51 protein-coding genes and 1 tRNA gene (1 of these 52 running past the window's edge) are annotated in these 57,671 nt (G+C 65.8%); 28 read left to right on the top strand and 24 right to left on the bottom strand.

The genetic code is table 11. From position 1 onward, the window contains the following. Positions 1-29, top strand: partial view of an SGNH/GDSL hydrolase family protein gene (locus VGN45_RS09270; protein WP_327461677.1) — the 3' portion only. The gene continues 1,804 nt to the left of window position 1, outside the view; the window shows 29 of its 1,833 coding nt (coding positions 1,805-1,833); its start codon lies beyond the left edge, outside the window; it ends in the stop codon at positions 27-29. Between the two features lie 200 nt (positions 30-229). After that, positions 230-844, top strand: a complete 615-nt coding sequence (locus VGN45_RS09265) for a M23 family metallopeptidase (RefSeq protein WP_327461675.1) — start codon at positions 230-232, stop codon at positions 842-844. Here VGN45_RS09265 and VGN45_RS09260 read toward each other — a convergent pair whose 3' ends face one another. Beyond that, positions 845-1,243 (bottom strand): hypothetical protein, encoded by a 399-nt coding sequence (locus tag VGN45_RS09260; protein ID WP_327461673.1) that lies wholly within the window; start codon positions 1,241-1,243, stop codon positions 845-847. It abuts the gene before it with no gap. Positions 1,244-1,401: 158 nt separating this feature from the next. Here VGN45_RS09260 and VGN45_RS09255 point away from each other — a divergent pair, with 158 nt between their 5' ends. From VGN45_RS09255 to VGN45_RS09235, 5 genes are all read left to right on the top strand, one after another. Continuing rightward, entirely contained in the window at positions 1,402-2,367 is a 966-nt protein-coding gene (locus VGN45_RS09255; protein ID WP_327461671.1) for an ABC transporter ATP-binding protein, read from the top strand. Further along, entirely contained in the window at positions 2,364-3,776 is a 1,413-nt protein-coding gene (locus VGN45_RS09250; protein ID WP_327461669.1) for an ABC transporter permease, read from the top strand. The genes VGN45_RS09255 and VGN45_RS09250 overlap by 4 nt, the downstream gene beginning before the upstream one ends. Positions 3,777-3,780: 4 nt before the next feature. Next, the gene (locus VGN45_RS09245) at positions 3,781-4,359 is read left to right on the top strand and encodes a DNA-3-methyladenine glycosylase I (protein WP_327461667.1); all 579 of its coding nucleotides are present in this window, start codon (positions 3,781-3,783) and stop codon (positions 4,357-4,359) included. A 100-nt stretch (positions 4,360-4,459) separates the two neighbouring features. Further along, a complete protein-coding gene (locus VGN45_RS09240) occupies positions 4,460-6,088 on the top strand; it encodes an FAD-dependent oxidoreductase (RefSeq protein ID WP_327461665.1) in 1,629 nt (542 codons plus the stop codon). Between the two features lie 31 nt (positions 6,089-6,119). Next, positions 6,120-6,755 (top strand): ribonuclease HII, encoded by a 636-nt coding sequence (locus VGN45_RS09235; RefSeq protein ID WP_327461663.1) that lies wholly within the window; start codon positions 6,120-6,122, stop codon positions 6,753-6,755. Here the strand turns inward: VGN45_RS09235 and VGN45_RS09230 are convergent. Genes VGN45_RS09230 through pyk form a run of 3 tightly spaced genes read right to left on the bottom strand, consistent with a single transcriptional unit; the run spans position 6,752 to position 9,532 of the window. After that, positions 6,752-7,006, bottom strand: a complete 255-nt coding sequence (locus VGN45_RS09230) for a hypothetical protein (protein WP_327461661.1) — start codon at positions 7,004-7,006, stop codon at positions 6,752-6,754. The two genes, VGN45_RS09235 and VGN45_RS09230, sit on opposite strands and share 4 nt — an antisense overlap. 41 nt (positions 7,007-7,047) lie before the next feature. Beyond that, the gene (locus VGN45_RS09225) at positions 7,048-8,076 is read right to left on the bottom strand and encodes a DNA adenine methylase (RefSeq protein WP_327461659.1); all 1,029 of its coding nucleotides are present in this window, start codon (positions 8,074-8,076) and stop codon (positions 7,048-7,050) included. Between the two features lie 22 nt (positions 8,077-8,098). Beyond that, a complete protein-coding gene (gene pyk, locus VGN45_RS09220; protein WP_327461656.1) occupies positions 8,099-9,532 on the bottom strand; it encodes a pyruvate kinase in 1,434 nt (477 codons plus the stop codon). 299 nt (positions 9,533-9,831) lie between these two features. Here pyk and VGN45_RS09215 point away from each other — a divergent pair, with 299 nt between their 5' ends. The 3 genes from VGN45_RS09215 (at position 9,832) to VGN45_RS09205 (ending at position 12,475) form a co-directional block, all read left to right on the top strand. Then, on the top strand, positions 9,832-10,488 hold the full coding sequence (locus VGN45_RS09215) for a hypothetical protein (protein WP_327461654.1): 657 nt from the start codon (positions 9,832-9,834) through the stop codon (positions 10,486-10,488). Further along, entirely contained in the window at positions 10,488-11,423 is a 936-nt protein-coding gene (locus VGN45_RS09210) for a DUF4189 domain-containing protein (RefSeq protein WP_327461652.1), read from the top strand. The genes VGN45_RS09215 and VGN45_RS09210 overlap by 1 nt, the downstream gene beginning before the upstream one ends. Before the next feature lie 260 nt (positions 11,424-11,683). Next, positions 11,684-12,475: a hypothetical protein gene (locus VGN45_RS09205; protein WP_327461650.1), complete on the top strand. Its 792-nt coding sequence runs from the start codon at positions 11,684-11,686 to the stop codon at positions 12,473-12,475. Position 12,476: 1 nt separating this feature from the next. Here the strand turns inward: VGN45_RS09205 and VGN45_RS09200 are convergent, their stop codons facing one another. From VGN45_RS09200 to VGN45_RS09190, 3 genes are all read right to left on the bottom strand, one after another. Continuing rightward, positions 12,477-15,872 carry a P-loop NTPase fold protein gene (locus VGN45_RS09200; RefSeq protein ID WP_327461648.1) on the bottom strand — a complete coding sequence of 1,132 codons (3,396 nt, stop codon included), beginning with the start codon at positions 15,870-15,872 and terminating at the stop codon, positions 12,477-12,479. Positions 15,873-15,964: 92 nt separating this feature from the next. Then, entirely contained in the window at positions 15,965-16,285 is a 321-nt protein-coding gene (locus tag VGN45_RS09195) for a hypothetical protein (protein ID WP_327461646.1), read from the bottom strand. Further along, complete coding sequence (locus VGN45_RS09190; protein WP_327461644.1) at positions 16,285-16,491, bottom strand: hypothetical protein; 207 nt, start codon at positions 16,489-16,491, stop codon at positions 16,285-16,287. The genes VGN45_RS09195 and VGN45_RS09190 overlap by 1 nt, the downstream gene beginning before the upstream one ends. Before the next feature lie 301 nt (positions 16,492-16,792). Here VGN45_RS09190 and VGN45_RS09185 point away from each other — a divergent pair, with 301 nt between their 5' ends. Next, positions 16,793-17,410, top strand: coding sequence for a hypothetical protein (locus VGN45_RS09185; protein ID WP_327461642.1), 618 nt, complete (start codon positions 16,793-16,795; stop codon positions 17,408-17,410). Positions 17,411-17,423: 13 nt separating this feature from the next. Next, positions 17,424-18,173, top strand: coding sequence for a class I SAM-dependent methyltransferase (locus VGN45_RS09180; protein ID WP_327461640.1), 750 nt, complete (start codon positions 17,424-17,426; stop codon positions 18,171-18,173). Here the strand turns inward: VGN45_RS09180 and VGN45_RS09175 are convergent. From VGN45_RS09175 to VGN45_RS09165, 3 genes are all read right to left on the bottom strand, one after another. Then, a complete protein-coding gene (locus VGN45_RS09175; protein ID WP_327461638.1) occupies positions 18,170-18,412 on the bottom strand; it encodes a hypothetical protein in 243 nt (80 codons plus the stop codon). The genes VGN45_RS09180 and VGN45_RS09175 overlap by 4 nt on opposite strands. Before the next feature lie 76 nt (positions 18,413-18,488). After that, a complete protein-coding gene (locus VGN45_RS09170; RefSeq protein WP_327461636.1) occupies positions 18,489-19,028 on the bottom strand; it encodes a hypothetical protein in 540 nt (179 codons plus the stop codon). A 113-nt stretch (positions 19,029-19,141) separates the two neighbouring features. Beyond that, positions 19,142-20,671: a MobA/MobL family protein gene (locus tag VGN45_RS09165; protein WP_327461634.1), complete on the bottom strand. Its 1,530-nt coding sequence runs from the start codon at positions 20,669-20,671 to the stop codon at positions 19,142-19,144. Between the two features lie 324 nt (positions 20,672-20,995). Between VGN45_RS09165 and VGN45_RS09160 the strand changes: the two genes are divergently transcribed. From VGN45_RS09160 to VGN45_RS09150, 3 genes are read left to right on the top strand one after another with little or no spacing between them, the layout of a single operon-like run. Further along, positions 20,996-21,322 (top strand): hypothetical protein, encoded by a 327-nt coding sequence (locus tag VGN45_RS09160; RefSeq protein ID WP_327461632.1) that lies wholly within the window; start codon positions 20,996-20,998, stop codon positions 21,320-21,322. Between the two features lie 21 nt (positions 21,323-21,343). Continuing rightward, a complete protein-coding gene (locus VGN45_RS09155; protein WP_327461630.1) occupies positions 21,344-22,042 on the top strand; it encodes a hypothetical protein in 699 nt (232 codons plus the stop codon). A 39-nt stretch (positions 22,043-22,081) separates the two neighbouring features. Then, positions 22,082-23,773 carry a type IV secretory system conjugative DNA transfer family protein gene (locus VGN45_RS09150; RefSeq protein ID WP_327461628.1) on the top strand — a complete coding sequence of 564 codons (1,692 nt, stop codon included), beginning with the start codon at positions 22,082-22,084 and terminating at the stop codon, positions 23,771-23,773. On the opposite strand, the gene VGN45_RS09145 is transcribed toward VGN45_RS09150, so the two are convergent. From VGN45_RS09145 to VGN45_RS09135, 3 genes are all read right to left on the bottom strand, one after another. Continuing rightward, positions 23,716-24,183 carry a hypothetical protein gene (locus tag VGN45_RS09145; RefSeq protein ID WP_327461626.1) on the bottom strand — a complete coding sequence of 156 codons (468 nt, stop codon included), beginning with the start codon at positions 24,181-24,183 and terminating at the stop codon, positions 23,716-23,718. The two genes, VGN45_RS09150 and VGN45_RS09145, sit on opposite strands and share 58 nt — an antisense overlap. 17 nt (positions 24,184-24,200) lie before the next feature. Beyond that, the gene (locus VGN45_RS09140) at positions 24,201-24,779 is read right to left on the bottom strand and encodes a hypothetical protein (protein WP_327461624.1); all 579 of its coding nucleotides are present in this window, start codon (positions 24,777-24,779) and stop codon (positions 24,201-24,203) included. A gap of 74 nt (positions 24,780-24,853) precedes the next feature. Then, positions 24,854-25,012, bottom strand: coding sequence for a hypothetical protein (locus VGN45_RS09135; RefSeq protein WP_327461622.1), 159 nt, complete (start codon positions 25,010-25,012; stop codon positions 24,854-24,856). A gap of 135 nt (positions 25,013-25,147) precedes the next feature. Here VGN45_RS09135 and VGN45_RS09130 point away from each other — a divergent pair, with 135 nt between their 5' ends. Beyond that, on the top strand, positions 25,148-25,390 hold the full coding sequence (locus VGN45_RS09130) for a helix-turn-helix transcriptional regulator (RefSeq protein WP_327461620.1): 243 nt from the start codon (positions 25,148-25,150) through the stop codon (positions 25,388-25,390). Between the two features lie 273 nt (positions 25,391-25,663). Further along, positions 25,664-27,652 (top strand): hypothetical protein, encoded by a 1,989-nt coding sequence (locus VGN45_RS09125; protein WP_327461618.1) that lies wholly within the window; start codon positions 25,664-25,666, stop codon positions 27,650-27,652. Position 27,653: 1 nt separating this feature from the next. Here VGN45_RS09125 and VGN45_RS09120 read toward each other — a convergent pair whose 3' ends face one another. The 3 genes from VGN45_RS09120 to VGN45_RS09110 all read right to left on the bottom strand — a co-directional run bounded on the left by VGN45_RS09120 (position 27,654) and on the right by VGN45_RS09110 (position 32,897). Then, positions 27,654-29,603 carry an ATP-dependent nuclease gene (locus tag VGN45_RS09120; protein WP_327461616.1) on the bottom strand — a complete coding sequence of 650 codons (1,950 nt, stop codon included), beginning with the start codon at positions 29,601-29,603 and terminating at the stop codon, positions 27,654-27,656. 381 nt (positions 29,604-29,984) lie between these two features. Beyond that, entirely contained in the window at positions 29,985-31,310 is a 1,326-nt protein-coding gene (locus VGN45_RS09115) for a site-specific integrase (RefSeq protein WP_327461614.1), read from the bottom strand. 168 nt (positions 31,311-31,478) lie between these two features. Further along, positions 31,479-32,897, bottom strand: coding sequence for a M20/M25/M40 family metallo-hydrolase (locus VGN45_RS09110; protein ID WP_327461612.1), 1,419 nt, complete (start codon positions 32,895-32,897; stop codon positions 31,479-31,481). A 106-nt stretch (positions 32,898-33,003) separates the two neighbouring features. Between VGN45_RS09110 and VGN45_RS09105 the strand changes: the two genes are divergently transcribed. After that, the gene (locus tag VGN45_RS09105) at positions 33,004-33,777 is read left to right on the top strand and encodes an META domain-containing protein (RefSeq protein WP_327461610.1); all 774 of its coding nucleotides are present in this window, start codon (positions 33,004-33,006) and stop codon (positions 33,775-33,777) included. Between the two features lie 4 nt (positions 33,778-33,781). Here the strand turns inward: VGN45_RS09105 and VGN45_RS09100 are convergent, their stop codons facing one another. From VGN45_RS09100 to VGN45_RS09080, 5 genes are read right to left on the bottom strand one after another with little or no spacing between them, the layout of a single operon-like run. Then, entirely contained in the window at positions 33,782-34,039 is a 258-nt protein-coding gene (locus tag VGN45_RS09100) for a DUF3297 family protein (RefSeq protein ID WP_327461608.1), read from the bottom strand. A 55-nt stretch (positions 34,040-34,094) separates the two neighbouring features. After that, the gene (locus VGN45_RS09095; RefSeq protein WP_327461606.1) at positions 34,095-35,006 is read right to left on the bottom strand and encodes a MotE family protein; all 912 of its coding nucleotides are present in this window, start codon (positions 35,004-35,006) and stop codon (positions 34,095-34,097) included. 17 nt (positions 35,007-35,023) lie between these two features. Beyond that, positions 35,024-35,638: a DUF6468 domain-containing protein gene (locus tag VGN45_RS09090; RefSeq protein WP_327461604.1), complete on the bottom strand. Its 615-nt coding sequence runs from the start codon at positions 35,636-35,638 to the stop codon at positions 35,024-35,026. Then, a complete protein-coding gene (fliM, locus tag VGN45_RS09085; RefSeq protein WP_414643423.1) occupies positions 35,635-36,702 on the bottom strand; it encodes a flagellar motor switch protein FliM in 1,068 nt (355 codons plus the stop codon). The genes VGN45_RS09090 and fliM overlap by 4 nt, the downstream gene beginning before the upstream one ends. Then, a complete protein-coding gene (locus tag VGN45_RS09080; RefSeq protein WP_327461602.1) occupies positions 36,699-37,343 on the bottom strand; it encodes a flagellar basal body-associated FliL family protein in 645 nt (214 codons plus the stop codon). The genes fliM and VGN45_RS09080 overlap by 4 nt, the downstream gene beginning before the upstream one ends. Positions 37,344-37,517: 174 nt before the next feature. Between VGN45_RS09080 and flgF the strand changes: the two genes are divergently transcribed. The 8 genes from flgF to VGN45_RS09040 all read left to right on the top strand — a co-directional run bounded on the left by flgF (position 37,518) and on the right by VGN45_RS09040 (position 44,003). Continuing rightward, positions 37,518-38,255 carry a flagellar basal-body rod protein FlgF gene (gene flgF / locus VGN45_RS09075; RefSeq protein ID WP_327461600.1) on the top strand — a complete coding sequence of 246 codons (738 nt, stop codon included), beginning with the start codon at positions 37,518-37,520 and terminating at the stop codon, positions 38,253-38,255. 15 nt (positions 38,256-38,270) lie between these two features. Beyond that, positions 38,271-39,059, top strand: coding sequence for a flagellar basal-body rod protein FlgG (gene flgG / locus VGN45_RS09070; RefSeq protein ID WP_327461598.1), 789 nt, complete (start codon positions 38,271-38,273; stop codon positions 39,057-39,059). Then, entirely contained in the window at positions 39,056-39,808 is a 753-nt protein-coding gene (gene flgA / locus VGN45_RS09065) for a flagellar basal body P-ring formation chaperone FlgA (RefSeq protein ID WP_414643422.1), read from the top strand. Before flgG ends, flgA begins: the two co-directional genes overlap by 4 nt. A gap of 14 nt (positions 39,809-39,822) precedes the next feature. After that, the gene (flgH, locus tag VGN45_RS09060) at positions 39,823-40,566 is read left to right on the top strand and encodes a flagellar basal body L-ring protein FlgH (protein WP_327461596.1); all 744 of its coding nucleotides are present in this window, start codon (positions 39,823-39,825) and stop codon (positions 40,564-40,566) included. 139 nt (positions 40,567-40,705) lie between these two features. Continuing rightward, positions 40,706-41,170, top strand: coding sequence for a hypothetical protein (locus VGN45_RS09055; RefSeq protein WP_327461594.1), 465 nt, complete (start codon positions 40,706-40,708; stop codon positions 41,168-41,170). Positions 41,171-41,208: 38 nt separating this feature from the next. Beyond that, positions 41,209-41,637, top strand: coding sequence for a hypothetical protein (locus tag VGN45_RS09050; RefSeq protein WP_327461592.1), 429 nt, complete (start codon positions 41,209-41,211; stop codon positions 41,635-41,637). 16 nt (positions 41,638-41,653) lie between these two features. Beyond that, complete coding sequence (locus VGN45_RS09045) at positions 41,654-42,157, top strand: hypothetical protein (RefSeq protein WP_327461590.1); 504 nt, start codon at positions 41,654-41,656, stop codon at positions 42,155-42,157. Between the two features lie 55 nt (positions 42,158-42,212). Next, a complete protein-coding gene (locus VGN45_RS09040) occupies positions 42,213-44,003 on the top strand; it encodes a DUF885 domain-containing protein (RefSeq protein WP_327461589.1) in 1,791 nt (596 codons plus the stop codon). On the opposite strand, the gene VGN45_RS09035 is transcribed toward VGN45_RS09040, so the two are convergent. Continuing rightward, positions 44,000-44,341, bottom strand: a complete 342-nt coding sequence (locus VGN45_RS09035) for an MmcQ/YjbR family DNA-binding protein (protein WP_327461828.1) — start codon at positions 44,339-44,341, stop codon at positions 44,000-44,002. The genes VGN45_RS09040 and VGN45_RS09035 overlap by 4 nt on opposite strands. Before the next feature lie 2 nt (positions 44,342-44,343). Further along, the gene (gene msrA, locus VGN45_RS09030; protein ID WP_327461826.1) at positions 44,344-44,991 is read right to left on the bottom strand and encodes a peptide-methionine (S)-S-oxide reductase MsrA; all 648 of its coding nucleotides are present in this window, start codon (positions 44,989-44,991) and stop codon (positions 44,344-44,346) included. Positions 44,992-45,117: 126 nt separating this feature from the next. On the opposite strand from msrA, the gene VGN45_RS09025 reads away from it, so the two are divergent. After that, positions 45,118-45,207, top strand: a tRNA-Ser gene (locus tag VGN45_RS09025). A 79-nt stretch (positions 45,208-45,286) separates the two neighbouring features. On the opposite strand, the gene VGN45_RS09020 is transcribed toward VGN45_RS09025, so the two are convergent. Continuing rightward, positions 45,287-46,573 carry a tetratricopeptide repeat protein gene (locus tag VGN45_RS09020; RefSeq protein ID WP_327461588.1) on the bottom strand — a complete coding sequence of 429 codons (1,287 nt, stop codon included), beginning with the start codon at positions 46,571-46,573 and terminating at the stop codon, positions 45,287-45,289. A gap of 103 nt (positions 46,574-46,676) precedes the next feature. Between VGN45_RS09020 and VGN45_RS09015 the strand changes: the two genes are divergently transcribed. After that, positions 46,677-57,671, top strand: a 10,995-nt coding sequence (locus VGN45_RS09015; RefSeq protein ID WP_327461586.1) for a hypothetical protein, incomplete at its 3' end; no start/stop codon positions are given.

Below are 57,671 nucleotides of genomic sequence, written 5' to 3'. Positions count from 1 at the left end.
GGATCCAGTTCACCATCCCCCTGCCCTAGGTTCCAAGCCACATCAGGCGACGAGGGCGCGGTCCGCACGGGCCGCGCCCTTTCGTTTGGTTCCCGGGGTGCGACCGTCCGTCGCGCCCGGCGCCTCATTGCCGTCTCACCGCGCCCTATAACGACGACCTCACCGCGCAGGGGAAACCGTCTCCCGCGCCCTACCCGTCGAACGAGACCGACAAGGAGACGCCGCACGCATGCGACGCCTTATGCCGACCGTCCGCCGCATTCTGACCCACACGGGTCAGGCCGCCGCTTTATCCGTCACCGCAATGCTGGCCATGGCCGCCGCCCCGAACGCCGATCCGGACCCCGTCGTGATCGACGCCGCCGCGGCCCCCGCCACTGCGCCCCTGGTCGCCGTGGCCGAGCCCGCCGGGCCGATCATGCGCGAGATCATGTTCCACGAGCCGGTGAAGGGTTTCGCCGTGAACTCGCGCTACGGCACGCGCCGTCTGCCGGGCGAAACCGCCCCGCGCGCCCACAAGGGCGTGGATTTCGCCGCCCCGACAGGCACCGGCGTCTTCGCCGCCGCCGAGGGCACGGTCCTGCGCACAGGCCATCAGCGCGACGGCTTCGGCAACTTCGTCGAGATCCGCCACCCCAACGGCATGACGACGCTTTACGCCCACCTCAGCCGCATCGACGTGCGGTCGGGTCAGGAGCTGTATTCCGGCGAGCGCGTGGGTCTGGTCGGATCGACCGGCTATTCCACCGGGCCGCATCTGCATTTCGAGGTGAGGCGCGACGGGGCCCACGTGAATCCGGACCGCGTCATGGGCCGCACCTTCGACGTCGTCGTCGAGGGCTGATCAGACCGTCTTGCGGCCCATGCGTCCGCTCAGCCAGCCGCCCGCGAGGATCGTCAGGATCGCCACGGCCGGGAACCAGATCGGATGGGGCAGGCTGTAGACGTTGGCGAACGTGCCGATCAGCAGCAGGCCCGTCGGAACCCAGGCATGCCATCCATGCCCGCGGGCGACCAGAGCGGCGATCCAGCCGCCCAGGAAGGCGCCGAGGCCATATCCGGGGATCACCGCGCCCAGCTTCCACGCCGGCAGGCCTTCCATATAGGCGCGCATGGCCGCCGGATCGCTCATCTTGAGGTCGGAAGGCGGAGGGTCGATCATGTGCGTGATCGTTTGCCAAACCATGACGACGACGACCGACACGACGACGCCGACGACCGCGCCGAGAATCTTCTGAAGCATCTGCTGCCCTCCCGTTCGATCCGTTGTCGTGCGGATGGTCGCGACCGTCAACGGTGGGTTGATGACGGGGAATTCATGAACTTCCACGCCCGGGCGGTTGTCAAACGTCCTTTACACCCCTAGCCTGAGCTGCAGTTAAGCCACGACGGGGAGACGGCATGTCCGCGGCATTGAAGCTGGACGGCATCGGCAAGCGCTACGGCGACTTCGAGGCGGTCCGCGACCTGAGCTTTTCGGTCGAGAAGGGCACCATCTGTGGCTTTCTGGGACCGAACGGCGCCGGCAAGACCTCGACCCTGCGGATGATCCTGGGTCTGCAGCCGCAGACCACCGGGCAGCTGGAAATCCTGGGCCAGCCCGACGGGCGGCGCGTGCGCGACCGCATCGGCTTCCTTCCGGAAGAGCGCGGTCTGTACAAGAAGATGACCCCGATCGACGCCATCGCCTTCTTCGGCGCCCTGAAGGGGCTGCCCATGGGCGAGGGCAAGCGGCGCGCGCGCACCCTGCTGAAGGAGCAGGGGCTGGAGCACGCCCAGACCAAGAAGATGAAGGAGCTGTCCAAGGGCATGGCCCAGAAGGTGCAGCTGATCGCCTCGGTCGTGCACCAGCCGGAGTTCGTGATCCTGGACGAGCCCTTTTCGGGTCTGGACCCGGTCAACCAGCAAGGGCTGGAAGCGATGATCCGGGGCCTGGCGGCGAACGGCGCGACCGTCCTGTTCTCGACCCACGTGATGCAGCACGCCGAGCGGCTGTGCGACAAGGTCGTGCTGCTGGCCCGCGGGCGGAAGGCCTTCGAAGGCACTGTGGACGAGGCCAAGGGCACGACCCGCCGCTTCCTGGAGCTGGAGGGCGAAATCGCCGAGGAGGCCGCGCGCGGCCTGCCGGGCGTGGTCGCCGTCGAGACCGTGCGCGCCGACGGCCCCGTGCGCGTGCTGAAGGCCGAACTGGCGCCCGGCGGGCGCGGACAGGAGGCGCTCAAGGCGGCCTTCCTGGGCGGGCTGGACGTGCGCCGTTTCGAGCTGCGCGAGCCGACCCTGCACGACGCCTTCATCGGCCTGACGGGCGACGACCCGAACCAGGACCAGACCGTCCGCCGCGACCAGGCTTCGGAGGCCGCCCGATGAACCGCACCCTTCTGATCGCCCGGCGCGAATACGCCGCCTATGCCAAGACCGTCGGCTTCTGGCTGTCGCTGCTGGCCTTCCCCCTGTTCGCCGTCCTGGGCGGGGCCATCCCCATTCTGATGCGGACGTCCGAGCCGGTTCGGTCGGTCGTCCTGATCGAAGAGGGCCCGGCGGCCCAAGGCCTTGCCGGATCGGTGCAGGATGCCCTGCGCCGCGACGCCGAACGCCGCGCCGAGCGGGCCGCCCAGGCCCAGGACGCCGCCGTCAAGGCGACCGGCATCCCCAAGGAGGCCGTCGAGCAGGCGCAGAAGAGCCAGGGCGCGGGGCTGCGCGAGTCCCTGAACCGCCAGCGGCTGCGCATCGTCGACGCGCCCGCCGCCGTCGCCTCGGCCGCGCCCGGTCAGGCGCAGGAGGCCGCGGTGCGCGAGCTTTTGACCGCCGACGTCGATCGCGACCAACGGATCGATTCCGTCGTCTTCCTGACCCGAGACGCCGAAGGTCGCCCCGCCGCCCGCGTCTGGACGCGCCGGGCCGCCGACGACACGGTGGAGGATTTCATCCGCGAGGCCCTGCAGGCCGCCAACCGCAGGCAGGTGTTCGAGGCCGCCGGCATCGACGGCGCCGTGGTGGCCGACACCGAGCGCTTCCGCCCAGACGTGCGGGCCTTCTCGCCCCAGTCGGCCAGCGGCGGCGAGGTGTCGTTCCGCGACCGCCTGCCGTCTGTGATCGGCCTGGCCTCGGCCTTCATCCTGTGGTCGCTGATCATCACCGGCGCCTCCATCCTGCTGAACAGCGTGATGGAGGAGAAGTCGAACAAGATCCTGGAGGTGCTGCTGTCCTCGGCCTCCGCAACGGAAATCCTGACCGGCAAGGTGCTGGGCGTGGCCCTGCTGACCCTGACCGTGCTGCTGGTCTGGGCCGGGATCGGCGCGGCGGGCCTGTTGGCCAGCTTCCCCGGCACGGCGCGCGACATCGGCGACATCGTGCTGCAGGGCGGGATGATCTGGTACTTCGTGGCTTACGCCGTCGGCGGTTATCTGATGTACGCGGTGCTGTTCGCGGCCATCGGCGCCTTCTGCGAGACGCCGCGCGACGCCCAGACGCTGATGGGGCCGATCATGATGATCCTCGTCATTCCCATCATCGTCGTGCAGATGGCCCTGCGCACGCCCGACGCGCCGCTGGTGAAGATCATGTCGTGGATCCCCTTCTTCACCCCCTTCCTGATGCCCGCCCGCGCGCCGGCGGAGCCGCCCGCCTATGAGGTGTTCGGCACCATGGCCGGCATGTTCGCCATGGCGCTGGTCATGGTCTGGATCGCGGGCCGCGCCTTCCGCGCCGGCGCCCTGTCGGACGTGAAGCTGAGCTGGAAGACCTTCGGCGGCGCCATCCGCTCGGGCGGCCGCTGACCCCATGACGGCGGGTCGGTGTTCCTGGTGCGGGACCGACCCGCTGTACGTCGCCTATCACGACGAGGAGTGGGGCGTGCCCGAGCGCGATCCCCGCGCCCTGTGGGAGAAGCTGGCGCTGGACGGCATGCAGGCGGGGCTGGCCTGGATCACCATCCTGAGAAAGCGTGAGACCCTCCGCGCCGCCTTCGACGGCTTCGATCCGGAAAAGGTCGCGCGCTATGACGACGCCGACCGCGCGCGCCTGCTGGCCGACCCCGGCATCATCCGTTCGCGCGCCAAGATCGACGCGACGATCCACGGCGCCCGCATCTGGCTTGAGATGCGCGACAAGGGCGAGGACTTCTCCGGTTGGCTGTGGTCCTTCGTCGGCGGCGCCCCGATCCAGCGCCCGCCCGGCGTGGACGGCTTCCTGGCCCAGACGCCGGAATCCGTCGCCATGGCCAAGGCGCTGAAGGCGCGCGGCTTCAAATTCTGCGGTCCGGTGATCGTCTACGCCTTCATGCAGGCCACCGGTATGGTCAACGACCACGTGGATGAGTGCTTCCGGCAGGAAGAGGTGCGGGGTTTGGGCGGCACCTGACGACATTGGCTTAAAGTGGTCGAACGGCCAGGGACAGCGCCGAACCAAACGTCACAAAAGTCGCGCTAAGCTCAGCCGAACAGTCGGAGCCTCAAACTGCATGGAATCCATCGCTTTCGACCTACGCCAGACCAAGCGCACTCCTCTGGCCGACGCGCATGTCGAGGCGATCCGGTCCGTGGGGCTGACGCGAACCTACGCGGCGGGCGCGTTCCTCGCGCGGCCCGGCGATCCGATGGACCACTTCGTCTGGGTCGAGACGGGCGAGGTCGAGGTGGTGGACCTGACGACCGGCGAGCGGCGCGTGCCCTCGACGCTCGGGCCCGGTCAGTTCATGGGCGAGATCAGCTTCCTCGCCGGCGGCCGCTGGACCTTGCCGATGCGGGCCGCTCAGGACACCACGACGACCGAGGTCGACCGCCCCACGATGCTCCGCCTGATGAGCGAAATTCCGGAGATGTCCGACATCATCATCGGCGTCTTCGCCGCGCGTCGGCGGCGCCAGCTGGAAGACGGCGACGGCGCCCTGCGTCTGATCGGCGAGGACGACAGCCCGGCCGTGCGCCGCGTCGCCTCGTTCGCGGGCCGCAACCGCATTCCCTACCTGAGCTATCCGCTCGACAGTGACGAGGCCCGCGCCTCCCTGCATCTGTGTGGCGTGACACAGCCGCAGCCCGCCGTGATCTTCGGGCACGACGAAATCATCGTGGACCCGACCCCGGCGCGGGTCGCGGCGCGCCTGGGCCTCGACATCGAACTGGACCCGGAAGATGCCTTCGAGGTGCTGATCGTCGGCGGCGGACCGGCGGGTGTGGCGGCGGGCGTCTACGCTGGGGCGGAGGGGCTGCGGGCGCTGGTCGGCGAGGACCTGGCCATCGGCGGACAGGCGGGGACCTCCAGCCGGATCGAGAACTACATGGGCTTTCCCACCGGCATCTCGGGCGCGGACCTGGTCTGGCGCGGCGAGGTGCAGGCGATGAAGTTCGGCACGCGGTTCGCCATTCCACTGCGCGCCACCGGCATCGAGAGACAGGACGACGGCGTCTTCTGCGTCCGCTTCGACGACGGTCAGTCGGTCTGCGCCAGGGCGGTGGTGGTGGCGACCGGGGTGGAGTACCGCCGCCTGCCCCTGCCCCGTCTGGAAGAGTTCGAGGGGAACGGCGTCTACTATGCCGCCACCGAGCTGGAGGCGCGCTGGTGCCGGGGCACGGAGGCGGTGATCGTCGGCGGCGGCAACAGCGCGGGCCAGGCGGCCATGTACCTGAGCCGAAACGCCGAGCACGTCCACGTCGTGGTGCGCGGGCCGAGCCTGGCGGCGTCGATGTCGCGCTACCTGACCCAGCGGCTGGAAGCCGACCCCCGGATCACCGTCCATTATCGCAGCGAGGTCGAGGATCTGCAGGGCTCCGACCGGCTGGAGCGGCTGACGATCGCCAACCGGGCCGACGGCGCGCGGCGAGAGATCGACAGCCGGGCCCTGTTCATCATGGTCGGGGCCGCGCCCAACACCGCCTGGCTGGACGGCATGGTCGACCTCGACGACAAGGGCTTCATTCGGACGGGCCAGGACTGCGGCCTGTCGGACTCGCCCTACGCCACCTCGGCGCCGGGCATCTTCGCGGTCGGCGATGTGCGGGCCGGGTCGGTCAAGCGGGTGGCGTCCGCCGTGGGCGAGGGTTCGGTGGTGATCAGCCACGTCTACCGCCACGTCCGGCCGGGAGAGGTTTGAGCCGCCGGCCGGTCCGTGGCATCTCGGGACCATGAAGGCCGCCCGCCCGAAGACGATTCCCACCCTGACGCTGGAGACCGCCCTGGCGCAGGCCGTCGGCGGGCCGGTGTGCGGGGTGGACGAGGCGGGCCGTGGGCCGTGGGCGGGGCCTGTGTCGGCGGCGGCGGTGATCCTGGATCCGACGAACGTTCCCGCCGGCATCGACGACTCCAAGGCCCTGACCGCCGCGCGGCGCGAGGCGCTGGAGGTCGAGATCAAAGCCCGCGCCGTCGCCTGGGGCGTCGGCTTCGCCTCGGTGGAGGAGATCGCCGAGCTGAACATCCTGCATGCGACCGGCCTGGCCATGTGCCGCGCGGTCGAGGCGCTGGCGGTGACGCCCGCGGCGGCGCTGGTGGACGGGAACTATCGCTTCAACCTGCCGTGCGAGGTGCGGACGGCCGTGGGCGGCGACGGCCTGTCGCTGTCGATCGCGGCGGCGTCGATCCTGGCCAAGACGGCGCGGGACCGGCTGATGGTCGCACTGGACGCGGAATATCCCGGCTACGGCTTCGCCAGCCACAAGGGCTACAATGCGCCGATCCATCAGGCGGCGCTGCGGGAGCTGGGCCCCTGCCCCGCCCACCGACGCGGCTGGTCCCCGATCCGGGCCTTGCTGGAACAGGCCTAGAGCCGGAAGGCCGCGCCCATCATCACGCCCAGCAGGGCCGAGAAGGCCCCGCCGCCGGCGATCACGACCCAGCGCGGCAGATCGCGCAATTCCTGCGCCAGCGACGGACCGGACGCGACGTCGTTGGCGGCGGTCGAGGCGGTGAATCGGCGCGCGTCGGGCGCCTTCCAGGCGGCGGCGTCGAAGGCGGCGCGGCCGTACGTCCGGGTGGCGTGCAGGCGGCGGTCGGGGGTCATCGTCAGCTCGTCCATGACGGCGGAAACGACAGCTTCCTACGTCCGGTTCCGAACGGTCAAGCCGCGTCGGCCAGATCGATGCGGCGGTCGGTGACGACGAACAGATGCTCCACGTTGCGCAGGCGGCCCACCGTGCCGACCTTCTTGCCCGACGGATCATGGATGCCGATCCGCGCCCCGACGTAGCGCGGGCGATCGATCTCCACGACCTGCACGTGGCCCTTCGCCGACAGCATCTCGGTCAGGTCGGCGCGGCTCAGATAGCCCTCGTCGTTGAAGCTGACGATCAGGTTCGGCGCCCGCAGCCGCTCGACCACCGTCGCCAGAGCGGGGCCGATGCCCGGACGGCTGTTGAAGGCGCTCTTGCGGGCCTTCACGTCGATCCTCTTGTTGGCGACGCCATAGACCTCCGGCTTGTCCCAGCGGACCAGGCTTTCCCAGCAGTGGTAGTTGGCCAGATAGCTGTGCTGGTTGTAGGGCGGGTCTAGGTAGACGAGGTCCGCCTCCACCTCCGCCGCCGCCTCGACCGCGTCCAGACAGGTCGCGCGGCCGGCGCCCGGCAGCAGGTCGGGCATTCGCAGCTCCAGCGGCTTCAGCGCGCGCGGCGCCCAGCGCTTCATGTAGGCCATGTGGACGCCGGCGGTGCTGTCCACCCGGTCGGCGGCCTCCATCAGCGAGACCAGGGCGACGGCCTCCAGCTCCGGCTCCAGCGCCATCTCCTCGATCCGCACGCGCATAGCGTCGACGCGGGCGCCGTTGTCCGGATGGAAGAAGCGGGCGTCCTCGCAGAAGGTGCGGGTGAACCAGCCGGGTTCGGGCTTCACCTCGGCCAGTTCGGCCAGCACCCGCCCAGCCGGGCCCAGCCACCGGTCGCGGTCGGCCTGGACGTAGGTCGTGGCCAGCACGTGGGCGTAGGCGTTGTGGTCGTTCGAATGCACCTCGAACCCCTCGCGCTTCAGCGCATGCCCCACCCGCGCCGAGCCGCTGAACAGATCGCAGATCCGACCACCTTCGGGCAGCCGGCCGCCCACCGCCTGAACGATGCGGTCCAGCAGCGCGCGCTTGGAGCCGAGATATTTGATCACGCCGAGCCCTCAGGGTCGGCGATCAGCGCCTGCCCTTCTTCGCCGGAGCATGGGCCAGGCGGAGCAGATTCGCAGCCCCCGGGGCGCCGAAGGGAGTGCCGGCCAGGATCAGGATGCGCTGTCCGGGCTGGGCCAGGCCGTAGTCCATGGCCGCGGCGACGGCGTCGTCGGTGACCTCCTCCAGCGAGGACGGCTCCCGTCCCAGACGAGACTCGAGCCCCCAGACCAGCGCCAGCCGCCGCGCGGTGGACGCGTTGGGCGTCAGGGCCAGCACCGGCTGCAAAGGCCGCTCGCGCGCCATGCGCCGCGCCGTGCCGCCCAGGGTGGTGAACACGACGACGCAGGCGGTCGATTGGGCCTCGCCGGCCTTGCGCGCGGCGGCGACCAGGGCGTCGGCGTCGATGTCGTCCATGCCGGCGTGCTCGGCGTCCATCAGGCTGGGCCACATGGGGTCCGCCTCGACCCGCTCGATGATGCGGCTCATGACGCCGACGGATTCCAGCGGATAGTCCCCCGACGCCGTCTCGGCGGACAGCATCAGGGCGTCGGCGCCCTCATAGGCGGCGTTGGCGACGTCGGAGGCTTCGGCGCGGGTGGGCGCGGGCGCGGCCGTCATCGATTCCAGCATCTGGGTGGCCACGATCACCGGCACGCCGCGCTGGCGGGCGGCGCGGATGATCTGTTTCTGGGCCACCGGCACCTCCTCCGGCTCCAGCTCCACGCCCAGGTCGCCGCGCGCGACCATGACCCCGTCGCAGTAGTCGAGGATCGACTCCAGCTGGGCCAGGGCCTGCGGCTTCTCGATCTTGGCCAGGCAGGCCGCCTTACCGCCGACCAGCCGCTTCAGCTCGGCCATGTCCTCGGCCTTCTGGACGAAGCTGAGCGCCACCCAGTCCACGCCGATGCGCAGGGCGAAGGCCAGATCCTCGCGGTCCTTGGGCGTCAGGGCCGAGACGGGGATGATCGCCTCGGGCACCGCCACGCCCTTGCGATCCGACAGTTTCGTCCCGCTCTCGACCGTGACGTCGGCCCAGTCGTCGGCCCGCTCGCCGACGCGCAGACGCACGCGGCCGTCGTCCAGCAGCAGCAGCATGCCGGTGCGCAGCGCCTTGAAGATTTCCGGGTGCGGCATCTGCACCCGTGTCGCGTCGCCGGGGGCGGAGTCGAGATCGAACCGCATCCGGTGGCCCGGCTTGATGGCGATTTCGCCGTCAGCAAACTTGCCGAGACGCAGCTTGGGTCCCTGCAGGTCGGCCAGCACGCCCAGCGGCCGCTTCAGCGCCATCTCGGCGCCGCGCACGGCCTTCAGCGCGGCGGCGTGATCCTCATGGCTGCCGTGGCTGAAGTTCAGGCGGAACACGTCCGCCCCGGCCTGGGCCAGCGCCTTGACCGTGCCGGGCGCCCGGCTGGCGGGCCCCAGAGTCGCGACGATGCGGGCGCGGCGGGCTCTGTTCATGCGGTCTTCCGGCGGCGAGAGGAGGCGTCCGCCCTTCATGCCACGAAACGCCCGCCGGATAAGACCGTCGCTTCAGGCGAAACAGGAAGTGAGAGTCGGGCAAAGATGTCGATTCTTGTAGCACTCATATGCATTTCTGCGCCGCTCACCCACGTTGTGCACCCGCTTGGGGCATGCGAAATTTCGGCTCTCGCGAGCACCGCCATCTTCAGAGCTCGCGTTGACCGCGCCGGAGTTCAATTCACAGGACCGCCCCGTTGAATACGACGCCCCTAAGGACAAGCGGAGCGGTTCTGCCCTTGGTGCTGGCGGCCACCCTCGCCACGGCGTGCGGAAGCCAAACCCGGGAAACCGCCGCCGACGCGAACCCCGCTCCGCCTCAAGTTCCCGACGCGGCGACCAAGGCGAACACGGCCGGCACGGACGGAGCTCAAGACCGCCCTCGGCGAACCCTCACCGAAAGCGACCGCCTTCGCCTGGAGATGGCTGAGGGGGCTTGCCGATCCAAGGACTTCGGGGGCTTCTTCCGGGCCTTCAGCGGCTCCTGGGCCGTTCGTGAACGATACACTGCGTCCGAAGTCGCCTTTGGCGAGGTCGGAAAAGCAAACAAGCTGACGCGTCGGCGATACCTCGACCGCAATCACTATCCGCTGGCCACGATCGACTACTTCTACGTCACGGCCGAAACGGCCATGCTGTTCGACGCCAACGGAGGCGACTCCGACGTCCTGCGTTACGTGATGATCGAGATCAATGAGGCGAGCGACGGTCGTGCTCGCGTCGATTGGTTGCCGGGCATCTTCGAGAAGGATCTGACGCCCCCTCCCACCGAGGTCGGCGACGGCCTTGGGGAGTTGGTCCAAGAGACCGGTTCAGGCGGCCACCTTCTGTTTCGTCCGACCACCGAGTGCTGGGAGCTGGTGGACGACATCGCCAATCCACCTCTGGAGATCTGATGATGTGGCAACGTCTCGCTGATCGCCTGCGCTCGCGTGCCTTTTTGGCGGCGCTGGGATTGATCGTCGGATCGCTGGGCTTCGCGGCTCCTGCCGCCGCGCAGTATCCCTGTCCGGCCCCCGGGCCCAATGATCGGGTGGTGGGCACGCACAGTCCGGGGCCCGGGCTGTTGCCTTATCCGATATGCGTTCCCGCGAACAACGGTCCGGCGCCTCCGCCTGCGCCGGCGCGCGCCGTCGACACCTATGCGTCGATCGCATGGCACCCGGACGTCGAGGACGTCTGGCTGGAGGGCAACTTCGACGGCCCGAACGGCGCAGTTCCCAAGGCTCTGGAAGCCTGTCGGCGCGCTATGGGCGACGGCTGCCAGTCGATCGGCGAGTGGAGCAATTCCTCCATGGCGATCGCACGCGACTGGAACGGCTATCTGCATCGAGGATGGGGCCAGGACGGCGGGATCGCGCGGGAGGCGGCCCTGGAGGCGTGCCGCAGGGATCAGCCGTTGCCGTGCGAAATCGTGGGCACATTCGGCTCAGGAAGGCAGCGGGCTCAACCCGACATGAGGCGTGACCGCAAGCTGTACGGCGCCGGGGCGTGGGTGGAAGGTCTCGACCGTGGGCAGCGGACCCAAGCATGGATCGCGACCGGGCTCCTGAACGAAAACGACGCCGCCAACGCCGCCATCGCGGCATGCCAGGAGGCCAACCCAGGGCTGACTTGCGTCTATTGGGCGATCTCCGGAAACGGTGTGGTGCAAACGTTCATGCGGGAGGACGGACCCAGCGCTCTTCCCGAACGCGACGAACGGCGGGCCCTGCGGGCGATGCGTGAGCACTGCGCGACACTGGGCGTCACGTGTCGCGCCCAGGCGGCCTACGACAGCCGGCGACGCGGGCTGTTCGTGCATGATTTCGGGACAGGACGCGCGCAGTGACCCGCGCCTGACTCGGACCCGTCGGCGGGTCGGCGACGCCCAAGCGGGTTCTCGATCGTCCGGTGGTGCGAGCGGCGGGGGTCGAACCCGCATGACCGAAGTCGAGCGATTTTAAGTGAAGTCAAGCGTGCTCCAAACCCGCAGAAAGTCTACGCTTTTTGGAGGTGTTCTAGAAAGTGCGCTGAAAAGTGCGCTAATTTCAGGCGGATATACGCGACCCGTCGTTGACGCACTGCGCGGCGAATGTTCCGATTATCGATATGGAGCCGACGACCGTTACGACCCTGATTATCGAAAAGCCGGAAACCTGGCCGGCCGAACTAATGCGGCCACTCAATGAGCATCGGGATGTCTTCATCGATTGGTCCCAAGGCCCATCGGAATTCAGCGGCCGAGATTACGATTTCGCCTTAGGCGAGGTGGCAAGCGAGCTACAAGGCTATTCGCTGACGGGATGGCACTGCACGCGCCTAACCGACGTTGAGATTGATCTGATCACCCGAGATGGCATGGAGCCTCTGAGCGGCGATATGCTTCGTCGTCGCGTCGATCGGTTGGCAGAGGTCGGGCATCTGACCTGGGATCAGGCCGACCGGCTCAAGAGTGCCCATCAGGCCAATGATCGCTCGCGGACCGGCATGTTGTGGTTCTGCTTTTTCCCACCTCATCGAGCGGGTCGAGGCATATTTGACCTGCTACGCTTCTGGGGCGGAGAGGCGCTCTATAACTCACATGACGATGACCCAGAGCTGGGACCATTGCTGCATCGCTTGGGCGTACCTGCTGTAGTCGAGGCGGACGTACCGATAGCCCTTTTGAAGGGGTCGTTCAGGCCTGCTTCCGCGCTCGTGGCGCATTACCTCAAAGCTCGGGGCCTCAAAGCTCGTGACGGCCTCGAATTCGAGGATCGGATCACGGAGCCGTTGCCAGCCCAGTGCATCAAGCGCGTCGTGCGGTTTCCCTCTCCGGCTTTCCTCGACTTGACCGGATCCGATGAATGGCAATCGGATTGGGCCGAGACCTGGGGCGAACGAGGCCGCGGAAGCTACTAGCTCACACCGCTTTCGGGTCGGCTAGCGACCAAGTCTTGGCCAGCACTTCCAATCGGGATTTATCCTCCTCGCCCAGCTCGGGCCAGCGTTCCTTCATGCGATCGGCAAGAACCTTGCGGCTGTCTTCGCTGCTAGCCGTCACCCAGGCGCTCAGAGTGTTCACGTTCTCGACCAACCATTGCAGGCCGGCTGAATCATTGAGCAACGACATGACGATGTGACGCACCGAGGCGTCTCCATCCGGAGCGAATTCTCCCGTTGTCAGGAAGTCTTCCCCGCCCAGGCGGAGGAGGCCAATAAGGTTCGGTATCGTGTTGCCGCTGTTGATCTGATCGCGCAGGTTTTTGAGAATGGTGCGCTTGCTTGGGACGTTCAGGAGGCTGGCCGCTTGGAACCAGCGGGTGCCAAACTCACGGGTCTCGGAAGATACGAGTTCCGGCGCCAGGCGGTGAAGGGCTTGATAGAGCGGGTCGCCCAACCCTAGTCCGCGCTTTCTAACCGCAGCGAAGGTCTTCGCGATATCGAGCGGTTCGCCGCCGTTTCGAACGACCCCTTCCCAGGTCTCGGTCTTGACCGCCAACAGACGGTCTTTGAGCGCCTCTTGCGCCTTCTGCCGGATGTCCTTGTCGGAGAAAACCGACTCGGTCGTGATGAGGGACTTGAGAGGGGTGATGACGCGATGATCGAAGCCCGCTTTACCAAGGGTGTCCCAGAACGTGTCGTAGTGTGAAAATTCGGCGATGAAGTCTGCCTGCTGAGACGGGCCGACCATCTCAAGATATGCATCGAGATCGTTGATCACGTTCTCGATGTAAAGCGGACCCATATCGCCTTCCTTGATGCGGATTTCAGCGATCGCTCGCATAAGCAGACGGACGTCTTCACCCTCCTGCTTCGCGCGCTCGACGAGGTGATGGAACGTGCCGCTCTCATCGAACAGTCGAAGGGCGGTGTCGACCATCTTGGGGAAGGTGGGATGGGTTTTGAGCGTGTCTGCCCATGACCTTCCGTTGGGAGCGCCCAAAGGATGTTTCGCGATCATTAGGAGCGCGGCGCAGCGCGCGGCGACGAGCGGCTTGTTCAAACCGAAAGCTTCATCCATGCGCGATTTGAGGACGCCATTTTCCGCCAGCTCTCGTATCTGCGTCTGCGCAACGGCTTCCTTCTTCCAGAATCGGCCAAGCGCATAAATCGCTGAGGCTGCACCCGCGAAGCTTGCACTTTGCGCCTGGAAAACCTCTCGTGCCTTGAGAATGAGGTTATCCCATTTGGCGTCCTTCACACCTCGGTTCAGAAGCGTCCGAATTCGCTCCTCAACACCTTCGGCTCCAGGCGCGGCGGCGATCTGTTCCGTGAGCGTGTCGATCAAATTCTGGTCGCTGAATTCGGTGATAAACGCGGCGAGCAGATCCTTCGAGGCTTTGGCCGCGACGATCACCGATAGATAATGGTGGGCATTGCCAGGCACTTCGATAGACGGAGTTGGCGTCTCATTGGCCTTCGCGGTCAGGACCAGCTCATTGGCGAGGGCGACGAAATTCGAAAGACTCACCGGCGTTGAGACAACGTCTTCCGCCGACCCGCTCAACCGATTGGCCGTTTGCGCAATGAGGTTTTTCGCGGCGGTCTTTGGACTCGTAGCTAGTAACGCCTTCAAAGCATCGACATCATATTTGGTCAGCGCCCCCCAAGGCTTCGCCTCGAGATAGAGCCGTCGCAGTGTCCGCCAAACTGATACGACCCAAGGCTCGTCGGGCGGTGCAAGCGCCGTCATCAGGATCGCTGCGTTGGCGACGAAGTTCGGTTCGACGGGCGCGAGCTTGTCGATGATGCGCTGCAGAATTCCGTCGAAGCCTTTGATGGTTGCCTGTTCTTTGAAGGCGACCGCATCTCGCTTCTCGATGGCGGTCCAAAGGCGCGGTTCGACCGTGATCTGGATCGCTTCGGCCGGCGGCGCGCCGAAATAAAGCGCAGCGACATTTTTCTGCCAGTCGGGATCGAGATCGGCGATAGCCGCAAGCGGGTTGTGGATCGCTCCAAAAATCTCTTTCCCGATCTTGTCGCGGAAGATGACGAAGTAGGCGATGGAGACAAACGACACGCCTTCGTCCCGCCACTGAATCCAAAGCGTGGCGATGGCATTGATCGTCACATTGATCGAGCGCGGTGTGATCTCGGATTTGTCGTGCGCCTTTTCGTAAAGGCGGCTGACCTGGAAGGCCCAATCATCTTTCAGCTCCGCGCCGAACACTTTGCGCAGCTGATCGGCGAGATAGTCGCTCCAATCTGAGAGGACGGGTTTGGTGACGTAGAACGTCAGGTCAAATGTCTTCTCCATGAACGACTGCGCCAAGGCGGGCGCGTCATCGCCGTAGTCGATCCTGTACATACGCTCGACCGCCTGCTGATCGATCGGCAGCAGCACGGTCGGGAGACGTAGCGCCTTGCCGTTCTCGGGCTTCATTTCCGCGCCCAGGAAGAAGCTGCGGATCGTGCCCCACATCGACACGGCTTCGGCCTCGTGAAGACGATCCAGATTGTCGATAACGAGGATGAGGCGAGCCTTTTTCGCCGACACCTCTTTGATGATGTCGCGGAAGATCTGCTGGAATTCGATGGTGGTCGGATCGGGCGTGCGGATCGTTCGATTGAGGTGCTTTTCGACCTGCTTGTTCACAAAGATCGACAGCAGAGACTCATCTTGATGAGGCGGTTTGTGCTTGCTCCAATTGTCCCATGACCAAAATTCGCGGGCGAACGGATTCCAACGCGGCCGCCACCAGAGATAGGTCAGAAGCGCCAACAAGGGCGGAACGACCAGCAGGGCGATGCCCAGCCAGAAGCCGTGTTTTGCGAAGCCGACCGACTCTGCTTTGAACGCGGCCTCAAACCAATCGTGACCGATGAACTGCATCCCAAAGGGGAGGCAAACGAGCGACAAAAGGAGAAGTCGTCCAGCGGCGGTCAGCGACGGTGTGGCCGTCGTGGTCGTGTCCTCGACCTGGCGGTTGAGAATGTCGAGCTGGGCTTGCCAGCGCTCTTGCGTTGTTAGTTTGTGATCAATCAGGAACTGGAGAAGCGTCTCTAGAAAGGCCCTGCGAGGCGGGTCGCTTTGATGCAACCAGGCGTCATAGCAAAAGACATGGGTTTCGAGCGTCTCGTCGGCTTTCAGCTCACGCTGAATGAGTCCTACGACGGTTGATTTGCCACTGCCCCAAGGACCGAGCAGGCCGATGACCTTAAGGTCATCATTCGTGGAAATGACCGACGCCACGGCCTTCGCAACGCGGTCATGCGATCCGACTCTGTCGGGCTTGCCGAAAAAATCCGCCTCGGCAGCGGAGTCGCGAATGAACTTTATCTGAGGCGCGCCTGCGCCTTCTCCATCGTCCGACATTGGCCCCTCCCGAAGTGAGCTTCTTATTGTTCTGCAACCAGATATAGCACGGAACAATGAGAGAACAACGGTCAGCCTACATCGTGCCCCGCCTAGAACAGCGACAGCTGACGACTGGCCTGCTCGTAGGCGATCCACTCGCGTGAGCGTGCCATGTGGTCGAGCCAGGCGGTCACATAAGCGACCGGCCCTCCGACTTCGGCCACGTCCTCCGCGCGGATGAAATGCGACCTGAAACCAGTCTCGGTGATCGGGAGCTTTGCACGTTCGGGCGATGTCGCCGTCACCGTCAGATGGGCCGTCGCATAGGCGCGCGAAGGTGCCATGCCGAGCCAGCTTTCCTCGAAGGTGATTTCGAGATCCACGCCCCGCCAATGCAGGGCGTGAACTTCGATGCTGCGTTCGGCCTCCATCACGCGGTCGCCGGTTTGTCGGTGATGGCGCGCATCACGATGCGACCCGACAGAGGCATGGCATCGCAGCTGAGGCTGAACCCTTGGCCGTCCTTGTTCGGCCAGGCTGCGCCGATCTCGGTCCAATTGGCCTTTTCGCCGTCGCCGACGACGCGGAAGAGACGGTGGGTGGGTTTGCGCCCGAGGGGCAGGGATTTGGTGGTCATGGCGGTCTCCTTCTGGATGCCGCGGACCATTCCGCGGCTTCATGGGGAGAGGCCGGCGCGGGCTGAAAGACCGCGATCAAACCCCGCGCAGCGCCCGCCAGGGAGCGGAGCTGCACGAAGCGCATCGCGCGAAGGAAGCGAGCTGGGTTGAACGCGGGCGGGCCAGTGCCAGACGTTCATTCCCCGAAGCCGTGAATGTCCTTCGGCAGCGATCTCGGAGATCGCACCACTCACGCAGTGGTGATTCCACAAATGCTAGAATAACCATGTTCCCTGTGCGGAAGCTTTGCTGGAAGCCGCCATGACGGGACAGACTCAAACGCCTGAGCCGAACCTGTTCGAACGTGTCGTCACGTTGGACATGGACAAGGTCATGAATCTGGAGACGCTGCTTCAAGCGCTCCTTGCCGCCGCAGTCGGCGCTCTCATCGTCGCAACGTTCAGAGGCACTATATTTCTATGGCGCCGGTTTTTCGGCCATGAGCGCATGCATGGTCGTTGGCACCATCACTTCATGAACATGTGCGACGGCAAGCCGGTTTTCCGGCACGAGAAGATCAAGATCCGCCCAGGGATCTGGCTCAAGAAGATGGTGTTCGTGACGGACTCGCCGGACCGCCCGAATGGGCACTACAGCGGCGAGGTCATTCGCGAGAAGGATTTCGTCCTGCTCTATTCGAAGGCGACGGACGATGACGAGCGCATCTTGCAGCGCTTCCTGATGCCCGCCGTCGGGGCCACGGAAATCTTCGTCGGTTTGTCGTGTCCGCAGGACTATGACGGCTATGCGTCTGTCCACGCCTGCATCCTGGCCAAGCACAAGCTGACCGAAGAAGAGTTCCTGCGGATTGCGAACGCCAGTATCCAAGTGAACGCCGAATACCGTATCATGACGGTGAAAGGCATCTATGGGGTCTGATCCGAACGAGTATATGCGCGAATGCTGGGATGCGGCGGGAGAACGATATCTCGCCGTCGCCGATGCTGAGTTCGGTTGGGCCAATCTGACGCGCCCTTTTATTGAGACGCAGCTGGCATTGTTTGAGGGTGCGCGCGTGCTTGATGTCGGCTGCGGCAATGGCCGCTTCTCCGACCTGATCATCAAGCGCGCAGCCTCTTATCTCGGCATCGACTGGTCGAGCGTCATCGTCGATGGGGCACGCCGACAAAGACCTAGTCTAGCCTTTCGTGTCGGCGATGCAGAGACGCTGGACGGCGTCGGGGACGGGACATTCGACGTCGCGGTAGCCCTCAACGTCCTGCAGAACCACGCGCATCCCGAACGCGCTTTGAAGCGCATTTCCTCAGCCCTCGGCGCTGGCGGGCATGTGCTCATCGTCATTGAGCATCCGATGCGTACATCGAAGGTGCGGCGCGCCGCACCGTTGGAACAAGTCGGGGCCTATGTGACGCTAGGACTCGATCACGCCTATGATCTCGCATTCACGTATCGCAGCGTGTTCCTGGGAGACGATACGCCGATCCTCGGTTGGCATCGCCCGCTGCGTAGCTATCTCGCCATGCTCGCGGATTCCGGTTTTGATCTCGTCTACTTCACCGAGCTGGCAATCCACCCCGGCGAGGATCAAGCCCTAATGCCCGAAGCCGTGAAGCGCGGGATGGTCGGCGAGCCGGTTTTTGCGGCGTTCCTCGGCAGAAAGTCGAGTTCAGCGCCCACTTAGGCGATTGTGACTTGGCCACTTACTGATCCCGTGATGCTGAGCGTCACCGACGGCATGTCCGGCGCGGGCAGCAAGAGCAGGATCGACGTCAAAAGCACGAGCACCAAAAAGCGATTTAGAGGCGGCCAACAGGCCGCTGCGGATCGCAACATCGCCTTTCGCAGCTTGGTTGGACAGAAGCTGACGATGCCGGCGATCAGGCCGACAATCTGAGACACTAAATCGAGGAACTCGAACACCACCGGCCTCCTCTTTTTGTATGAGGAGCAGGTCTACGGCGCCAAAGTTTACAAAACCTAAACTACGCGTAGCGGCTCACTTAGGTGCCCGACGCCGTGCGTTTGACTGCCGATATGTCCACAGTTCGGCCGCCAGCTTTTCCTCAGGCGTCCAGGCGGCCACGATCTCATCGACCTTGGTTTTGATCGATGGCGGCAGGATCGCTTCGGCGTCCAAATGTCTGCGATGGCAGAACATCTGCAGGCTCGGGATCAGCCGGTCTTCCCCAAGTCGAATAAGGTCTTCTCGGTGAAGAATGCCTTCGAAAGGACCCCAGACCCGCGCGAGAAACTCAACTGGCGTTTCGGCCTTGTTGGCGCGCTCGGCGTAGAGTTCAGGGGCTGTGTCCGGCAGCTCGACCGAAGGGATATTGGGTTCGCCGATAATGTCGTGGTGACGCAAGATGGCGGACATGACGTCTTGCTTCGTCAATCCCGCCTCAGCGGCCTCCGAAAACACTGTCGTCAAAAACGCACGCAACACCTCAAGCTTACTCACGAGGTGATTATGCATAATATCGAGCGCAGTTTCCGTAAGACCATATTCCTCTTCAGGAAGTTCGGTCTTCTCGGTCACTTTGGGCGGCTTTGACGCCGGACGGCTCATGGCACTCGCAAATGTGAGTCGCGCTCGAAGCGTTAACGCCATCGATTCGTAGCATAATTCGTGAGTCGGGCGAACGCCGGACCTCACCGCTCACGATCAAATGACGGCTTCTTCGGATCGCGCTTCGTCGCCTCACTCGACCGACCTTCCCGACGTTGCCGCGCCGTCTCGAAAGCACGCGCCACCGCTTCACGTTTCGGCCAGGTCGGCTCATCGGCTGCCCTCGCGATACTGCGTGGGTCCGACTGCTTCAGCTTCCGGATGACATCGGCCGTTCGTGTGCGATCCCGCTCGCGATGGGCTTCCCTGATCTGCCGCTTTCCCTCGGCCATCGCTTCAGCGCGACTGTGCATTTCGCGAAGGGCCGAGAGCGCGCCTTTGCGCTGAAGCAGAAGCTGTTCTTCCGCCGGCGCGTATCGCTGCCGCACGGCCTGCTTCAATGCGATCCAGGACGCGCGGGACACGCGCGCCAGCACGTCGCGTTCTTCCCTGTGCTCAGTCACGAGCGCGCGGCGCGTCGCCTGATGGCGCCTGCGCGTTCCTCCCGTGACGTCGACGGCGCGGCAGAGTTTCGACCAGAAGCTCGATTGATCGAGATGCAGGGCTATACGCTCGCGGCCTTGCCGCTGACGCATCTCGAGAACGCGGGGTGCTAGTGCCAGACGGTGCTCACCGACGCGCGCGAGGTAATCGGCGCGGCGTTCATCCGACAGAGAGCGCAGCTTTGTCCTGAAGCCCGCCATCAACGCGCGCTCTTCGCGCGTGCGACCACGTGCTTGGTCTGCGAGCTGGCTTTCCAGGCGACGATCAAGCTGGTTCTGCCCACGCTCGAACTGCGCCCAGACGCGCGTCTCAAGATCCGGCGAGCGGGCCTGCCGTTCGAGATTGAGGTCGATGATCTCGGCGTTGCGTTCACGGCGCGTGCGGCCCTGGTCGATGGTCGGATAGTCGATCTCGCGGCCTAACGGTGTCGTGCGCGTCTTCGATCTCGGGCGTTCGACGAAGCGGTCGATATGCTCAGCCCGCGGCCCGAGATGAATGGTCGGCTCGCGGTCGATGCCCTGGGCCGCGAGCGTGCGCCGATCTATGCGCACCTCATGGCCGGCCTTCTCAAGCGCGACGTTCGCGTGATGCTCCCAGCGTTCGCGTATCCATTCGACGGCTTTCGGCACGAGGCCCATTTTCTCGCGGTCGCGCGCCGAGTCCGAGAGATGCAGCACGCGTTTGCCGGTGACGAGGTCGCGATCCCGCAGCACGATATGGGCGTGCGGATTGTGCTCGTCTTCACCGTCCTGGTGGATGGCGAACATCCACGGCACGCGGTCGGTCGTGAGGTCGCGTACGAAGGCGCGGACGAGCTGCACGCGCTCGTCGCGTGTCAGCTCGCGCGGTATGGCGATGCGGACTTTGTCGATGAGACGCGCATTGGCGCGCGCGGCGGCTTCCTCGCGGTCCATCCAGACCTGAGCCGCGCCAGGCTCGAGAGGAACGCCATGCGCCTCGACAATCGGGTTCGCGCCCTCGCGCGCGATGTAGCGCAGATGGCAACCGGCGGTGCCGGCGGCATGGGTCGTCCGGCCGACGGACGACAGATTGCAGGAGTAGATCGCCATGACGGCCGATCTCCTTTCCGGAAACACACACACGAAGGTGGGTTGAGGGACGGCCCGTATGTCGGGCCGCTTCGCCCGCGCCATCGCCGTCAGGCGATGATCCGCGTGGGCATCGCCCTGATGGGCGATTGGGGCCGAAGGCCCGCTTCAGGCGCACGGGTTTGGTGACCAAACCCAAAAGTGCGCCCTACCGGAGGAATACTATCCTAGTCGCGCTCAGGTTGCAAGGAAATAGCGACGCTTGGGGCGTCACCATCCTCGACCTGGGCCTTCAACCGGCGCAGTCTGCGGCCGGTTTTCGCTGCGGATGTGGAGCACGCTAAGGTGAGTCTCGAAGATCGTCGAAACGCTGCGCGGAACGCGTTTGAGGCGGCTCGTGCGCGGCTTGCCGAGAAGCGGAACCTGGCTCAGCCGCTCGCCGACAAGGGCAAGACGATGGCCCCCGCCGAGCCGCCGAGGGGGCCGCCGCCGCCGGCCATGCATCTCCAGATGAAGTCCGTGCGTGGCGCGGTTCATGAGCAGGTTCGGCAAGACCAGGCTGCGCTCGCCAATCAGGAGCGCGCGGCCGCTATCAAGCGAAAGATCGAAGAGCGGCGGACCAGCTTCACGATGAAGGATCTGAACGCGGAAAAGGAGCGCGGCGGTCGATAGGGTTTGTGATACACTGTTGTAATGTATTCACTTTTTGACTGGACGAAACTCTACGAGACCACGCCTGAGACCCGTACCATCGTCTACGCCGATGCGGCTCACGAGGTCGAGCTGCCGACCAATATCTGGGCGTGGCTCGATCATTTCCGGCGGGAACAATCCGTCGAAGACTATCTAGGCGCATTGTTTCAGCGAACGCTCGCTGCCGGCGATCGTGGCAACCCTGCCGAAAACATCCTTCTCTGGGTCGTCAAAACCTTCCAGGTGAGATGGCAGACAGGCGAAGCTGGCTCGACCTTCGATCGCGCCAATGACGCCCATCTGAAGCAAGCGTCGCTCTATCTTCCGTCGATCATGCATAACGAGGTGGCGAGTGAGGATCCCGAGTTCTGGTGGGATTCCTTCACGATGCATTGCGTCGATGTCGCGGGCCGCGTTCTCGTCTTCGACGGCGAAACCAGAGAAGTGGTCCTTGAGGGCCATGAATGGTTCTGGATCGATCTCACCTTGGGTGATCGCTCTCCCAGCGAAGGGTATGCCCCCTACATCGCGCATGCCGATGAAGCGCCGGAGGCGGCGGCTCGCGCGCTGCGCGCGCTCGCCAGGGCCACTTTCGAGAAGGGCCGCAAGGCGGCCGAACCAGGCTCGATCTTCGACCCGCGCTTCACCGTCGAACTTGACGCCGCTGCAATCCTGCTTGGTATTGACGCGTCAGCTTAACCTTAAGCTGTCTCATCGATCTGTTGGGGGCGCTCGACGATGGGCACGGTCATCACCTTCTGGGTCATCGAGCTGATCGCGTTCGGCGCGATGCACGTCTATCTGAAGAAGCGCCATTTCTGGGACGTCGCCCTATGCGGGGCGATGACCGTCATCTTCGTCCTGATGGCTGTCGGCAACGCCCATAACTACGACCAGCCCAGCCTCTCATCGGTGAGCGCGATCAGCGCCGGCATCAACGCGCTCGCCTTCGCGATCCTCGCGCTCATCAAGATCGCGACCGGCTTCGGTGTGCCGGACATGACGTTCGGGTCCGCGAAATTCGCGACGCCCGATCATGCGCGCGAGAAGGGGTTGATCGGCGAGAGCGGCATCCGCCTCGGCCGCCTGCGTAACCCCGATCCGACCGAGCGCGAGAATGAGCGCCAGGCCGGTGTCGTCAACCCGCTGCACTATACGGGTCAGCGCCATCTTCTGACGGTCGCGCCGACGCGCGCCGGCAAGGGCGTGTCGATGATCGTCCCGAACCTACTGACGTATGAAGGCTCGGCCATCGTCATCGATCCGAAGGGTGAGAATGCGCGCATCACCTATGACCGCCGCGCGCAGTTCGGCCGCGCCATCGCGCTCGATCCCTGGGGCATTTCCGGCAAGCCTGGCGCGCGCTTCAACCCGCTCGATCTTCTCTCGGCCGACAGCCCGACGCTGATCGAGGACGCGCTGCTCATCGCCGACGCCGTGGTCGTTCACGACGGCCAGGGCGAAGCCTTCTGGAGCGATGAAGCGCGCGCCCTCATCATGGGTTTCGTGCTGCATCTCGCGACCGCGCCCCAGGAGAAGGGCCAGCGTCATCTCGGCAGGCTGCGCGACATTCTCTGTTCGACGCCGGAGGAATTGCTGGCCATCGGCGCGGCGATGGCGGAGTCCGATCATCCAGCCGTCGTGTCGGCCGCCGCGCGCCTCATCTCGAAGCATGAGAAGGAGCTGTCGGGCGTGTTGTCGACGGCGCAGCAGAACACGCATTTCCTCGACAGCCCTGCCCTGCGTACGCATCTCGAAGCGAGTGATTTTCGCTTCAGCGATCTGAAGGGACCGGCGCCGGTTTCAGTCTATCTCGTCCTGCCCGTCGAACGTCTGTCCACCTACAGCCGCTGGCTTCGCATGCTCATCAGCCTGGGCATCGCGGACATAGCGCGGACGCAAGCACAGACCGCGAAGCCGGTTCTCTTCATCCTCGACGAGTTCGCCCAGCTCGGCCGGCTCAAGATGGTCGAGGACGCTTATGGTCTGATGGCGGGGATGGGCCTGCAGCTGCACGCCGTCGTCCAAGACCTCTCCCAGCTCGAACGCCTCTACGACAAAGGTTGGCAAACCTTCATCGGAAATGCGGGCGTCATCCAGGTCTTCGGAACGCGCGACATTCACACCGCCGAGTACGTGTCCAAGATGGTCGGCGTCACGACGCGCACGGTCCGCTCGACCTCAACGAGCGATGGTCAAAGCGGCGGCAGCACATCGCGCAATTTCGCGCCGACGCAACGGCCGCTGCTTTTCCCCGATGAACTCATGCGCATGGATGCCGACGCGCAGATCCTCTTCGTCGAGAATGCCGACCCCATCGTCGCCGACAAGATCGTCTGGCACGAGGACGCCGCGCTCAAGGCCTTGGCCGGTCAGCCGGAGAGGCATTCGACCGCGCCGATAGCGCGCGACGAACCCGTGCCTGTGTAGGTCACGCTCCACCCGCTCGTGCGCAGACGAAGACGCGCAGCGGATCGAACGGCACGCAGTTGCGATGTCGTCAACGACGCGGACCAGCCTTCCGCGCCGTCCTGCCGCCAGCGCGTCAGCCTCACATTGGCGGTGACGCCACCACCCGCGTCGAGCGTTTGCAGCTCGGCCGACGTGAGGCCCACGACGCCGCGATCCGCGCGCGTGAAGTTCGAGCGCACGTCGCCGTCCTCCATCACGCCGAAGGTCGCGATGTATTCGCCCTCGTAGCAGCTTACATCGAGCGCGTAGGGCGAGCCTTGGGTCATGACGAAGGCATGGTCGCGCGTCGCGTTTACGCGCCAGCCTGGACCGCTTTGCGCGGCCGCCGGCGATGCGCTCGCCGCTGCCACTACGGCCGCGGCGAGCATCGGGACCAACCACATCCTCATGCGCAGGCCCTTCCGTCCATCGGGCGGATGCCGTCGAGCGCGCGAGACGATCCGTCACCGCGCCATTCGCGATGCTCGGCCCCCACGTCCCAGGAGATGTAGGAGGCGGCGCGCAGGGCGGCGACGTCGTCATCCGAGAGCGTCGCCCGAAACACCGTGCCGCCTGATACGCGGCGCTGGGTCAGCGTGATCGTCGCGAGCTTGCGATGGCGCGACGAGAAGACGTCTAAGACCACGCCGCCCGCATAGTCGAAGAGGAAGGCGGGGCCGTTCGGCGAGCGCGCTTCATAGCCTTCGGCGCTGTCGATGAAGCCGCCGCTCGTGAAGCCGCCATAACCCATGTGGTAGCGGCCGCCATTGCAGAAGACGTAGAGCGCGTGGGCTTCGGTGTTGTCGGGCGCGTAGGCGCGCGAGGCGTCGCCGAGCAGGCGCCAGACGGTCGATGTGCGGCGCGGCTGCGTCGCCTCGGCGTCGGGCCGCCCGACCTGGCCGCCGTTGAGATAGGGATTGAGGGTGCCGACCTGGGCTGCGGCCGAGCCGGCGAAGGCGGACACGGCAAGGGCCATCGCCGCCATGATGTGGCGTTTCATGCTTCTCTCCAAAAAGGACGAGCGGCTCAGCCCCAGGCCGCTCCAGTTAGCGGGCGGCCTTAGCCGCCCTGACGCTGCCGCTCTTCTTGCTGACGACGCGCTGCGGCGGCGGCCTCCTGCGCCTGCGTGTCGCTCATGCCCTGCCGCTTGAAATCGTCTTCGCGCAGCTGCGGGTTCTGCGAGCCGAGATTGCCCGCCCAATTGCTGTCGTGAGGCACTTTGATCGCTCCATTGGCAACGACCGATATTCAGTCGATCCGTAGAATGTGAATCACATCCCACACAGCGAAGCCAATGAAATTCTACTGATCGTGCGTTCAACCGATCCGTAGGAACAGCGCACGCTCCACGGCGTGAGCAAGGATGCCAACCTCAAAGTACTGGGCGCACGGATCAGGGAGCTGCGCCGCGAGCGTGGCCTGACCCAGGAGGAGCTTGCCGAACGCGCCGGACTGCATTCGCGCTACATCAGCCGCGTCGAACTCGGTGACGCGAATTTCGGTGTCAGCGTGCTGTTCGACTTAGCGAAGGGTTTGGGCATATCTGCTTCTGAGCTGGTGAACCTCGGGTCGAGAGGGGTTCGCAACGTCCGATAGTTCTGGCAACGTTCCAGCGTGACTATTGCATCGACCAACGCCTTGACCTCGTCCTATCCGCTTCACCTTCTGGGTTGGAAGGCGTTTCAAGACCTATGCGTCGCCGTCGCGGAGGAGTGCCTTAAGCGACCCGTCCAGAAGTTCCTGCCGACAAATGATGCTGGTCGAGATGGTGCCTTCCTGGGCACGTGGGATCAGCCCGATTCACACGCTGGACAGTCAACGATCCAATGTAAGTTCACGTCTAACCCATCGACAAACCTGACGCTGTCGATGCTCAGCGACGAACTGCCAAAGGCCGCAGCCCTCGCCTCCAAAGGTCTGGCAGACGACTACATTATCCTCACGAACCATGGCGTGACGGGTGCTAGCGATATCGCCATCAAGGCCGCATTCGAGAAGGCCGGCGTTAAGCGCTGTCGCGTTTTCGGTCTCGATTGGATCGACCAGCAGATACGTGGCTCAGCTCGCCTGAGAATGCTTGCACCCAGGCTCTACGGCCTAGCGGATTTGACCGGCCTGCTCGATGAGCGAGCATATCAGCAGGCCCAGCTAATCCTGTCGGCAATGGGTGACAGTCTTCAACGACTTGTCGTCACCGACGCCCATCGTAAAAGCGTCCGCGCGCTCAATGAGCATAGCTTCGTGCTTTTGCTGGGCGCGCCCGCTGCGGGAAAATCGACCATTGGGGCCAGCTTGGCACTAGGCGCTGCGGATCTCTGGGGAAGTTCGACGATCAAGGCCACGTCGCCTCAGGATATCCAGAAACATCTCGCCCCAGGCGAGAAGCAGTTTTTCTGGGTCGATGACGCGTGGGGCAGTACCCAGTACCAGCGCGAGACAAGCGAGGCTTGGAATCAGACGTTCCCTCTGATCCACGGCGCGATGAGAGAGGGAACGAAGTTTCTTTTCACTTCCCGCAGCTACATTTGGGTAGCGGCCAGGCGAGACTTGAAGCTCGCGTCACTCCCCGTCCTCGCCAAAAGTCACGTCGTCATCGACGTGCAGAAGCTCACGACGCCCGAGAAGGCCCAGATCCTCTACAACCACGTGAAGCTGGGTGATCAGCCCTCGAAATTCCGGTCGGCCCTTAAACCCCTTTTACCGGAGATCGCCAAGCGCGATGACTTTTTGCCGGAGGTCGCTCGGCGGCTTGGCAGTGCTTTTTTTGCCGGAAATCTTGTTCCTAGGATCGATACCGTCAGCGCGTTCTTCGAGCGCCCCGAAGCTTTCCTCGTAGAAACGATCGAAGCCCTAAGCCGCAGCTCTCAAGCCGCTATCGCCTTGGTGTTCTTGAATGGTGGGCGCACTCCATCGCCGGTGGAGGGACCTATGCTCGAAACCGCCGTTTCAGCTTTCGGCACTACGCCGGCGACGTGTAAGGCCGAGATGACCGCACTGGACGGCAGCCTGCTTCTCCTCGCTCAGGGCGAGGAGGGGCCGTACTGGACTTACAAGCATCCCACGGTCGGCGACGCCTTCGCGACCTTTGTCGCCAAAGACCCTGAACTCGTGCAGCTCTACCTCCAGGGTGCGAGGGCTGACACCATCTTGCGTGAAGTCGTCTGCGCGGGCGAGACGGTCTACGGCGCTCCGGTCGTGGTGCCCAATCAACTGCATGGCCTTTTGGCCGACCGGATCGGTGCCCTCTCAGCATCACAACTCATCAGCTTTCTGTCGTATCGCTCAAATGCCGCCTTCTCGGCGCTGATCCTCAGTCGGCGGCCTGACATTTTCGAGCGGCTGACATCCTTCTTCACACCCATAAAGGACGACATGGATGCTCAGCTGGTCGCCAAGCTGCACGCGCAGGGCTTGCTTCCGGAAGAGATCAGGTTGGGCTTTGTCGAACGGCTCAGTGACGCCGCGGCCGAAGAGGCAGATTCTAGCTTCCTTGAGGACGAGGACATCGGCGCCGTCTTAACCGACGGCGAGCGGGAAGCGCTTTTAGATCGGATCGACCACGAGGTTCTCCAGCATCTCGACAGTCACGTTGATCGGCTGCGTGACGGCTGGGATAGCGACTATCCGCCCGACGACTATTTCGACGACTTCAGACGGTCGATAGGAAAATTCGTAGAGGCGCGAAGCGACAAGGTGGATCCCGCTCCGATCCTGGCGCGGATGAGTTCCGAAGTGCGTTTTGCGGTTTCGTCGATGGAGGAGGACTATCAGCCTTCGTCGACAGCATCCGCCCCCACGCAGCAGTCCGCACCCAACACCGAGCCGCTGGTCGAGATGTTTCGGGACGTCGATGAATGATCTAGTTCGTTGCACAGAAAGTGAGAATTGCCTCGCAGAGCCGCTCAAGTGTCTGCGGAGGTTTTCCGGCTGCATGCGCCTCCTGCAAACGCGCCCCAATGTGGACGGTGTTTTTGTGCAGTCCGCCAGCTCCACCACATAGCTGGGAAGCGGTCGTGCCGAACTTCTCCCAATCGGCTTTCCCCACATCCTCTTTGAGAGATTTACCTAGGTCAAAGGGCCAAACCGCAAAGTTCGCCCCCCAAATAGATTGGTCAGGAAACGCCTCCATTTCCGTGCCAGTCAGCTGTTTGAGGAGCGCCTTGTTGTCTCCTTCGTGAGCGATGCGGCGACTATTCGCGACGATGGGATCGTCGTTATGCAGTTTGTCGCCATCCGCATCGAAAATCACGAAAGTGGGGATAGAGAGATTGGAAGCGACTATCAGGGGCTGGAGAATCTCACTCTTTCCGTTGACCGCAACGATGTGACAGCTCGAAGCTCTAAATCGGTCCCACCGACCAGAAATCACCATCCACGCATTGATATAGGCGAGGTCTTCGAGGCCTTCGACCAAAACTAGCCTCGACGTGAAGAACATCTCATTGAGGGACGGCTGTAAAACCTGGTGCAACTTCGCGAGAACGCCTTTAGGGGCGACTGCCTGCTTGCCGGTGACGGCAGCCGTCTGCGCCGAAATAGCCGCCAAAGAAACGCTGTGAACGGAGGAAGCTCCATCAACGGATGACTTTCTCACCAGACGCACATCCTCAAATGTCGTCCCATCGACGAACAGCGGGCTGTGCGTCGAAACAATCACCTGACTTGAACCAGCGCTTAGCTTCTGGAGAACCGCTGCAAGGTGCCGTGCCTGCGGCGGATGCTGATAGAGTTCAGGCTCTTCGCATCCGAGTACGAGTGTTGGGGCGCCTTCATCGTCTTCGAGCGTGGCGAGTCCTTGAAGCAGAGCGATGATGTACGAACGCTGCATACCGTGCCCGAAGCGGGAAATGCGCCCTTCAAACTCACCATCGCCGGTCAGTAGCTTCGCGAGCGGCTCCTCGACACGCACAGCATTCTTTGGATCTTGATGCCATTCCAGCTTAGCCGTCGCTTCGGGATGGGACCATTCGGCCAAGCGCGTTTGAAGTTCCGCAGAAATGTCATCCAGGACCGATTGCTCTGCGCCAATCAAATCGCGATATGCTGCTTCGGCATCTTCCCTGAGCTTTTTCAAACTTTCGGAGAAGTTCACTTTGGACCGGACTGTTCTCGCGAGAAGCCTGCCTAACGCAGAGTTCTTCACTTCGTCCTGTTCTCCAGACGCATCTTTGACGGCTGGAATGTAAACCCACTGAACATATTTTCTCATCCTGCCGGCGGCTTGGCTAACGCCGTAGAATTGATCCTCGCTTGGGATCAGAACACACTGTCCAGGTGCGGCTGTCTCGAACTCGCGTAATGCGGCGGCCATATCGGCCATGCTCGATGCGGCTTTCAAACCTGAGTGCTTTTCTCGAAGTCCGGCAAAAATCGCCTTGAGTTCAGGGGCTTTTGCGCCATTCGATTCACGTTCGAAGTAGAATCGAAATTCTTCCATTCCGAGGCGATTGCCATACTGTTTCACCACAGCATGACCGGCACCCTCATCGAAAATTGCGCGGGCGGTCACAATGAGTGAGCCGTTGCGGAAATAGGCTGCAAAATCCTCCTGTGCCTCGGCGCTAAGATCGACGAATTTTACGGTGATCTCGATAGGCTGAGACACGTCCTTCTTGTGAAAATCTTCTTTGTCGAGCTGACTCAGATTTGTGGTTGCGCTCTCATTCTCTCGAAAGAAAATATTGAGCGCGCAAAGGACGGTCGATTTCCCTGCACCGTTCGCCCCGACTAAACAGCAGTAGCGACCCACATCTATCTGGGCATGCTTGATCGCACGCAGATTCTTTATTTCAATCGATTCAATTCGCATGCTGCCCCACTCCAACGAGGAGCTTAGCGGGTTCAAATCACGCGATGCAACCTGCTGTGGATTGTATGGTGCGGGCGGTGGGACTCGAACCCACATGGGCATACGCCCGACGGATTTTCATACCACTTCGACTTTCGCCGCCGCCCAAGTTGGGCGTTCGTGGTCTGGACTATCCCTTCACCGTGGCCGGCCTGGCTGTAGGTGCTGCCCGTCTAGTCTCTACACCTTCCCCTGTCGGGGCTTGGCTCGGGATTGCCACTTTCGAGGTTTCCCCGACTTTGAGCAGTTCTGCACCGGCGGTTTCCCGTCGGGCACTCAATCGTCTCGGCTTAAGTCCGTTGCGTCTACCAATTCCGCCACGCCCGCATCGCCGAGGTCAGCTTAGCGGAGTGGAGGGGTGGTCGCCAAGGGCGATTTCCAGCGCCGAGAGGCGCTATTCACAGGTTGGGAAGGATTAGGCTCGCTGGCGCGAGTTCTTGGCTCGCTTGCGCGAGTTTTAAGGGGCTGCTTGCGCACATTGATGGCCGAAGCATCGAGCGTATTCTTCAAATGAACCGCATAGTGCTTTTCGATCATTTCGACGCTCGTGCGGCAGTTCTTGGCGATCTGATAGATGTCCGCGCCTTCCATGAGGCGCAGGCAGATATAGGTGTGGCGTAGGCTGTAGGGCGTGCGGCGATTGTTGTCGCGGTCGAAAACCAGCCCTTCTTCCTTGAGCACGGTCTTCCAAAGCTCGCGCGGAAACTTCGCGAAAATGACGTCCGTGGGCTGGCCGTTGTTGCGCTTTTTCATCCGCTGAAACGGATAGACGGCCGCCGGCATGCTCTTGCAATAGCCGGTGCCGCGCTTGCCGCGCACGTCGATATCCAGAATGCGTTCGCCGGTCGTTTCGTCCACGACGATCTCCACATCCCGATACTGGAGGCGGTACGCCTCATCGGGACGAAGGCCCGTGTTCGCCATGAAAACGATGAAGTCGAAAAGCGTCTCGCAAGACGGCTTCCATCTCTCCTTGGGCGGGTTCGCGATCCGCCGCTTCGCGGCGTCCTGGAGCTGGCGATATTCCTTCGGCGTGAACCAGGCCCTGTGCCGGATTTTCTCGCGCAGCTGAAAGGCGGGAGACAAGCTCGGCATGTAGTCGATCCATCCATGCCGAAGCGCGGTTTTGAGGATCTGGCGCAGCGTCACGATTTCCTGGTGGATCGTGTTGGGCGCGGGGCGCGTCCAGGGACGCGGTTTGGGTTTCTTACGCCCGTTGGGGAGATACTCGACAGGGCCAGGCTCGACAGGCGGCGGCTCGGTATGGCGGTGCATACGATAGGCGTGGATCGTGCCCGTCTTGATGTCTTGCAATCCCATCGAACCGAAGAACGGCATGAGATGGTTCTTCACCCGCCGTTTGTGGCCGTCCACGTAGTCGCGATTGCGCAGGTGCCCGACGAGGGTTTCGTACTCTTCGAGAAACGTGTCGGCGGCCTTCGTGAAGGGCGTGCCGCGCGGCTTGATCCCGCCGCCCCAGCGGTTCTTCCCCTTGAGTTCCAGATACCAGTCCTCGGCCGCGTCCTGTGCTTGGGCGAGGCTTTCCTTTTTGGTGCTGAGGCGGTGTTGGCGCCCGCCAACGGTGGCTGAGCACTGCCAGTAAGGGCTTCGAGGCCGCTTAAAAATCTGAACTTCACCGCCGAGAATCTCATGCCGCGCGTGGGACATGGCCGGGGTCCTTCCATGCGTAAAAGTGCGCTAATGGTGCGCTACTAAAACACGGTTACATATTAACACAAAAATCTTGAAAAATCAAGACTTTGACATCCATATGTAGGACTATAGTCGGCTTTTTAAGTCGCTTGCGTCTACCAGTTTCGCCACGCTCGCAGGCGGCTATTGCGCCGTTCTTAAGGCCCGAAAATCCACGTCCGAGTTGGCCAGTAGCCACAGGAAGGCGGCCCAGGCGGCGACGTTCTGGTCCATGGCCTCGGGGTCGATCCGGTCCAGCACGTCGTCGGCGGTGTGGTGCCAGTCGAAATAGTCAGTGCCGTCCTGGTTCAGGCGGAAGGCCGGGACGCCCATCGCCACGGTCGGGCCGGTGTCGGGGCCGCCGCCGGTCGCCGGGGCGCCGTCCCAGATGACGCCCAGCGGCGCCAGCACGGCCATGGCCGCCTTCTGGAAGTCGGTGTTTCCGGCGCCCGCCGGCAGGGCCAGGCTGTAGATCGGCCCCGCGCCGAAGTCGCTTTCGCTGATGGCGACGTGGTTCGGCATCGCGTCGCGGCGGCGCTCGGCATAGAAGCGCGCGCCGGCGAGGCCCTGCGCGGGCGGCGGCTGGCTGACTTCTTCAGCGCCCCACCAGACCACGCGGATCGTGCGGCGCGGCTTGACCGGCATGTCGGCGATCAGAGCCAGGGCCGCGGCGGTGATGGCCACGCCCGCGCCGTCGTCGATGGCGCCGGTGCCCAGATCCCAGCTGTCGAGGTGGCCGCCGATGACGATGACCTCGTCGGGGTTCGTGCCGACCACTTCCCCGATGACGTTCTGGGACCTGCTCTCGCGACCGTATCCGCTGGTGGACGTCAAGCGCAGTCGGATCGGCTGGTCGGACCGGGCCACGATGCGGCGCACCTGGTCCGCGTCGGGCGGGCTTATGGCGAAGGCCGGAATCTGACCCTCGCCGACCGTGGTCGCGCCGGCGTGAGCGAAACGGTGGTCATGGGTGCCCAATGAGCGCAGAACGAACGCCACGGCGCCGCGCCTGCCGGCCTCGATCGGCCCTCGCCCCCGGATCGGCGAGGTGGCGCCGTAGCCGCGCCCGTCCTGCGCCTGCACCGTGTCCTGCAGAACCATGGCGATCTTGCCGGTCAGCGAGCCCTCGGGCGCGTCCAGCAGCTGCTGGAAGGTCTCGAACACCACGACTTCGCCCTCGATGCCGCCGCGCGGCGTGGCGGGCGAACCGCCCAGCGCGACGACCACCAGCGGCTGGGGGAACGGCGCGAGAATCTCGGCCGTCGCCGTGCCGCGCTCCCAATAGGCCAGCGGAAAGCTCTCGACCTCGACGTTGGCGAAACCCAGCTCGCGGAACAGCTCGGCGCCCCAGGCGGCGGACGCCTGCTCGGCCGGCGACCCGGCCAGGCGCGGGCCGAACCGCGTGGTCAGGTCGCCGACGATCTCATAAGCCGGGTTGTCGGCCAGGGCCCGGTCACGCATTTGCGCGGCCTGGGCCACCACCTCGGGCGACTGGGCCAGAGCGGGCGACGTCGACAGGGCGGCGACGCCGACGATCGCAGCGAGCAAGTGAAGGGAACGCATCCGACCTCCGGGAACCAAAGCCGCCCGACCCTAGTCGCGCGGCACGACGGGGTGAAGCCATGTCCTGCGCCACGATGCGGCCGAAATATGAGCGGCCACTGACGCCATGCGCGCGCTCGTTTCCCTGATGGCGATCTCCCTCGCGGCCTGCGGACCTGCGCCGCAACCCCTCGAACAGGACCGGCCCGCGGAGATCGCCGCGCGGGAACGACCGGCCGACCTGAGCGGTGAATGGCTGCTGGTCGAGATGAACGGACGACCTGCGCCCCGGGCGCGCGATCCGCAGGACCACGACCATCCCATCACGGCCAGCGTCGGCGCGACGAGTTTCCGCGCGCAGTCGCAGTGCGTGCCGATCTGGCGGCGCTATCGCCTTTCGGACGGCGTTCTCGCCATGTCGGACCTGAACCCCGGACCCATGTGCGCGCGAGGCCTGTCGCAATGGGAAACGGAGTTCGGGCGCACGCTTTCGGCCGTCGACCGGGTCGAGCGGACGGCAGACCGCCTGGTGCTGACCGGACCCGACGCCCGACTGGTGTTCGAGGCCGCGCCCGAGCGCCCCCAGCCCCGCTTCGTCGGCCGGTGGCGTCTGCATGCCGTGCATGGGCGGCCGCCGGGCGGCGCGCCGCTGGAGATCGAGGTGTCCGAAGACGAGATTCGGACCAACGTCTGCGTCCTGGCCGGCTGGCGCTACCTGCAGGAAGGGCCGCTGCTGGAGACGACGCCGATCGGCGAGGCCGTCTGCGAACGCACCCTGACGCCCGAGGAGGCGCGCTTCGGCGCCTTCATGGATCAGGCCCACCGGGCCACGCTGCTGCCGGACGGCGGCCTGATCCTCGACAGCCCGCGCGAGCAGTTCGAGTTTCGGCGGGTGGACTGAGGCGTCAGTCGCCGGCGGGGGTCTCGCCGTTCTGGAAATAGGGCTCGACGGGGCCCTGCAGCTTGACCGTCAGGGCCTTGCCGCGGCGGTCGACGCGGTTGCCGACGGCCAGACGGACCCAGCCTTCGGACACGCAGTATTCCTCGACGTTGGTCTTTTCCTCGCCCTTGAAGCGGACGCCCACGCCGCGCGCCAGCAGGTCGGCGTCATGGAAGGGGCTGTCGGGATCGACGGACAGGCGGTCGGGAGGGGTGTCGCTCATGGCGCGGGATTAGCCGAGGCGGGGGCCGCCGGTAAAGCCCGCGTCGCGCGACGCCCTACTCCACGGACTGGCGCGGACGCTGCTGCGGGGTCGGAGGCGTCGCGGCGGGCGGGGTTTGCGGCTGGGCGCGGGCCGGAGTGCTCTGCGGCGGGCGGCTCTGGGTGCGGCGCGGGGTCGGCGTCGGTCGCGTCGACTGCTGGCGCGACGGCGGGGTCGAGGCCCGCTGGGTCTGAGGCTGTGCGGGCGTGGTGGTCGGGGCCGTGCCTGCACCGGCGGCGGGAGGCGTCGTCGCCGGGGGCGTCGTGGCCGGTGCAGTGGTCGGCGCCGTCGCGGCCGCTGCCCGCGCGGCGAGCGGCGCGGACTGGTAGCGGGCGGCCAGCTTCTCGGTCAGGGCGCGGGCCTGGGCGGGCGGCATCTGGGCCATGATGGCGGCCAGGGTGCGCGGACGCATGGCGGCGGCGACGGGCAGCAGCACCGAATCGTCCAGCTGGGAGAAGACGGCCGCTGCCTCGCGCGGGCGCATGGCGGAGTAGACGGCGACCAGGCGGTCGGTCTCGGCCTTGGCCTTCTCGTCGACCTGACCCAGCAGGCCCTCGACCTCGCCCTTCACCTTTTCCAGCTCGGCGGTCTGTTCGGCCAGCTTCTGCTCGGCGGCGGCCAGCAGGGGCAGCATGGTGGCGAAGTCCGCGTCGCGGGCGTCCAGCTCCTTGCGGCGGTCGCCCAGCGAGGAGATGACGCGCAGTTCGGCCGGCGAAATGCCGATCTGGGCCGCCAGCTGCTCCTCCGACAGGGCGCACACGGCGGTGGCCGGGTTGGCGTTCGGCGCGGCCGCCGCGGCGGGGGCGGCCTCCTCGGCCCAGGCCTTGGCGCCCTCGAACAGGCCGGGGGCCACGCCGATGGCGCGGACGGCGATCACGCCGCCGATCGCGACGGCGGCCAGGGGCAGGATGCGGGGCAGCTTGCTCATTCGGATGCGCGCCCTCCTCAGGCGGCGAACAGGTCGTCGTCCTGGGCTCGCACGGGCCGGTTAGGGTTCCGTTCCGACACAGGGTTAGCGGTCATGGCACGCACGATGGCGGCGACGTCGTCCCGTCCGGCGCCGACGCCCGGACCGGCCAGCGCCTGGATGCGCTGGGCCAGCGAGGCCATGCGGTCGGCGGGTTCGGCGGGGGGCGTGCTTTCCCTCCCCTTCATGGGGAGGGAGGACGGCGGCAAGGCCGACGTCCTGGTGGGGTGCGAAAGGGCCGGGGCGCGTTCGGACGTCGCCCCACCCTGACCGGCTGACGCCGGTCTTCCCTCCCCATGAAGGGGAGGGAGAGTCCGAGCCTCGCCCCGCGCGATCAGCCGCTCCAACTCGCCCTTGAGCTCGCGGGCGCGCACGATGCGGTCGTGCAGCAGGTCGGTCTCCTGACCGGCGGCCCGGAGAGAGGACAGCGCCGCCTCGGCGCGGCCGGCGGCCTCGTTCAGCTCGGTCACCGCGCCGGCGAAGGCCAGCTGGCCCTCGCGCAGGACCTTCAGCCGCCGCTCCAGCCGCACGCCGAAGGCGATGGCGCAGACCAGCAGCAGCATCAGAGCCGCGTCCATGACCAGGCCGATCATCGCAACCCTCCCTTGGTCAGCCCCGCCGCCGCGTCCTTTGAGATCGGGCGTTCGACGCGCACGGCGATGTGGGCGCCCTTTCGGCCCATCTTGCCGACCGTCAGCGGAATCTGGCCGGCGCGGATGGAGATATCGCTGTCCGGCGTGGCGTTCAGCATAAGGGTGTCGCCGACCTTGAGGTTCAGCACCGACGACAGCGGCGCCTGCTGCTCGTCCAGCACGGCGCGGACCTCCGTCTGGGTGGTCCAGAGCTCGCTGGCCAGGTGGCCTTCCCAGATGTTGTCGCGCCCGAACTTCTCGCCCATGAACTGCTGCAGCAGCATCTTCCGGATGGGCTCCAGCGTGGCGTAGGGCAGAAGCAGTTCGATGCGCCCGCCGCGGTCCTCCATGTCGACGCGCAGCTTCACCAGGATGGCGGCGTTGGCCGGGCGCGCGATGGCGGCGAAGCGGGGATTGGTCTCGAGGCGATCCAGATTGAAGTGGACCGGCGTCAGCGGCTCGAACGCCTGCTGGGCGTCGTGCAGGACCACCTCGACCATGCGCTGCACCAGCACCCGCTCGATCGTGGTGTAGGGCCGGCCCTCGATGCGCAGGGCGGCGGTGCCGCGCCGACCGCCCAGCAGAACGTCGACGATCGAATAGATCAGGTTGGAGTCGACCGTCAGCAGGCCGTAGTTGTCCAGCTCCTCGGCCCGGAAGACCGCCAGAATGGCCGGCAGCGGAATGGAGTTCAGATAGTCGCCGAAGCGGATCGAGGAGATGTTGTCCAGCGACACCTCGACGTTGTCGGAGGTGAAATTTCGCAGCGACGTGGTCATCAACCGCACCAGGCGGTCGAAGACGATCTCCAGCATAGGCAGCCGCTCGTAGCTGACCAGGGCCGAGTTGATGATTGCGCGGATGCCGGTGCGTTCGGCCGAGTCGTCGTCTCCAAGGTCGAAGCCCAGAAGGCTGTCGATCTCGTCCTGGTTCAGCACGCGCTCGGGCATCAGCCCGCCGCGGTCGGGTTCGCCGCCGAAGCCGTCCGACGCCTCCAGATCGTCCGCCTGGGCCGCCGCCGTCATTGGACCAGCATCTCTTCGATCAGAACGGCGTCGATCTTGCCGGGGGCCAGGATCAGGTTGACCCGCCGCGTCAGTTCGGCGCGCAGCTGGAAGCTGGCGGCCGAGCCCTGCAGCTCCTCGGGTCGCAGTTCGCGCAGGAAGCCCTGCAGCATGTCCTGCAGGCGAGGCATCTGGGACTGCAGCACCTCGACCTGATGGGCGTCGGTCATCTCAAGCGTAAGTTTGAGCTTCAGGTGCATGGGGCGACCGTCGGACGACTGCACGTTGGCGACCATGTCCGGCAGGGTCAAGAAGGTGACGCCGTCGGGACCTTCGGTGACCTTGCCGAGCGTCGGATCCTCTTCGGCCGCGCCGCCCTTGCCGTGACCGCCCTTGTCTTCCTTCTTGGCGTCCTTCTTGTCCTTGCCGTGGTCGCCGCCCTTCTCCTCGCCGTGCCCTTCTTCGGCCGCGGCGGGCTTGGGCTGCATCAGGAAGAAGGCCGCGCCGCCCCCGCCGCCCAGCAGCAGGACGCCGGCGCCGATGGCGATGAACAGGATCGGAAGCTTCTTCTTCTTCGGCGCGGCCTCGCCGTCGGCCGGGGCCTCGCCCTCGACGACGGCGGGAACTTCGGCCCCGCTCTTTTTCTTGCCGAACTTCAGCATCGAATCCGCCCGCCTGAGTGATGCGGTCATTTCGGCCGGACTTGGTTAACGTGCCGTTTAGAACCGGCAGAAGCTGCCGGGCGCCGGCCGCACGATCGCGCGCAAATCCAGCAAATCCGGGGGCGGGCCCGTTGGCATGCCGGTTGCGAAGAGGTCGGGCGAAAGGAGCCGCCCGTGGAAAACGCCGCCTATGTCGGACTGTCCCGCCAGATGACCCTGCGCCGCGAACTCGACGTCGTGGCCAACAACATCGCCAATGCGGAGACCACCGGCTTCAAGGTCGAACAGCTGCTGGTCGGCACCGAGGTGGGTGAGCGCGCCCGCAACGACGCGGTACGCCCGGGCGTCAGCTTCGTGCTGGATAAGGGTCTGGGCCGCGACTATTCGCAGGGCGCGCTGGAGCAGACCGACCGCACCCTGGACTTCGCCATCGAGGGCGAAGGCGCCTTCTTCGTGGTGCAGGACGGCGCGGGCGAGGCCTACACCCGCGACGGCGCCTTCACCCTGGGTCCGGAAGGACGGCTGGTCACCGGTCAGGGGCTGGCGGTGCTGGGCGACGGTCAGGAGATCCTGTTCGATCCGGCGCTGGGCTCCCCCTCCGTCGCGGCCGACGGGACGATCAGCCAGAACGGCGTGCAGGTCGGTCGTCTGACCGCCGTGCGTTTCGACGCCCTGTCGGTGCTCGAGAAGGGCGGCGACGGTCTGTACCGCAACACCTCAAACGCCGCGCCCTTGGAAGCGGCCGACGCCCGCATCCACCAGGGCATGCTGGAGGGATCCAACGTCAACCCGATCCTGGAGATCACCAATCTGATCGAGATCCAGCGCGCCTACGAGCGGATCACGAAGATGATCGAAAACGCCAACGACCTGTCGCGCCGCTCCGTCGAGCGGCTGGGCAAGGTCAGCTAAGAGAGGGAGCCCCGCATGCGCGCTCTTCGCACCGCCGCCTCGGGCATGGCCGCCCAGCAGACGAACGTGGAGGTCATCTCCAACAACATCGCCAACATGAACACGGTGGGCTACAAGCGCCAGCGGGCCGAGTTCCAAGATCTGCTGTATCACAACGTCGAGCGCATGGGCGCGACCTCGTCCAGCGCAGGCACCGTGGTGCCCACCGGCATCCAGATCGGCGCGGGCGTGAAGACCGGCAGCGTGTACCGCATCACCGAACAGGGCACGCCGACCCAGACGGGCAACCGCTTCGACCTGGCCATCGAAGGCAAGGGATACTTCCAGATCACTCTGCCCTCGGGCGAGACCGCCTTCACCCGCGCGGGCAATCTGAGCCTGAACGGCCAAGGCCAAGTCGTGACCGACGACGGCTATCTGCTTAATCCGCAGATCAGCATCCCGCAGGACGCGGTCGACGTGTCGATCTCGCGCACCGGTGAAGTGCAGGTCATCACCCAGGGCGCGACGGAGCCGCAGGTCGTCGGCACCATCCAGATCGCCACCTTCTTCAACGAGGCGGGGCTGGAAGCCGTCGGCGACAACCTGTTGCTGGAAACGGCCGCATCCGGCCCGGCCACCGTCGGCACACCGGGCGACCCCGGTTTCGGCGAGCTGCTGCAAGGCTACACCGAGGCGTCCAACGTCGACGCAGTGGCGGAGATCAGCGCCCTGATCATCGCCCAGCGGGCCTATGAGATGAACTCCAAGGTCATCTCGACTGCCGACGAGATGATGTCCGTCTCCGCGCAGGTGAAGTCGTGATCCGCGCCCTGATCGCCGCTGCGGCGCTGTTGATCGCAGGTCCAGCGCTGGCCACCGACGTCACGCTGAAGGCCAATCCCGTCGACGACGACGGCCAGGTCACCCTGGGCGAGGTGTTCGACGGCGCGGGGGCCGCGGCCTCCGTCGTCGTCGCGCGTCGCGCGGGACCGACCGTTGTGATCGAGGCCGGCACGCTTCAGGCGAGCGCCCGCCGCGCCGGTCTGGTCTGGACCAATCCGCAGGGTCTGCGTCGCGTCGTGGTGCGCGAGGGCGCGCCGACCGCTTCCGGCGCCGCCACCCCCAGTTCCGCCCGCCGCGCCGGGTCGACCGTCGAGGCCCTGACCTATGCCCGCAGCATCGCCGCCGGCGAGGTCATCCAGCCCGAGGACGTGATCTGGGCCCCGATGCAGAGCCACCTAGTCCCCGCCGGCGCGCCGCAGAACGTGGACGTCGTGGTCGGCATGTCGGCCCGCCGCGCCCTGCGCTCCGGCGCCGCGGTCCAGCCGAACGACCTGACCGCGCCCAAGGTGATCAGTCGCAACGAGATGGTCACCGTCACCTACACCGCCCCGGGCGTCACCCTGACCGTCACCGGCCGGGCCCAGCGCGACGCCGCCCGCGGCCAGCCGGTGGCGATCACCAACCTGCAGTCGGGCCGCACCATCGACGCCGTGGCCGTCGGTCCCGGCCGCGCGGTCGCCGGACCCGCCGCCCAGGCCGCCCGTTCCAATCCCCAAGCGTTCCAGTGATGGGAAGTCCGCACATGCGCCTGAAGATCCTCGTCGCCGCCCTGCCCCTGATGGCGCTCGGCGCCTGCTCCACCGCCATGGAGGCCGTGCGCGGGCCCGAGCTGGCCCCCATCGGCTATCCGGCCGCCCTGGTCCCAGTCGAGCAGCAGTATCTGCCGGCCCCGCAGACCGGCCATGGCGCGAGACCGCAGTCGACCAGCGCCAACAGCCTGTTCGCCGGATCGTCGCGCAGCTTCTTCGGCGACCAGCGGGCACGCCGCGTCGGCGACATCCTGACCATCCAGATCGACATCGACGACCGGGCCCAGACGTCCAACAGCACGACGCGCAGCCGATCCAACGACATCTCGGCCGGCGTCTCGAACTTCTTCGGGCTGGAGAACAGTCTCGGCCAGGCTTTCCCGGGCGGCTTCGACCCGCAGAACATGGTGGGCATGGGCGGCGAGTCGAACGCTCAGGGCACGGGCAGCGTGAACCGGTCGGAGCGGGTCAACCTGACCATCGCGGCGGTTGTCACCGCCGTCCTGCCCAACGGCAACCTGGTGATCCAGGGGCGGCAGGAAGTGCGCACCAATCGTGAGGTCCGCGAACTGACCGTCGCCGGCATCGTCCGGCCCGAGGACATCTCGTCGGCCAACGTCGTCCAGCACGACCAGATCGCCGAGGCGCGCATCAGCTACGGCGGTCGCGGCGACATCAGCCGGGTCCAGGCAACGCCGGCCGGGCAGTCGCTGGTGGAGCGCTTCAGTCCTTTTTAACGGGGCGCTGCTCGAAGCTCGGCGTCTCGCCGCTTGAGCGCGGGCGTGGTGACGAAGACGTGGTGGCCCTGCCCTCAACGGCCACGCTGAAACTCTTGACGGAAACCCGCGTTTGATCGGCAGACGCGAGGTTTTTGCCATGCTGAAGTACCTGATCCCCGTCGCCGCCACCGTCGCCTTCGCCGCCTTCGCGGCGCAGAGCCGGTCAGAGGCCGTGATCGACGAGACGCCGGTTGACGGTCGGCTGGCCTGGCACCTGAGCCACGAAGGCGAAATGGCCAAGCTGGCCTATGGCGTGGCGCACTCCGATCAGATCGTCATCATGTTGACCTGCGCCCCCGGCGACGCCCGAGTCCAGGCGTTCGGCGTCGTGACGCCTGCCGGCGTGGCCGTCGAAGAGGGGTCCGTTCCCGTCGACCCCCTGACCGGCTTGGCCATGACCGATGTGGCGGTGGACGTGAACTCCCACGCCCTGTCTTCGCTCCGCGACGGCGCCGCCCTGCCTGTGGTCGGCGAAGCCGGGCAGGCCGATCTGCCGGTCACGCAAGGTGACAAGGCCGTGATCGACGGCTTCTTCGCCCACTGCGGCGCGACGCGGGCCTGAGGGTCTGCTAGCTTGACCGTTCAGCCGGGGGGCCGGACATGATCCTCGCCATCATCGCCGCCGTCGGCGCATTGACGCTCCAAGGGCCACGCGACGGGTGGACCTGGACGCTGTACGAAGATGGCCGAAGCCTGACGCTGGCCAATGAGATCCCCGACACGGAGCATCTGCGCGTGACGCTGGAATGCGAAGCCGGGTCGGGCGCCGCGACGGTCCGCCTGTACAGCTTCGGCCAGGCGGCGGAGTTTTCCCAGTTGCGCGCCGGCCGGGCGACGGCGCAGTCGCAGTCCGACGCGGACGCAGACGGCTCGCTCGGCGTCGGTCTGCGCATCGACCACCCCGTGTTCGCAGCCTTCAGCTCGGGCGGTCGTCTCGACGTGAACTCGGGCGGGCGCTCGGGCGCCGTGGCCGTGGGCCGCGCCGATCTTGCCAAGCTGCGCCGGTTCGGAGAACTGTGTGCGGGCTGACGCGCAGAGGTTCCCCATGTCGCCCATCCGCCTGTCTCTGCTGGGGCTCGCCGCCCTCTCGGCAGCCGCCTGCGCGTCGGTGGATCCGGGAACCCCACTGCCGACCGACTCCTCGGGTGCGCCTCAGCCGCTGGCCGACCACGACTGGTTCGCGGCGACCGACGAGGGCGTCGCGCATCTGACTTATGGCCGCGCCGAGAGCGACGACGTCTGGCTGACGCTGAGCTGCGCTCCGGGGTCGGGACGCCTGGCGCTGACGCAATACTCCGGTCCCGACGACGCGACGCGCATCGCGCTGGAGTCCGGCGGGGAGACCGAGGCTTGGCCCGCAACGCGCGAACCGGACGAGATGAACGGCGGCGTCTATCTGACGGCGAACGCTCAGGCCGATACTCCGGTCTTCCTACGCTTCCGCCGCGTGGGCTGGCTGGCCGCCTACGGCGACGGCTGGCGCGAAGTCATGGCGGCGCAGCCCGGGTCTGCCGGTCGCGTCGAGCGCTTCTTCGCCGACTGCGGCTGACTTGACCCCGGCCTGACCGCCGACGCACCCTCTCCGCCGACGAGGGGGAACCACCATGCACCGCACCGCCATCACCGCCGGAGCCGCCGCCCTGCTGCTCGCCGCCTGCGCCGCCGACGGGCGCGTCATGGCGCCGACGGAGGCCGTCCAGCCCGCCGTCACCCCGCTGTCGGCGCTGATCGCCGACTATGAGACCTTCCTGCGCCGCAACGACCCGATCACGGCCGGTCAGGAGGGCGACGCCGCCGCCCAGGCCCGCCTGCCGGACAACAGCCGCGCGGCCGAGTTGGTCCGTCGTCCCGAACTGGTCGGCTTCAAGGCCCGGCTGGACGCCATCGACCCCACCGCCCTTTCCCTGGACGACCGCATCAACCACGCCCTGCTGGACCGGCTGATCACGCGCGAGATCGAGGGCATCGATCTCGACACCGGCCGTCTGGCCTTCAACTCCGAAGGCGGAGTCGGTCAATCGCTGGGTTACTTCGCCTCGGTCACCCGCATCGCCACGAAGCAGGACGCCGAGAACTGGCTGGCGCGGATGGCGGCCGTCCCCGAGGCCTACGCGGCGTCCACGGCCAACGCCCGGCGCGGGCTGGACACCGGCATGACCCAGCCACGCTCCGTCGTCGTCAGCGCCATCTCCTTGGCCGAGACCGACGCGGCGATGACCCTCGACCGCGATCCCCTGATGCGGCCGTTCGCGACGCTGCCCGCCTCGATCTCCGCGACGGACCAGGCCGAACTGCGCGTTCGGGCCCAGGCCATCGTCGCCGACCGGGTCATGCCGGCCCGGCGCGCGTGGCTCGATTTCCTGAAGACCGACTACCTGCCCCGCGCCCCCGAGGCCCCCGGCCTGGGCCTGAAGCCCGGCGGGCGCGACATGTACGCGTGGTTGGTGAGCGGCTACACGACCACGGAGATGACGCCCGATCAGGTCCATGAACTGGGCCTGCGGGAGGTCGCCCGCATCCGCGCCCGCATGGACTTCGAGATGCGCGCCGCCGGCTGGACCGGCGACTTCGCCGGCTTCCTGACCTTCCTGCGCACCGACCCGCAGTTCTACGCGACCAGCCGCGAGCAGTTGCTGGAGAAAGCGTCGGAGATGTCCAAACGGGCCGACGACGGCCTGCCCGCCCTGTTCGGCACCCTGCCCCGCACCCCCTACGGCGTACGCCCCGTGCCGGTCGAGATCGAGGAGCGCTACACCACCGGCCGCTATTTCCCCGGCTCGCTCAAGGGCGGCGTCGCCGGAGGCTACATCGTCAACACCGGCAAGCTGGACCAGCGGCCGCTTTACGAACTGCCGGCCCTGACCCTGCACGAGGCGGTGCCGGGCCATCACCTGCAGATCGCCCTGCAGCAGGAAGCCGAGGCCCAGCCCTATTTCCGGCGCGCCGCCGACGTCACCGCCTTCACCGAGGGCTGGGGCTTGTACGCCGAATTCCTGGGCGAGGAGATGGGCTTCTATCGCACGCCTTACGAGCGGTTCGGCCGCCTGTCCTACGAGATGTGGCGCGCCTGCCGGCTGGTGGCCGACACCGGGATGCACTGGAAGGGCTGGTCGGTGGAACAGGCCCGCGCCTGCTTCCGCGATAACTCCGCCCTGGCCCCGCACAACATTGAGACGGAGTTGCAGCGCTACGTCGGCTGGCCCGGTCAGGCCACGGCGTACAAGGTCGGAGAGATCCGTCTCCGTGACGTCCGTTCGCGGGCCGAGGCCGCGCTGGGCGACCGCTTCGACGTCCGCCGCTTCCACGACGCCCTGCTGGTCGACGGCCCCCTGCCGCTGGACCTGCTGGACCTGCGCATGGACGCGTGGATCGAGGCGGAACGCGGTCGGAACTAGAGCCCCAGCTCGGCCCGCGCCTTCCTCGTCAGCTTCTGCGCGATGATCCCGTGGGCGATCGCCAGATGTTCGGCCAACTCGTCGTCCGGCCAGTCGGACGGGTCCGCCAGATGCACCCACTTCGCCCGGGCCATGTAAGGCGCGGGCCGTGCTCGGCCGCTTTCGGTCAGCACCTCGTAGGCGATGTCCGAGACCTTGAAGCTGAGCGCGCCCTCGCCGCCGACGATGGCGAACATCTTGCCTCCGACCTTGTAGACGTCGTGGTCGTCGCCGAATGAATGTTCGAGCGTCACCCCCGGCAGCGCCAGGCAGATCCTGCCCACCCCCGCGCGGTCCATCATCAGGCCTCCACGCCCACGCCGATGGGACAGACCACGCCCGTGCCGCCGATGCCGCAGTAGCCGGCGGGGTTCTTGGCCAGATAGCCCTGGTGATAGCCCTCGGCGAAATAGAAGGGCCCGGCCGGCACGATCTCGGTCGTGATCGTCCCCCGCCCCGCCGCCGTCAGCGCGGCCTGATAAGCCTCGCGCGAGCCCTCAGCCTCACGCCGCTGCTCCTCATTCAGCACGTAGATGCCCGAGCGGTACTGGGTGCCCAAGTCGTTGCCCTGACGCATGCCTTGGGTCGGATCGTGGTTCTCCCAGAACGCCTTCAGCAGCTCGCCGTACGAGGTCTTCGAAGGATCGAATACGACCTGAACCAGCTCGTTGTGCCCGGTCTTGCCGGTGCAAACTTCTTCATATGTCGGGTTCGGCGTATACCCCGCACCATAACCCACCGCCGTCACCCAGACGCCCGGCAGCTTCCAAAAAATCCGTTCCACGCCCCAGAAGCAGCCCATGCCGAAGATGGCCGTCTGGAAGCCCTCCGGGTGCGGCCCCTTCAGCGGACGGCCGGTGACGTAATGCACCTCGTCGATCTCCAGCGGCGTGGCGCGGCCCGGCAGGGCGGCCTCGGGCGAAGGCAGGTTCATCTTCTGGGGCAGCATGGCGGTCTCCTCGATCTCGTCGCCCATATGGGCGCCCCATCCGCGCTTGCCGAGGGGGGCGCCATCGTCTATCTCGCACGCCTTCCCCGCCGGGCCCGTCCCGACGGCGTCCGCTCAGGTGGACATGGACAGGTGGCCGAGTGGTTGAAGGCGCACGCCTGGAACGCGTGTATAGGGGCAACTCTATCGAGGGTTCGAATCCCTCTCTGTCCGCCATCTAACCCTTTATATAAAAAGACTCTTCGGCCCCGGTGCACACCCGCGCGCGTCGTTTGCCGGGCGCGGCGTCGTGCGATCATTCGGCGCTGCCCGGCTCCGCGCGGGAGCCGGGGAAACCCTGTTGGTTGGGTCGGCGGCCGCCTGCGAGGTTCAACGCCATCTGTTGGATCACCGATCGACCCGCGTGGCCGATTGGAGAGTTCAAGGCATGATCGACGACTTCGTGCGCCGCATCGACCCGCCCCGCTTTTTCAAGAAGCAATGCGCGCACCAGCGCTCCGCCCAGGCCCGACGGATCCAGTCTCAGCGCCAGATCGGCCTTTTTTCGAGCGTCCTCGGCGCGTCCTTCTCGAAGGTCCAGCAAGGCCAGACCGCCGTGGGCTTCGCCGAACGCGGCGTCCAGCTTGACGGCGATCTCAAACCGTTCTCGGGCATTCGCCGTGTCGTCGGCGATAAGCCAAGCCCAGCCGGCAGCGACCCAGGAGCCCAAGTGATCCTCGAAGATTTCGGCGGCGCGATCGAACTCAACGGCGGCCTCCGCCGGTTCATCCCGGGACAGCAGCACGGCGCCTCGTCCAAGACGGGCCCGCGCGAAATCAGGACGCAGCTCCAGCGATCGGTCGAAGAATGCCCAGGCTTGGTCGAGGCGGCCGTCCGCCATGGCCAACATCCCCAAGGCGGCTTGGCCCTCATACGTGTCCGCCCCACGCGCCGCCCAGTTCGTCGCCCGATCCAAATCTCCCATGTCCAACGCAGTGGTCGTCAGCGAGGACCACAAATCCGGATCTTCGGACCTGCCCTCCCAGGCGTCGCCAAGCGCCAGGGCGTCCTCCATCCGGCCCAGCTCATGAAGAGACCGCGCCCGCATGGTCAGAACCTGGGGTCGGTCCGGCGCCGATGACAGCGCCTCGAGCGCGCGGGCGTGATCACCCGACCGAGCGCATGCGCATGCCAGGTTGAAGAGCAGATCAGGATCGTCTGGCGCGTCGGCCAGCAAGCTGGAGAAGATGCGCTCGGCATCAGCCCAACGCCCCTGAAGCAGAGCGCACAGCCCCATCAGATTGACCAGCGACGGCGGCAGGGGGGCGATCGTGGCGTGGCGCTCGATGAGGGACACCGCCTCTTCGGACCTTCCCGCCTGATAGGCGGCGTCCGCGGTTTCAGCCATCAGGCGCAGGTTGTCGGGGTCGGCGGACAGATAATCCTTGAGGCGACCGTAATGAGTCGCCTGTTCAGCCATCTCAGCCATGCCCGCCGCCCGCTTTCTGCTCTCGGGCAGAGTAACTGAGCCGCACGGTGAGGCAATCGCGGACGGTCGCAATCTTTTTTTGCCGTCATTACAATGCAGTGGCTGTAGCGGCACAGGAAGCGGGCGAAATTCCCTAAACTCCCGCCGCGCGCTCCCGATGAAGGGTCATCGGGGAACGCTGCATCCGCATGCGTCTCGTCTGCTGGAGTGTGGGCGCATGGTGGCTACGGTCGTCGGATTCCGTCTTGGCCTGGAGCAGACCTCAGCTTGGGTTCTCGGCTCGCGAGGCCAGCTCGGTTCAGCCGCCCTCGGTCGCGGAGGCGACGACGTCTCGGTCAATGCGGCCACCGGAAATCTGGTCGTCACCAATCGCGACGAGCTCCTGGTCGGTCGGGGAGCGGACGTCAGGACGCTGCGCTCGTACAACAGCCAAGGCGCACTGAATGACGACAACGGCGACAACTGGCGTTTCAGCATCCAGCGGCGGCTGACCGACTTTCCTGCCTCGCCCGGCGCCTTCGGTTCGACCATCAGCCGGATCGGCGAGGACGGATCGACGGTCACCTATGCCTGGGACGCCGCGCAGGGCGCCTACGTGACGAAGGAAGGCGCCGGCGCCTACGACCGCATCGTCGCCAACCCCGACGGCTCCTGGACCTGGACCGACGGCGACGCGCAAACGACCGAGCTCTACGACGGCGGCGGCAACCTGATCTCGGTGACTGACGCCGACGGCAATCAGAGCACCTTTTCTTATGAAGTGCACAACGGCGCGTGGCGCCTGAAGCAGGCCAGGACCGCGGACGGCGGCTACACCGAGATCATCTGGTCCGGCGACAACGTCTATGCGTTGATGAACGCCTTCTATGATCCGGCGATCTCCTCGTACCGGACCTTGGCTCGCGTTCGCTACACCTATGATGGACAGAACCGTCTCAGTTCCGTCAACGTCGACATGACGCCGGACAACTCGATCGCCGACGGCCAGTCCTACATCACGACCTACACCTACGACGGCTCCAGCAAACGGGTCGCGTCGATCAGCCAGACGGACGGCTCGCGGATCGACGTGACCTATGAGAGCGGCGGCGCCCACCGCGTCGCCTCGATCACCCAGTCCGTGGCCGAGGGCGTCAGCCGGACGACCCGCTACGCCTATGTCTCCGCCACGCGGACGGACGTCACTGCGCCCGACGGTCTGATCACCAGCCTGGAGTACGATTCGGTCGGCCAGCTGACGCGCGTCACCGAGCCGGCGCCGGTCGGAGGCGGAACGCGACCGGTGCGTGAGTTCACCTATGACGCCCACGGCAACGTCACGCGCGTCAAGACGTCCCCTAACACCTGGACCGACTTCGTCTACGACGACGCCAACGGCGACGGAACCGGCGGCGACCACAACGGCCTTTGGACCCGGCAGTACGAGCGGACCGGCGACGGCGGCTACATCGCCGCACGGCGCACCTACGACGCCCGCAACGCCTTGTTGACCGAGACACGCTTCCAGACGCTCGATCCCGACGGCCCTGGGGCGGTTCAAGCCGAAAATCCCTTGACGACGCGTTATGTCTACGACGCGGAGAACCACCTCCGCTTCGTGGTGACCGCGACCGGCGACGTCACGCGCCACGACTATGCGTCCAGTGGCAGCCTGACGCGAACGACCGTCTTCACCGGGGCCGGCCACGACCTTTCGGGCCTCGCCTGGAACCAGTCCTTGTCCGAAGCCGCCATGGACGCCTGGGCCGCGGGCTTGGCCGACAAGAGCCAGGCTCAAATCACTGACTACGTTTATGACTTCCGCGGCGCCCTGCTGGCGAGCCACGCCTACGGAAGTGTGCAGGCGAACGGCCAACCCGACCTGGCCGCGCAAGCGTCAAGCACGCACTATGTGCACGACCATGTCGGCCGCGTCGTATCCCGCAGCACGAACGCCGCCTCGAACTCGCAGACGTTCGTCTATGATGGGCTGGGCCGACTGATCAGCACGGTCGACTTCAACGGCGCGACCACCCGAACGACCTATCACGACCGGGCCGCCGTCACGGTGGAGACGACGCCCGACGGGCTGAACAAGGTCTCGGTCCACAATCGGGCGGGCGAGCTGGTCTCGTATTCGGAGAGCGAACGCGGGGCGAACCTGGTCGACCTCTCGGCCTGGCCCGAATACGACCCGGACCTGCCGAGCGGACACGCGGCGCCCAGCGGTTGGAACACGGGATCCTACGCTCCGGGAACACGCTGGCAGACCGTGCGGGGTCCGGACGGAACCATGGTCGCCGCCATGCAGGCGGGGCAGCTTCCTTCGTTCCCCAGCGGCGGCGGCGGCGGGGTGACCAACACCGTCCCGGTCGACGGAACCAAGGATTACGAGTTCGTCTACTATTTCAAGAAGGACGACCTCAGCCAGCACCTCGTCTACTTCGGCCTGTCGTCTTCGTCTCCCGCCTATGTGCAACTGGCCGGCGGCTCGACGGCGGAGCCCAATCCCTATTTCGTCTACTTCTCCGACACGGGACACTCGTACAACACCACGACCCATCAGCCGCTCCAGCAAGAGCGCTGGTACAAGGTCGTGGGCCATGTCTACGCCCAGGGGTCCGCCCAGACCGGGTCCGCGGCGACCGGGGTGTTCGACGTCGAGACCGGTCAGAAGATGGCCGAGGTCCAGAACTATCGATGGAACCCGGATCGGCCGTTCAACGAAGTCCACAGCAGATTCTTCGACTACTACCAGGAGAACGAACCCGGCTTCTCGACCCACTTCTACAAGCCGGAGATCCGTCGGATCGACGCGCCGGGGACCAACCTCGTCGACCTCACGGGCTGGCCGGGGCCCGCAGGCGCGCCCAACGGCCAGGCGACCGTGCCCGGCTGGACCAACGGCTGGGCCACCAATGAGACCGCCTGGAAGCTGATCGACGGGCCCTATGGCCGCAAGGTCGTGGCCATGCAGGCGGGTCAATACGACCCAGACCAGGACGGCGGAGGAAACTACACCAATGAGTTCACGATCGACGGCTCGAAGAACTATGAGTTCGTCTACTATGTGAGGAAGGACAAGCTCAACGACCACGCCCTGTTCTTCGGCCTGTCCACCGGCTCGCAAGCCTACGTCGAATATGCCGACGGCGCGCACGGCGGAATGGCCGAAACCAATCCGTACTTCTTCGGGTCGTCTCCGAGCGTCTACGCTTCCAGTCTTCAGGAAGATCGCTGGTACAAGGTCGTTGGACATGTCCTCGCCGAGGGCTCGGCCAATGTCGCAAGCGGCAGTCTGGGCGGCGTTTACGACATGGAGACCGGCCAGAAGGTCATGTCGACCTACGCCTTCCGGTGGCGTTCGGGTCGACCGGACAACCAGGTCCACTCACGGTTCTTCACCTACTACGAGGCCGAGAAGACGGGGTTCTCGACGTATTTCCATACGCCGGAAGTGCGCCGCACGGATCAGCCGTCGATCAATCTGGTCGACGCTTCCGGGTGGCCTCAGCCGGTCGAGCCGGATCAGATCGGCGCGATGCCGGGCTGGCTGAACAACTACCAGACCGCCGAAACCCGCTGGCACGTCACCCATGGGCCCGAGGGCCGTCCCGTCGTGGCCATGCAGGCGGGGCAAATCGATCAATGGGACAGCGGCGGCGGCAATTTCTCGCCGAACGTCAAGATCGACGGAAACAAGGCCTATGAGTTCACGATCTATTTGAAGAAGGAGGATCTGACGCGGCACCATGTCTATTGGGGCCTAACGTATTCCACCTCAGCATACGTCGATCACGCGGTGTACGGCAGCGCGGAGAGCAACCCCTATTTCTACTGGGCCACCACTTCAACCCAGCAATCGACCCTGGTGGAGGATCGTTGGTACAAGGTGGTCGGCTATGTTCTGCCCCAGGGCTCGGCCAGCCTGAACTGGGACCAGGCGCCCGGCGGGGTCTACGACACGGTCACGGGCGAGAAGGTCGCCCAAACCAACCCCTTCCGCTGGCGGACTGATCGGCCGGACGACCAGGTTCACGCGCGCTTCTTCGACTATTACGAGCACACTCGTGTGGGCTGGTCGACCTCGTTCTACAGGCCGGAAATGCGTGAGGTCGATCTGGCGGCGACGCCGAACCTGGTCGACAATTCCGGCTGGCCCGCTCCGGGCGGCGTTCCGGCCGGACCCGCCGTGCCGCCAGCCTGGAACAATCCCGAGGGCTCCATCTTCGCCCAGGAAACCCGATGGACCGACACGATCGGTCCCAACGGTCGCCGGATCATCGCGATCGAAGCCGGCCAGATGACGACGAACGTCGAAGGGGGAGGCGGGTCCACCAACAAGTTCGACGTGGACGTCACAAGCGCTTACAAGTTCGTCTATCATTTCCGAAAACACGACACGTCGAAGCACAATCTTTACTTCGGGCTGAGCGACTATCACGACCCTGCCTACGTCGAGTACGCCACGACCGGCGCAGCCGAGTCCAATCCCTACTTTCTGAGCTGGGGCACGGGGACGCAGCAGGCGCTGCTGAGCGCCGACAAATGGTACAGGGTCGAAGGCTGGGTCCTGCCGGCGGGATCGCCTTTGGTGGCTTCACACCAACAACCGGGCGGCGTTTTCGACGTGGAGACCGGCCAGAAGATCGCCGACGTGCAGGCCTTCAGATGGAAGGCGGCCCTGCCGACGCCCGAAGTCGCCGGCCGCTTCTTCACCTTCTATGATGAAGCTCAGTCCGGCTATTCCACCTTCTTCGGCCAGCCTGAGATCCACAAGGTGGATGTGTCGAAACTGACCGGGCTTCTGCCGGCCGCCTCGACGCGACATCAGTACGACAAGATGGGCCGCCTGCGGATGACGACCGATCCCACCGGTCGATCGACGCATCACCTTTACGACGATCTGGGACGCAAGGTCGGCCAGATCGACGGCGACGGGTCGCTGGTCGAATACAAGTATGACGGCGCCGACCGCCTGACGGCGACGGTGCGCTATGCCGGCCGTCTCACCTCGGCGGACCTTCGCAGCCTGACCGACGGCGCCGGCAACCCGGCCACGACCGAGATCGCCTGGATTCGGCCCGCCGCTTCGGTCGACGACGCCTGGTCATGGACGATCCACGACCAGGCGGGCCGGGTGGTGCAGACGATCGACGGCGACGGGTCCGCGACCAGCTACGTCCACGACGGCGCCTCGCGCCTGATCGCCGAGACCCGATACGCCACCAAGCTGTCCGCCGGCGAACTGGCCGGCATCAAGGCCGCCCTGCCCTCCGCCCCGATCCTGCCCAGCGCCGCCGCGGGCGAGGACCGGACGACTCGACACTTCCATGACGCCGCCGGTCGACGCATCGGCAGCCTGGACGCAGAGGGATTCCTCACCCGCATCGTCCATGACCGCGCCGGCCAGGTGATCCAAACCACAGCCTTCGCCACCGTCACGTCCGAGCCGTTGCGCGCGTCCGGGACGTTCGGCCAACTTTTGGGCAGCGTCGGCTCCAGCGCCGCAGACGTTCATGAATGGTCGGTCTTCGACGGCCGGGGCTTCCTGGTCGGAACCGTCAACGGCGAAGGCGACGTCGTCATCTACACCCGCAGCGCCCTCGGCCACGTCGTCCTGATGGTCACCGGCAAGCGTCTCTCTCCGGCCCCCTCCAGCCAACCGACCCTGGCTCAGTTGGTCAGCGCTCCGGCCGCGCCGGTGGAGGAAACGACCGCCTACGACCGCAACCACCTCGGACAGGTGCTGAAGGAGTATCGCTACACCGCCGCGGGGCGGGAAGACGTCACCTATGCCTATGACCCGATGTGGCGATTGGTCGGCGTCAGCACCGACCGGGTCACGGGCGCCGACCACTCCACCCGCAGCCGCCACGACGCACGGGGGCGGCTGATCGGCCAACTCGCGGGACGTGGCGCGGCGGAACTCGCGGCCCTTGGCTCAAACCCGACCGCGGCCCAGATCAATTCCGTCTATCGTCAGTGGGGCGTGACGTTCACCTATGACGACGCCGACCGACTGATCTCCCGCACCGACCCGGACGGGGTGAACGGGCCCGGACTGACGTCTTTCACCTTCTACGACGCGGACGGCAGCTTGGCTTATGAAGTCAACGCCTTGGGAGAGGTGAGAGGCTACGTCCATGACGCTCAGAATCGTCTGACTCAGACCATCGTCTTCAATGCGCGCATCTCGACCGTCGGGCTGAAGGGCGGCGTGGTCGTGGCCGGCCTGCCCTCACGCACCAGTCCGTCGAGCTCGGACAGTCGCACGATTGTGGCCTATAATGCCGATGACACCGTGCGGGCGACCATCGACGCCCTTGGCGCCGAAACGGCGTACACCTACAATGCTTTCGGCGAAGTCCGGACGCGCCAGGATCCGTTCGGCGCAACGACCACATCCGCGACCGTGTTCGAACATGATCGCCGCGGCCTGGTGAAACAGACCACCGAAGACTGGGGCGAGCTCAACCGGATCACCCAAGTCGCCCATGACGCATTCGGGCGCGCCATCCAGACCGTCGACGGCCGCGGCGGCGTCCGCTCGACCCTGTATGACCGCGCCGGCCGGGTGAAGGTGGTCCGCGACGCCCTCGGCCAGGACACCACCTATGCCTACGACGCCCGCGGGAATGTGGTGTCAGTCACCGACCGCATGGGCAAGACGACCTCGTTCTCCCATTCGGCGCATGATCGGACCCTGACCGTGACCACGCCCGAAGGCTTGGTCACCACCACCACTTTCGACGACCGGGGACATACGCTGACGGTCACCGACGGCGGCGGTCGGACGACGACCCATGCCTACGATCTGGACGGACGGCTGACGACCGACACCGATGGGCTGGGTCAATCGTCGACGAATGCCTACGACTCCGCGGGGCGACTGCACGAAACGACCGACGCGACGGGCCGCAAGATCAGCTATGGTTACGACGGCGCGGGCCGGGTGCTGACCGAGACGGTCGATCCGGGTGGATTGAACCTGGTCACCGCCTACGTCTACGACGGCAAGGGCCAGAAAATCCGGACGACGGATCCGTCGGGCGTCCACACCGACTATGTTTTCGACGTCGCCGGCCGAACCACTGAAGTGGTCGTGGCGAACGCGTTCCGCACCCAGTTCACCTACGATCGCGCCGGAAACGTCATCAATCTGCGCGAGGCGGCCGGAACCTCGGCTGAGCGCGACACGAGCTACATCTACGACAAGCTCGGCCGACTGACTTACCAGCAGACCGGCGACGGCGGCCTGCATGTACGGGCGGCCTTCGACTACGACGCCGACGGAAACGTCATACGCCGTCGCGACGGCGTCTCGACGGGCGTCGACGTGAGCACCCGCTATGTCTACGACGCAGAGGGTCGATTGACGTTCACGATCGATCCGGTCGGGGCCGTGACCAAGAATGAGTATGACGCCGAAGGGCGGATCATTCTGGTCACCGCCTATTCGACCCTGATCTCTCCGACGGGCGTCGCCTTGACCTCGGCGCAGGTCGTGTCGGCGTTGGGCGCATCCGGAGGGCGCACCACCGACTATGTTTATGACGGCGACGGACGCCTGACCTACCTCGTCCAGAGCGACGGCCGCCTGACGCGGTACGGCCATGACGGATCTGGCAACGTCACGGGGCAAAGGACTTACGGCAAGCTCTGGGAGCCGTTCGATCCGAACTATGCCCTCGGCTGGCCCTACACGGTCGCGGGCCTGGACGGCATAACGGGCCTGAGCGTCTTCAAGAACGATCCGCACAACCGATCGACCTCCGCCGTCTACGACGCCGCCGGCCGGCAACGGTTCACGGTCGACGCTATGGGCTTCGTCACCAGCTTTTCCCACGACGCCGCCGGACGGGTGACGGTCGAGACCCAGCATGCCTCGGCCTACGCCGGCGAAATCTCAGAGGCGGCGTTGGCGTCCTGGAGCGCGACTCCCCAGGCCGGCGACAGAAAAACCCGAACCGCCTACGACGCGGCCGGCCGTGCGTCGTTCGTCGTCGACGCCGAAGGTTATGCCACAAGGACCGCGTTCGACGGCGCGGGTCGAATCGCCAGCGTCAGCCGGTTCGCCGTTCAGCTTTCGCTGCCTGACGGCGTCACCCATGACGCGCTGACGTCTCTGCTGGCCGCGCACGTCTCCACCGCCTCGACGACGTCCTTCACCTACGATGGAGCAGGGCGCAGGTATCGGACCGTCCATCCCGAGGGCTTCGAGACCCAGGTTCTCATGGACGGTCTCGGAAGACCGACGGAGATTCACGAAGCTTACGGCACCGTGGATCTGCGGATCACTCATCGCACCTATGATGATGGAGGCCGGTTGATTGCCGAAGTGGTCGCGCCGGGACTGCCGGAGGAGGTGACCCGAAGCTGGGCCTATGACGGTCTGGGCCGCACGCTCTACGTCATGCACGGCATCGGATATCCGACCAGCTACACCTACGACGCCATGGGTCGGGTGCTCACCGAGGCCACGCCGATCTCGGCCAGCGAGACGGCGGTCACTGCCAACACCTATGACGCCTTCGGCAATCTGGTGAAGGTGGTCGACCCGCGCGGCGCCGCCGGCTTCTTCTATTACGACGTCCTCGATCGTCTGGTCCTGCAGGTCGATCCGGAGGGCCACGCCACCCGGACCACCTACAACCGCGGCGGCGAGGTGGAGACGGTGACGCGCCATGCCTTGAAGGTTTCGGGAACGCCCGCCGTCGGCGCGCCGCCGACCGTCGGCGTCTCCGCGGCGGACGCCGTCACGACCTTCGTCCGCGACAAGCTGGACCGGGTGACCCAGGTCATCGACGCCGAGGGCAAGGCCGAGACCTATGCGCTGAACGCCTTCGGAGACCGCACGGCCTTCACCAACAAGCTGGGCGCGACGACGACCTACACCCATGACCGGCGCGGCCTGACGCTGTCGGAGACCCTGCCCGTCAGCGCCGTGCGCGGCGACGGCACGGTCCTGGCGACCTCGGTGGTCAACAGCTACGAATACGACGCGCGCGGCAATCTGACCAAGACCATCGAAGCCTCCAACGTCGTCGCCGAGCGCCGCACCACCACTTACGCCTACGACAAGATGGATCGCCTGGTGCAAAAGTCCGGCGACGCGGTCACGGTGCAGTCGGCGATCGATCTGTCGACCTCCACGGTCACGCCGACCGAGACGATCGCCTATGACCGGCGCGGCAACGTCATCGAGACGCGCGACGCCGTCGGCGCCCGGACCCTGTTCTTCTACGACGACGCCGACCGCAAGGTGGCCGAGATCGACGCCTTGGGCGGGCTCAAGACGTGGGGCTACGACGACAACGACAATGCGACGGTCCAGCGCGCCTACGACACGCCGGTGACCCTGCCCGCCCTGCCCGGCGGGCCCGCTCCGGTGGGCTCGGGCGCCCATCGCCAGACGCTCATGGAGTACGACCGCAACAATCGCCTGATCAAGACGACGGTCCAGCAGCTGTGGGTGGCGGAATACGGCTCGTCCTACGCCGGCAGCGTCGTCGACGTCCACGTCCAGACACGATACGACGCGGCCGGCAACGTCGTGCAGACGATCGACGGCCGGGGCGTCTCGACCTACGCCTTCCATGACAAGCTGGGCCGCCAGATCGCCGCGGTGGACGGCGAGGGCTGGCTGACCACCTGGACCCGCGACGCCGAGGGCAATGTCCTGCGCGAGATCCGCTGGGGCGATCGCGTCGTCGGCGCGGTCACGTCGGCCCGGGATCCCGCCACCCTGCCCCCGCGCAGCTTCGACTCGTCCAAGGACCGGATCACCGACTTCACCTACGATCGGAACGGCCGCCGCCTGACGGAAACGCGATACTCCGTCGAGGTCTACGCCGCCGGCGCGCCGGAGCGCTCGACCCGCGTCGACGCCGTGGTGGCCTACAGCTACGACGCCCTCGGCAACGTCACCCGCAAGACCGAGGCCAACGGCGACGTCTCAGACTTCACCCATGACGTCCTGGGCCGCCTGACGCGCGAGCGGGGCGCGGCCTTCGTCGATCATCTGGGCCAGACGGTCCGTTTGCAGACCGACACGGCCTACACCGGGCTGGGCGAGGTCGCCCGCGTCGCCCAGGACCGCGAGGGCGGCTTCACCGGCGACCAGCGGGTCACCACCTTCGCCTATGGCGCCGGAGGCCGGCTGACGTCGACGACGGACGCCACCGGCTTCACCCGCTTCTTCGGCCACGACGCCGCGGGCCGCACCGTGCTTGAAAGCTACGTCCGCGTGCGCGGCGACGACACCACCGTCGTCGACGGCAACCGCCGCCGGTACGACCTTCTGGGCCAGATGATCTGGGACGGCTCGGCGACCCATGCCGGGTCCTGGTCCTTCGGCGACACCCGCACCTTCGCCTACAACGCCCATGGCGAAGTCGTCGCCAAGGGCGTCAACGGCCTGTGGCAGGAGCGGTTCGAGTACGACCACGGCGGCCGCCTGTACCGCTCCACCGCCGGCGACGGCGTGACCCGACTGCATCTGCACGACGCCGCCGGCCGCGCCACCGTGACCATGACGGCGACGACGCGGGACGTCACCGCCTACACGGCCTACGACGTCATGCAGGGCCTGACCGCCGGCGGGGTCGCGACGGTGGGCGCCCACGACTTCACCGGAACGTCCACGACCTACACCCAGTACGACGCCCGCGGCCTGGCCGTCTCGACGCGCCAGCCCTTCGCCCAGCTCAGCTGGGACGCGGTCGCGGGAACCTACGCCACGACCACCATCGTCCAGGGTCGGGCCTATGACGCCTTCGGCCAGGTGATCTCCGAGACCGACGCCGCCGGCGCCGTCACCGAGTTCACCTACAATGCGCTCGGCCGGCTGATCGAGCAGCGCAGCCCCCAGGTCGCCTATGTGAACGAACAGGGCCAGACCCTGCACGCCCGCCCGACGGAACAGCGCCGCTACGACGTCTCCGGCCGGCTGATCGCCACGCGCACCGCCAACGGCTTCTGGACCAGCCGCACCCTCAAGGCCGGCTCGGGCCACGACGGCGGCGAGGCGATCGTCACGGGCGAGCTGTTCGCCGACGGGGCCTCGATCTCGCACGGCGTCGACGTCTTCGGCGACGTGCGCCGCACCGTCGATCAGCTGGGCCACGTCACGCTCAAGGACTACGACAAGGCCGGCCGCGTGATCTCGATCCAGCATCCGGGCCGCGCGGCCTGGACGCCCGGCAACGACGGCGGCTCCACGGTCCAGCTG

The sequence above is a fragment of the Brevundimonas sp. genome (assembly GCF_035999125.1).
Taxonomy (GTDB): domain Bacteria; phylum Pseudomonadota; class Alphaproteobacteria; order Caulobacterales; family Caulobacteraceae; genus Brevundimonas.
This window is presented reverse-complemented; position numbering and strand designations above follow the sequence as displayed.

Bases quoted from the DNA above. Each gene is read 5' to 3' on its own strand.
- VGN45_RS09265 (WP_327461675.1), top strand. From the start codon at position 230: ATGCGACGCCTTATGCCGACCGTCCGCCGCATTCTGACCCACACGGGT.
- VGN45_RS09095 (WP_327461606.1), bottom strand. From the start codon at position 35,006: ATGAGCAAGCTGCCCCGCATCCTGCCCCTGGCCGCCGTCGCGATCGGC.
- VGN45_RS09200 (WP_327461648.1), bottom strand. From the start codon at position 15,872: ATGTCGGACGATGGAGAAGGCGCAGGCGCGCCTCAGATAAAGTTCATT.
- VGN45_RS09185 (WP_327461642.1), top strand. From the start codon at position 16,793: ATGACGGGACAGACTCAAACGCCTGAGCCGAACCTGTTCGAACGTGTC.
- VGN45_RS09125 (WP_327461618.1), top strand. From the start codon at position 25,664: ATGCTCAGCGACGAACTGCCAAAGGCCGCAGCCCTCGCCTCCAAAGGT.
- VGN45_RS09120 (WP_327461616.1), bottom strand. From the start codon at position 29,603: ATGCGAATTGAATCGATTGAAATAAAGAATCTGCGTGCGATCAAGCAT.
- VGN45_RS09210 (WP_327461652.1), top strand. From the start codon at position 10,488: ATGATGTGGCAACGTCTCGCTGATCGCCTGCGCTCGCGTGCCTTTTTG.
- VGN45_RS09245 (WP_327461667.1), top strand. From the start codon at position 3,781: ATGACGGCGGGTCGGTGTTCCTGGTGCGGGACCGACCCGCTGTACGTC.
- VGN45_RS09250 (WP_327461669.1), top strand. From the start codon at position 2,364: ATGAACCGCACCCTTCTGATCGCCCGGCGCGAATACGCCGCCTATGCC.
- VGN45_RS09190 (WP_327461644.1), bottom strand. From the start codon at position 16,491: ATGACCACCAAATCCCTGCCCCTCGGGCGCAAACCCACCCACCGTCTC.
- VGN45_RS09235 (WP_327461663.1), top strand. From the start codon at position 6,120: ATGAAGGCCGCCCGCCCGAAGACGATTCCCACCCTGACGCTGGAGACC.
- VGN45_RS09110 (WP_327461612.1), bottom strand. From the start codon at position 32,897: ATGCGTTCCCTTCACTTGCTCGCTGCGATCGTCGGCGTCGCCGCCCTG.
- VGN45_RS09100 (WP_327461608.1), bottom strand. From the start codon at position 34,039: ATGAGCGACACCCCTCCCGACCGCCTGTCCGTCGATCCCGACAGCCCC.
- VGN45_RS09230 (WP_327461661.1), bottom strand. From the start codon at position 7,006: ATGGACGAGCTGACGATGACCCCCGACCGCCGCCTGCACGCCACCCGG.
- VGN45_RS09195 (WP_327461646.1), bottom strand. From the start codon at position 16,285: ATGGAGGCCGAACGCAGCATCGAAGTTCACGCCCTGCATTGGCGGGGC.
- VGN45_RS09145 (WP_327461626.1), bottom strand. From the start codon at position 24,183: ATGCTCGCCGCGGCCGTAGTGGCAGCGGCGAGCGCATCGCCGGCGGCC.
- VGN45_RS09050 (WP_327461592.1), top strand. From the start codon at position 41,209: ATGATCCTCGCCATCATCGCCGCCGTCGGCGCATTGACGCTCCAAGGG.
- pyk (WP_327461656.1), bottom strand. From the start codon at position 9,532: ATGAACAGAGCCCGCCGCGCCCGCATCGTCGCGACTCTGGGGCCCGCC.
- VGN45_RS09150 (WP_327461628.1), top strand. From the start codon at position 22,082: ATGGGCACGGTCATCACCTTCTGGGTCATCGAGCTGATCGCGTTCGGC.
- msrA (WP_327461826.1), bottom strand. From the start codon at position 44,991: ATGCTGCCCCAGAAGATGAACCTGCCTTCGCCCGAGGCCGCCCTGCCG.
- VGN45_RS09115 (WP_327461614.1), bottom strand. From the start codon at position 31,310: ATGTCCCACGCGCGGCATGAGATTCTCGGCGGTGAAGTTCAGATTTTT.
- VGN45_RS09035 (WP_327461828.1), bottom strand. From the start codon at position 44,341: ATGGACCGCGCGGGGGTGGGCAGGATCTGCCTGGCGCTGCCGGGGGTG.
- VGN45_RS09155 (WP_327461630.1), top strand. From the start codon at position 21,344: ATGTATTCACTTTTTGACTGGACGAAACTCTACGAGACCACGCCTGAG.
- VGN45_RS09080 (WP_327461602.1), bottom strand. From the start codon at position 37,343: ATGCTGAAGTTCGGCAAGAAAAAGAGCGGGGCCGAAGTTCCCGCCGTC.
- VGN45_RS09090 (WP_327461604.1), bottom strand. From the start codon at position 35,638: ATGATCGGCCTGGTCATGGACGCGGCTCTGATGCTGCTGCTGGTCTGC.
- VGN45_RS09165 (WP_327461634.1), bottom strand. From the start codon at position 20,671: ATGGCGATCTACTCCTGCAATCTGTCGTCCGTCGGCCGGACGACCCAT.
- VGN45_RS09260 (WP_327461673.1), bottom strand. From the start codon at position 1,243: ATGCTTCAGAAGATTCTCGGCGCGGTCGTCGGCGTCGTCGTGTCGGTC.
- VGN45_RS09205 (WP_327461650.1), top strand. From the start codon at position 11,684: ATGGAGCCGACGACCGTTACGACCCTGATTATCGAAAAGCCGGAAACC.
- flgH (WP_327461596.1), top strand. From the start codon at position 39,823: ATGCGCCTGAAGATCCTCGTCGCCGCCCTGCCCCTGATGGCGCTCGGC.
- VGN45_RS09055 (WP_327461594.1), top strand. From the start codon at position 40,706: ATGCTGAAGTACCTGATCCCCGTCGCCGCCACCGTCGCCTTCGCCGCC.
- VGN45_RS09240 (WP_327461665.1), top strand. From the start codon at position 4,460: ATGGAATCCATCGCTTTCGACCTACGCCAGACCAAGCGCACTCCTCTG.
- VGN45_RS09255 (WP_327461671.1), top strand. From the start codon at position 1,402: ATGTCCGCGGCATTGAAGCTGGACGGCATCGGCAAGCGCTACGGCGAC.
- VGN45_RS09040 (WP_327461589.1), top strand. From the start codon at position 42,213: ATGCACCGCACCGCCATCACCGCCGGAGCCGCCGCCCTGCTGCTCGCC.
- fliM (WP_414643423.1), bottom strand. From the start codon at position 36,702: ATGACGGCGGCGGCCCAGGCGGACGATCTGGAGGCGTCGGACGGCTTC.
- VGN45_RS09140 (WP_327461624.1), bottom strand. From the start codon at position 24,779: ATGGCGGCGATGGCCCTTGCCGTGTCCGCCTTCGCCGGCTCGGCCGCA.
- flgG (WP_327461598.1), top strand. From the start codon at position 38,271: ATGCGCGCTCTTCGCACCGCCGCCTCGGGCATGGCCGCCCAGCAGACG.
- VGN45_RS09045 (WP_327461590.1), top strand. From the start codon at position 41,654: ATGTCGCCCATCCGCCTGTCTCTGCTGGGGCTCGCCGCCCTCTCGGCA.
- VGN45_RS09180 (WP_327461640.1), top strand. From the start codon at position 17,424: ATGCGCGAATGCTGGGATGCGGCGGGAGAACGATATCTCGCCGTCGCC.
- VGN45_RS09105 (WP_327461610.1), top strand. From the start codon at position 33,004: ATGCGCGCGCTCGTTTCCCTGATGGCGATCTCCCTCGCGGCCTGCGGA.